At 69.8% G+C, this 57,413-nt stretch carries 52 protein-coding genes and 1 tRNA gene (2 of these 53 running past the window's edge); 40 read left to right on the plus strand and 13 right to left on the minus strand.

Translation table 11 applies throughout. The annotated features are described in order from the left end of the window. On the minus strand, positions 1 to 997 hold the 5' portion of the coding sequence (locus AB5G72_RS07395; protein ID WP_440221336.1) for a lamin tail domain-containing protein. The gene continues 524 nt to the left of window position 1, outside the view; 997 of the gene's 1,521 nt are visible here — the first part of the coding sequence; it begins with the start codon at positions 995 to 997; its stop codon lies off the left edge, out of view. A gap of 230 nt (positions 998 to 1,227) precedes the next feature. Here AB5G72_RS07395 and AB5G72_RS07400 point away from each other — a divergent pair, with 230 nt between their 5' ends. The 26 genes from AB5G72_RS07400 to AB5G72_RS07525 all read left to right on the plus strand — a co-directional run bounded on the left by AB5G72_RS07400 (position 1,228) and on the right by AB5G72_RS07525 (position 25,117). Next, complete coding sequence (locus AB5G72_RS07400; RefSeq protein WP_440221337.1) at positions 1,228 to 1,854, plus strand: hypothetical protein; 627 nt, start codon at positions 1,228 to 1,230, stop codon at positions 1,852 to 1,854. 29 nt (positions 1,855 to 1,883) lie between these two features. Next, complete coding sequence (locus AB5G72_RS07405; RefSeq protein WP_440221338.1) at positions 1,884 to 2,786, plus strand: hypothetical protein; 903 nt, start codon at positions 1,884 to 1,886, stop codon at positions 2,784 to 2,786. A gap of 29 nt (positions 2,787 to 2,815) precedes the next feature. Then, positions 2,816 to 3,046, plus strand: a complete 231-nt coding sequence (locus AB5G72_RS07410) for a hypothetical protein (RefSeq protein ID WP_440221339.1) — start codon at positions 2,816 to 2,818, stop codon at positions 3,044 to 3,046. Positions 3,047 to 3,066: 20 nt separating this feature from the next. Next, positions 3,067 to 4,407 carry a histidinol dehydrogenase gene (hisD, locus tag AB5G72_RS07415; protein ID WP_440221340.1) on the plus strand — a complete coding sequence of 447 codons (1,341 nt, stop codon included), beginning with the start codon at positions 3,067 to 3,069 and terminating at the stop codon, positions 4,405 to 4,407. After that, the gene (locus AB5G72_RS07420; protein WP_440221341.1) at positions 4,404 to 5,543 is read left to right on the plus strand and encodes a histidinol-phosphate transaminase; all 1,140 of its coding nucleotides are present in this window, start codon (positions 4,404 to 4,406) and stop codon (positions 5,541 to 5,543) included. The genes hisD and AB5G72_RS07420 overlap by 4 nt, the downstream gene beginning before the upstream one ends. Beyond that, positions 5,540 to 6,163, plus strand: coding sequence for an imidazoleglycerol-phosphate dehydratase HisB (hisB, locus tag AB5G72_RS07425; RefSeq protein ID WP_154830838.1), 624 nt, complete (start codon positions 5,540 to 5,542; stop codon positions 6,161 to 6,163). Before AB5G72_RS07420 ends, hisB begins: the two co-directional genes overlap by 4 nt. Positions 6,164 to 6,170: 7 nt before the next feature. Continuing rightward, positions 6,171 to 7,418, plus strand: coding sequence for an MFS transporter (locus AB5G72_RS07430; protein ID WP_440221342.1), 1,248 nt, complete (start codon positions 6,171 to 6,173; stop codon positions 7,416 to 7,418). Continuing rightward, on the plus strand, positions 7,415 to 8,080 hold the full coding sequence (hisH, locus tag AB5G72_RS07435) for an imidazole glycerol phosphate synthase subunit HisH (RefSeq protein ID WP_132063206.1): 666 nt from the start codon (positions 7,415 to 7,417) through the stop codon (positions 8,078 to 8,080). The genes AB5G72_RS07430 and hisH overlap by 4 nt, the downstream gene beginning before the upstream one ends. 22 nt (positions 8,081 to 8,102) lie before the next feature. Further along, the gene (locus AB5G72_RS07440; RefSeq protein ID WP_067713966.1) at positions 8,103 to 8,354 is read left to right on the plus strand and encodes a hypothetical protein; all 252 of its coding nucleotides are present in this window, start codon (positions 8,103 to 8,105) and stop codon (positions 8,352 to 8,354) included. After that, entirely contained in the window at positions 8,354 to 9,109 is a 756-nt protein-coding gene (gene priA / locus AB5G72_RS07445; RefSeq protein ID WP_119191827.1) for a bifunctional 1-(5-phosphoribosyl)-5-((5-phosphoribosylamino)methylideneamino)imidazole-4-carboxamide isomerase/phosphoribosylanthranilate isomerase PriA, read from the plus strand. The genes AB5G72_RS07440 and priA overlap by 1 nt, the downstream gene beginning before the upstream one ends. Before the next feature lie 65 nt (positions 9,110 to 9,174). After that, positions 9,175 to 10,089, plus strand: a complete 915-nt coding sequence (locus tag AB5G72_RS07450) for an inositol monophosphatase family protein (protein ID WP_159148050.1) — start codon at positions 9,175 to 9,177, stop codon at positions 10,087 to 10,089. A gap of 7 nt (positions 10,090 to 10,096) precedes the next feature. Continuing rightward, complete coding sequence (gene hisF / locus AB5G72_RS07455) at positions 10,097 to 10,870, plus strand: imidazole glycerol phosphate synthase subunit HisF (RefSeq protein WP_096905587.1); 774 nt, start codon at positions 10,097 to 10,099, stop codon at positions 10,868 to 10,870. Beyond that, positions 10,867 to 11,220 (plus strand): phosphoribosyl-AMP cyclohydrolase, encoded by a 354-nt coding sequence (gene hisI, locus AB5G72_RS07460; protein WP_119191825.1) that lies wholly within the window; start codon positions 10,867 to 10,869, stop codon positions 11,218 to 11,220. The genes hisF and hisI overlap by 4 nt, the downstream gene beginning before the upstream one ends. A gap of 5 nt (positions 11,221 to 11,225) precedes the next feature. Beyond that, entirely contained in the window at positions 11,226 to 11,405 is a 180-nt protein-coding gene (locus tag AB5G72_RS07465) for a tautomerase family protein (RefSeq protein WP_182633802.1), read from the plus strand. Beyond that, positions 11,402 to 12,943, plus strand: coding sequence for an anthranilate synthase component I (locus AB5G72_RS07470; RefSeq protein WP_440221343.1), 1,542 nt, complete (start codon positions 11,402 to 11,404; stop codon positions 12,941 to 12,943). The genes AB5G72_RS07465 and AB5G72_RS07470 overlap by 4 nt, the downstream gene beginning before the upstream one ends. Beyond that, positions 12,940 to 13,587: a TIGR02234 family membrane protein gene (locus AB5G72_RS07475; protein ID WP_244200860.1), complete on the plus strand. Its 648-nt coding sequence runs from the start codon at positions 12,940 to 12,942 to the stop codon at positions 13,585 to 13,587. Before AB5G72_RS07470 ends, AB5G72_RS07475 begins: the two co-directional genes overlap by 4 nt. Before the next feature lie 97 nt (positions 13,588 to 13,684). Continuing rightward, positions 13,685 to 14,497: an indole-3-glycerol phosphate synthase TrpC gene (trpC, locus tag AB5G72_RS07480; RefSeq protein WP_120285875.1), complete on the plus strand. Its 813-nt coding sequence runs from the start codon at positions 13,685 to 13,687 to the stop codon at positions 14,495 to 14,497. A 66-nt stretch (positions 14,498 to 14,563) separates the two neighbouring features. Next, positions 14,564 to 15,859, plus strand: a complete 1,296-nt coding sequence (gene trpB, locus AB5G72_RS07485) for a tryptophan synthase subunit beta (protein WP_119191823.1) — start codon at positions 14,564 to 14,566, stop codon at positions 15,857 to 15,859. After that, positions 15,856 to 16,647, plus strand: coding sequence for a tryptophan synthase subunit alpha (gene trpA / locus AB5G72_RS07490; RefSeq protein ID WP_440221344.1), 792 nt, complete (start codon positions 15,856 to 15,858; stop codon positions 16,645 to 16,647). Before trpB ends, trpA begins: the two co-directional genes overlap by 4 nt. Continuing rightward, positions 16,644 to 17,552: a prolipoprotein diacylglyceryl transferase gene (gene lgt / locus AB5G72_RS07495; RefSeq protein ID WP_067713993.1), complete on the plus strand. Its 909-nt coding sequence runs from the start codon at positions 16,644 to 16,646 to the stop codon at positions 17,550 to 17,552. The genes trpA and lgt overlap by 4 nt, the downstream gene beginning before the upstream one ends. Before the next feature lie 46 nt (positions 17,553 to 17,598). Further along, the gene (pyk, locus tag AB5G72_RS07500) at positions 17,599 to 19,017 is read left to right on the plus strand and encodes a pyruvate kinase (protein ID WP_120285878.1); all 1,419 of its coding nucleotides are present in this window, start codon (positions 17,599 to 17,601) and stop codon (positions 19,015 to 19,017) included. A 174-nt stretch (positions 19,018 to 19,191) separates the two neighbouring features. Continuing rightward, positions 19,192 to 19,905 (plus strand): M23 family metallopeptidase, encoded by a 714-nt coding sequence (locus AB5G72_RS07505; RefSeq protein ID WP_301162678.1) that lies wholly within the window; start codon positions 19,192 to 19,194, stop codon positions 19,903 to 19,905. A gap of 140 nt (positions 19,906 to 20,045) precedes the next feature. Further along, on the plus strand, positions 20,046 to 21,131 hold the full coding sequence (locus AB5G72_RS07510; protein WP_440221345.1) for an S-(hydroxymethyl)mycothiol dehydrogenase: 1,086 nt from the start codon (positions 20,046 to 20,048) through the stop codon (positions 21,129 to 21,131). Further along, a complete protein-coding gene (locus tag AB5G72_RS07515) occupies positions 21,128 to 21,787 on the plus strand; it encodes an MBL fold metallo-hydrolase (RefSeq protein WP_172812117.1) in 660 nt (219 codons plus the stop codon). The genes AB5G72_RS07510 and AB5G72_RS07515 overlap by 4 nt, the downstream gene beginning before the upstream one ends. 51 nt (positions 21,788 to 21,838) lie before the next feature. Further along, positions 21,839 to 24,586, plus strand: coding sequence for a cation-translocating P-type ATPase (locus tag AB5G72_RS07520; RefSeq protein ID WP_440221346.1), 2,748 nt, complete (start codon positions 21,839 to 21,841; stop codon positions 24,584 to 24,586). An 81-nt stretch (positions 24,587 to 24,667) separates the two neighbouring features. Then, positions 24,668 to 25,117: an SRPBCC family protein gene (locus AB5G72_RS07525; protein ID WP_182633806.1), complete on the plus strand. Its 450-nt coding sequence runs from the start codon at positions 24,668 to 24,670 to the stop codon at positions 25,115 to 25,117. 81 nt (positions 25,118 to 25,198) lie between these two features. Here AB5G72_RS07525 and AB5G72_RS07530 read toward each other — a convergent pair whose 3' ends face one another. From AB5G72_RS07530 to AB5G72_RS07540, 3 genes are all read right to left on the minus strand, one after another. Further along, a complete protein-coding gene (locus AB5G72_RS07530) occupies positions 25,199 to 26,986 on the minus strand; it encodes an MDR family MFS transporter (protein WP_440221347.1) in 1,788 nt (595 codons plus the stop codon). After that, the gene (locus AB5G72_RS07535) at positions 26,983 to 27,453 is read right to left on the minus strand and encodes a MarR family winged helix-turn-helix transcriptional regulator (RefSeq protein WP_440221348.1); all 471 of its coding nucleotides are present in this window, start codon (positions 27,451 to 27,453) and stop codon (positions 26,983 to 26,985) included. The genes AB5G72_RS07530 and AB5G72_RS07535 overlap by 4 nt, the downstream gene beginning before the upstream one ends. Before the next feature lie 164 nt (positions 27,454 to 27,617). After that, positions 27,618 to 27,694: transfer RNA gene (locus tag AB5G72_RS07540), tRNA-Leu, on the minus strand. 79 nt (positions 27,695 to 27,773) lie between these two features. Between AB5G72_RS07540 and polA the strand changes: the two genes are divergently transcribed. From polA to AB5G72_RS07560, 4 genes are all read left to right on the plus strand, one after another. After that, a complete protein-coding gene (gene polA, locus AB5G72_RS07545; protein ID WP_440221349.1) occupies positions 27,774 to 30,560 on the plus strand; it encodes a DNA polymerase I in 2,787 nt (928 codons plus the stop codon). 86 nt (positions 30,561 to 30,646) lie between these two features. Further along, the gene (locus AB5G72_RS07550; protein WP_440221350.1) at positions 30,647 to 31,549 is read left to right on the plus strand and encodes an ABC transporter substrate-binding protein; all 903 of its coding nucleotides are present in this window, start codon (positions 30,647 to 30,649) and stop codon (positions 31,547 to 31,549) included. 11 nt (positions 31,550 to 31,560) lie between these two features. Then, the gene (locus tag AB5G72_RS07555) at positions 31,561 to 32,544 is read left to right on the plus strand and encodes an amino acid ABC transporter permease (RefSeq protein WP_132063218.1); all 984 of its coding nucleotides are present in this window, start codon (positions 31,561 to 31,563) and stop codon (positions 32,542 to 32,544) included. Continuing rightward, entirely contained in the window at positions 32,541 to 33,302 is a 762-nt protein-coding gene (locus tag AB5G72_RS07560) for an amino acid ABC transporter ATP-binding protein (protein WP_407335930.1), read from the plus strand. The genes AB5G72_RS07555 and AB5G72_RS07560 overlap by 4 nt, the downstream gene beginning before the upstream one ends. A 27-nt stretch (positions 33,303 to 33,329) precedes the next feature. On the opposite strand, the gene AB5G72_RS07565 is transcribed toward AB5G72_RS07560, so the two are convergent. Further along, positions 33,330 to 34,085 carry a class I SAM-dependent methyltransferase gene (locus AB5G72_RS07565; RefSeq protein WP_241729349.1) on the minus strand — a complete coding sequence of 252 codons (756 nt, stop codon included), beginning with the start codon at positions 34,083 to 34,085 and terminating at the stop codon, positions 33,330 to 33,332. Between the two features lie 142 nt (positions 34,086 to 34,227). Here AB5G72_RS07565 and rpsA point away from each other — a divergent pair, with 142 nt between their 5' ends. Further along, positions 34,228 to 35,703, plus strand: a complete 1,476-nt coding sequence (gene rpsA / locus AB5G72_RS07570; protein ID WP_067714021.1) for a 30S ribosomal protein S1 — start codon at positions 34,228 to 34,230, stop codon at positions 35,701 to 35,703. Between the two features lie 358 nt (positions 35,704 to 36,061). Here rpsA and AB5G72_RS07575 read toward each other — a convergent pair whose 3' ends face one another. Continuing rightward, positions 36,062 to 37,615, minus strand: a complete 1,554-nt coding sequence (locus AB5G72_RS07575) for a DUF4185 domain-containing protein (protein WP_407335931.1) — start codon at positions 37,613 to 37,615, stop codon at positions 36,062 to 36,064. A gap of 101 nt (positions 37,616 to 37,716) precedes the next feature. Between AB5G72_RS07575 and coaE the strand changes: the two genes are divergently transcribed. Continuing rightward, positions 37,717 to 38,805: a dephospho-CoA kinase gene (coaE, locus tag AB5G72_RS07580; protein ID WP_440221351.1), complete on the plus strand. Its 1,089-nt coding sequence runs from the start codon at positions 37,717 to 37,719 to the stop codon at positions 38,803 to 38,805. A 43-nt stretch (positions 38,806 to 38,848) separates the two neighbouring features. Here the strand turns inward: coaE and AB5G72_RS07585 are convergent, their stop codons facing one another. Together AB5G72_RS07585 and AB5G72_RS07590 are read right to left on the minus strand one after the other, a co-directional pair. Beyond that, complete coding sequence (locus tag AB5G72_RS07585; protein ID WP_440221352.1) at positions 38,849 to 40,405, minus strand: DUF4185 domain-containing protein; 1,557 nt, start codon at positions 40,403 to 40,405, stop codon at positions 38,849 to 38,851. 1 nt (position 40,406) lies between these two features. Further along, positions 40,407 to 41,831 (minus strand): DUF4185 domain-containing protein, encoded by a 1,425-nt coding sequence (locus tag AB5G72_RS07590; protein WP_440221353.1) that lies wholly within the window; start codon positions 41,829 to 41,831, stop codon positions 40,407 to 40,409. A 126-nt stretch (positions 41,832 to 41,957) separates the two neighbouring features. On the opposite strand from AB5G72_RS07590, the gene uvrB reads away from it, so the two are divergent. Both uvrB and AB5G72_RS07600 read left to right on the plus strand, forming a co-directional pair. Beyond that, positions 41,958 to 44,087 carry an excinuclease ABC subunit UvrB gene (gene uvrB, locus AB5G72_RS07595; RefSeq protein WP_440221354.1) on the plus strand — a complete coding sequence of 710 codons (2,130 nt, stop codon included), beginning with the start codon at positions 41,958 to 41,960 and terminating at the stop codon, positions 44,085 to 44,087. A 90-nt stretch (positions 44,088 to 44,177) separates the two neighbouring features. Further along, positions 44,178 to 44,627, plus strand: a complete 450-nt coding sequence (locus AB5G72_RS07600; protein WP_132063225.1) for a universal stress protein — start codon at positions 44,178 to 44,180, stop codon at positions 44,625 to 44,627. A 39-nt stretch (positions 44,628 to 44,666) separates the two neighbouring features. On the opposite strand, the gene AB5G72_RS07605 is transcribed toward AB5G72_RS07600, so the two are convergent. The 4 genes from AB5G72_RS07605 to AB5G72_RS07620 form a co-directional block, all read right to left on the minus strand. Then, a complete protein-coding gene (locus AB5G72_RS07605) occupies positions 44,667 to 45,086 on the minus strand; it encodes a DUF732 domain-containing protein (protein WP_413957512.1) in 420 nt (139 codons plus the stop codon). Further along, the gene (locus AB5G72_RS07610; protein ID WP_271799524.1) at positions 45,083 to 47,479 is read right to left on the minus strand and encodes a HelD family protein; all 2,397 of its coding nucleotides are present in this window, start codon (positions 47,477 to 47,479) and stop codon (positions 45,083 to 45,085) included. Before AB5G72_RS07610 ends, AB5G72_RS07605 begins: the two co-directional genes overlap by 4 nt. Positions 47,480 to 47,646: 167 nt before the next feature. Further along, positions 47,647 to 48,726 carry a DoxX family protein gene (locus tag AB5G72_RS07615; protein WP_120285895.1) on the minus strand — a complete coding sequence of 360 codons (1,080 nt, stop codon included), beginning with the start codon at positions 48,724 to 48,726 and terminating at the stop codon, positions 47,647 to 47,649. 195 nt (positions 48,727 to 48,921) lie between these two features. Then, entirely contained in the window at positions 48,922 to 49,623 is a 702-nt protein-coding gene (locus AB5G72_RS07620; protein ID WP_440221355.1) for an MBL fold metallo-hydrolase, read from the minus strand. A gap of 148 nt (positions 49,624 to 49,771) precedes the next feature. Between AB5G72_RS07620 and uvrA the strand changes: the two genes are divergently transcribed. Beyond that, positions 49,772 to 52,852, plus strand: a complete 3,081-nt coding sequence (gene uvrA / locus AB5G72_RS07625; RefSeq protein ID WP_440221356.1) for an excinuclease ABC subunit UvrA — start codon at positions 49,772 to 49,774, stop codon at positions 52,850 to 52,852. A gap of 91 nt (positions 52,853 to 52,943) precedes the next feature. Here the strand turns inward: uvrA and AB5G72_RS07630 are convergent, their stop codons facing one another. After that, positions 52,944 to 53,345: a DUF1844 domain-containing protein gene (locus tag AB5G72_RS07630; protein WP_069390177.1), complete on the minus strand. Its 402-nt coding sequence runs from the start codon at positions 53,343 to 53,345 to the stop codon at positions 52,944 to 52,946. A 353-nt stretch (positions 53,346 to 53,698) separates the two neighbouring features. Here AB5G72_RS07630 and infC point away from each other — a divergent pair, with 353 nt between their 5' ends. From infC to AB5G72_RS07655, 5 genes are all read left to right on the plus strand, one after another. Then, complete coding sequence (infC, locus tag AB5G72_RS07635; RefSeq protein ID WP_082923789.1) at positions 53,699 to 54,283, plus strand: translation initiation factor IF-3; 585 nt, start codon at positions 53,699 to 53,701, stop codon at positions 54,281 to 54,283. A gap of 92 nt (positions 54,284 to 54,375) precedes the next feature. Further along, a complete protein-coding gene (gene rpmI, locus AB5G72_RS07640) occupies positions 54,376 to 54,570 on the plus strand; it encodes a 50S ribosomal protein L35 (RefSeq protein WP_007630819.1) in 195 nt (64 codons plus the stop codon). A gap of 69 nt (positions 54,571 to 54,639) precedes the next feature. Further along, on the plus strand, positions 54,640 to 55,020 hold the full coding sequence (gene rplT / locus AB5G72_RS07645) for a 50S ribosomal protein L20 (protein ID WP_007630820.1): 381 nt from the start codon (positions 54,640 to 54,642) through the stop codon (positions 55,018 to 55,020). A gap of 10 nt (positions 55,021 to 55,030) precedes the next feature. Continuing rightward, a complete protein-coding gene (locus AB5G72_RS07650; RefSeq protein ID WP_407335938.1) occupies positions 55,031 to 55,894 on the plus strand; it encodes a TrmH family RNA methyltransferase in 864 nt (287 codons plus the stop codon). Then, positions 55,891 to 57,413, plus strand: partial view of an ABC-F family ATP-binding cassette domain-containing protein gene (locus AB5G72_RS07655; RefSeq protein WP_440221357.1) — the 5' portion only. Its footprint extends 139 nt past the window's final position; 1,523 of the gene's 1,662 nt are visible here — the first part of the coding sequence; it begins with the start codon at positions 55,891 to 55,893; the stop codon falls past the right edge of the window. The genes AB5G72_RS07650 and AB5G72_RS07655 overlap by 4 nt, the downstream gene beginning before the upstream one ends.

The raw sequence follows: 57,413 nt of genomic DNA on the forward strand, positions 1-57,413 counted from the left end.
CCTCGACACCCACGGCGAACGCACCTCCCCATGCTTCGGGGAGGAACTCAATGGCTTCGAGGCCGCCGTTCGCGCCGACCTGCCCGGTGAGGGAGGAGAGGGAGTACTCATCGGTGGCGGCGAGCGTGCCGGAGTCGCGGTCGGCGGGGAGGTCGAAGCGCAGGACCGACGGGCGACTGGTGCCGCCGGCGTTGTTGTTGCGCTCGGTGGCCACGTAGATCGCGCCGTCCGAGCCCACGGTCACGCCCTCGGCGTCGGGAAGCCCCGAGCCGTCGGGGTACCGGAGCACGAAGGTCCGCGAGAGCGAGTACGTGCCGGCTGCGCGGTCGTAGTCGAGGACGTAGAGCGTGCCGGTGCCGTTGTTCACGACGTACGCGGTGCCGTCGGCCGCGATGTCGACCCCGGACATGTCGTCCTCGGCGAAATCGCCACCGAGGGCGGCCGGGGAGACGGTCAGGGGGTCGAAGGGCCACAGAGACGTCACGATCGGCTCCTGCGCGACCGCCGCGACATTCCGCGCGTCGCGGGTGGACTCGCCGGTGACGGCGAAGTCGCCCGTCATGTCGGGGATGCGGCCCCAGGTGACGGCCGCGTGGCCGGACCAGGTCGTAGAATCGACCAGGTTGCCGTCGGCGTCGCGCAGGGTCACCGAGTCGTTCCCGCCCAGCCCGAAGTAATCCGGGTCCACGTCCGTGTAGAAGGACCGGTAACCGCCGGACTCAATGGTGGTACCGGAGGGGAACACGATCGGGTCGTGCGTGGGGTCGCCGTCGATGAGCGTCCAGCCGGAGATGTCGAGGTCCTGATCGGTGTCGAGGTTGGCGAGCTCGACCCAGTCACCGACCGGGTCGCCGTTGGACTCGACCTCGTTGATGACGATGTCCGCGGCGGTCGCCGCGGGTGCGGGTGCGGCGGCGGAGACCGTGGGCAGTCCGACCGTTGCACCGGCGGCGAGGAGTGTCGAGAGGACACCGGAGAGGAGGGTGCGTGAGCGCATGTGTGGCCTTTCCTGGGCTTCAGGCGCGGGTGAGTGACCACGGAACCGTACGAGTGTCCCGTGCCCGGGGGCTTGCCGGATCATGGCGGGGAGCTGAACACTCCCTGACAGCCCGTTCCCGAACGTGGGGTGGTCGGCCCGATATTCCCTCGTCAAACCGGGATACCTCGATAAACTCACCTTCAGATTAGGATCCTGCGACTGCCGGATCCGGTGACTGGAGCTGCGACATGACACAGAATCCTCCCCCCGGATGGGACGGGCCGCCCACGTCGGAGTTCAGGGCCGTCCAGCAGCCAGGGCACGGAACGGGCGGGTACGGTGCCGGCGGCTACGGATCGAGCGGCTACGGGGACTACGGCGCCCCGCCACGTAAGCAGGGGATGTCCCCGGTCGCGATCGTGGCCCTGACCGTCGGTGCCATGCTCCTGATCGGGCTGGTCATCGCCACGGTCTTCCTGGTGGTGCCGAGGTTCACACAGGACTCGGCAGCGCCGGTGACCTCCACCGTCTCGGTGACAGCCACCGCGCCGGAGTCCCCGGCCCAGCCCACCGTCCAACCCGCTCGACCCGCTCAACCGGTGCAACCGGCGCGACCGGCGTCGCCGTCCGGCTCGTATGAATGCTCCAACGCGGAAGACGGTGCCTACTCGCGATCGGCTGTGGGTTCGAACGCCACCTCCTGCGAGTTCGCCCTGTCCGTGTGGGCGGAATACCTGCTGGCGGGTGGCAACGGCGCGCCGATGGTCCTGGACGCCTACAGTCCGGTGACCGGCGAGGTGTACACCATCTCGTGTTCCGGTGGAGACGTGGTGACCTGCACCGGCGGCAACAACGCCGTGGTCTACATCTACTGATGGTGCCGCTGCGCTGGAGGCGCGCGGTCGTGGCGGCCACGGCCGCGACAGCGGCCGCGGCGGGGGCCTGCTCCCCTCTCGGCGCGACCGATGGTGCGCAGCGGGCCGTCCTGGTCACCGAGACGGTGGCCACCGTGACCGGGGCGCCACCGCCACCCGTGCAGGGCGGGGTCGGAGCGCCGGAGGTCCGCGCGGACACCCCGCCGGCGGCCCCCACCGCCGTCCCGGCGGCACCGAGCGCGCCGATCGACCTGTCCTCGGTTGTCGACGGGGCGTCCGGCACCGCCGGTATCGCCGTGTCGCCGGTCGGCGGAGGGGACGTGCAGACGGCGGGCGAGTGGAGAACGGGTGTGGCGTGGTCGACCATCAAGGTCCCGCTGGCCGTCGCGGTGGCCCGCACCGACCCGCAGGCGCTCGAGAATGCGGGCACCGCGATCACTCTCTCGGACAACCAGGCCGCCGAGCAGCTGTGGAACGCGCTCGGCGGCGGAACCGCCGCGGCCTCGGCCGTGGAGGCGGTCCTGGTCGACGGCGGGGACGTCACCACACAGGTGCCGGCGGCCCGGGCCCGTGCGGAGTATTCGGCCTTCGGTCAGACCCGGTGGGCGCTGACCGATCAGGCCCGCTTCGGTGGTCGGCTGCCCTGCGTGCGGTCCGCCGGGCGGGTCCTGGAGCTCATGGGCCAGGTCGCGCCCGATCAGCGCTGGGGTCTCGGTCGGATCCCCGGGGCCCGGTCCAAAGGCGGCTGGGGCCCGGGGGAGAGCGGCGGATACCTGGTCCGCCAGTTCGGGATCGTGCCGGGCGCCGGAGGGGACGTGGCCGTCGCGATAGCGGTCGATGCTCCGTCCTTCGGGGCCGGGACGGCGGACCTGTCGACGATGGCGGACGCCCTCGCGCCGCTGCTGCCCTCGATCCCGGGCGGAGCCTGCTGACCCGCACGTGCGGGAGCCTTGACACGACCGTGGCGACCGATACGAAAGAAGACAAGGTCGCCTGTCGGTTCGTCGCTCCCGACCTCGTAGTGCTCGCGGGTGAGCAGTATCGACAGCGGGCGAATCCCGGCGCGGTCGACCAGGGCCCTTACGCGGAGGCCGGGTCCGGCAACACCCGCGAGGGTGGCGTGACGATGTCGCCGTGGCAGCCGCACCTAGACTGGGTCAGGGCCGTCGACCGGGTGGTCGACGTCCCGTGACCCGAAGGAAAGGCCACACCATGCTCTCCCGCATCGACCTGCGCGGTCGCCGTCTCGGCACCGCCGAGTTGCGTCGCACCCTCCCGCGCGGCGCCGCTGACGTCGACTCTGTCGTCGACACCGTCCGCCCGGTGGTCGAGGCGATCCGCGAGCACGGGGCCCCGGCGGCACTCGAGTACGGCGAGACGTTCGATTCGGTCCGTCCGGCGTCGATCCGGGTTCCGGCCGAGGTCATCGCCCGGGCGGTCGACGAGTTGGACCCGGACATCCGGGCCGCGCTGTCGGAGGCGATCCGTCGTGCTCGCATCGTCCACTCCGCGCAGCGCCGCGGTGACACCGTCACCGAGGTCGCCCCCGGGGGGTTCGTCACCGAGCGGTGGGTACCGGTCGAACGCGTGGGCCTCTACGTTCCCGGCGGTAAAGCCGTCTACCCCTCCAGCGTGATCATGAACGTCGTGCCGGCTCAGGTCGCCGGGGTCGGGTCGCTGGCAGTGGCCTCTCCGCCCCAGGCGGATTTCGGTGGCTGGCCGCACCCGACCATTCTCGCCGCGTGCTCACTGCTCGGGGTCGAGGAGGTCTGGGCGGTGGGTGGTGCCCAGGCCGTGGCGTTGCTCGCCTACGGCGGTCAGGACACGGATGACTCCGTTCTCGAGCCCGTCGACATGGTCACCGGCCCCGGCAACGTGTACGTCACCGCCGCCAAGCGCCTGTGCCGCAGCGTCGTGGGCATCGACTCCGAGGCGGGCCCCACCGAGATCGCCATCCTCGCGGATGACACCGCCGACCCGGTCCACGTCGCGTACGACCTCATCAGCCAGGCGGAGCACGACCCGAACGCTGCGAGCGTCCTGGTCACCCACTCCGAAACGTTGGCAGACGCCGTGGACCGCGAGATCGAGGCGCGCTACGAGGTGACCCTCAACTCGGACCGGGTGCGCGAGGCGCTCGAGGGGCCGCAGTCGGGCATCGTCCTGGTGGACGATATCGAGGCCGGCCTGCGGGTGGTCGACGCCTACGCGGCCGAGCACCTCGAGGTCCAGACCCGCGATTCCGCGGCCGACGCCGCCCGCGTGCGCAACGCCGGCGCGATCTTCGTGGGCGCCTACTCGCCCGTCCCGCTCGGGGACTACGCGGCGGGGTCCAACCACGTCCTGCCCACGTCCGGCACGGCGCGACACTCGTCGGGGTTGAGCGTGCAGACCTTCCTCCGGGGGATCCATGTCGTCGACTACGACCAGGCCGCCCTCAAGGAGATCGCGCCGACCGTGGTCGCACTCGCGGACGCCGAGCGGCTGCCCGCGCACGGTGAGGCCGTACGGGCCCGATTCGAGGACCTCGGCGCGGGAGAGGACGGACGATGACCGATTCCCCACGTCCCGGAGTCGGGCTCGGCGCCCTACCACTGCGGGAGAATCTCCGCGGACAGAGCGCCTACGGTGCCCCGCAGCTCGAGGTTCCCGTACAGCTCAACACCAACGAGAACCCACACCCGCCCAGCGCGGAACTGGTCGCCGACATCGCCGGCGCCGTCGCCGCAGCCGCCGAAGACCTCAACCGCTATCCCGACCGCGACGCCGTCGCACTGCGCACCGACCTGGCCTCGTACCTGACCCGCCAGACCGGCGTCGATCTGGACGTGGACATGGTCTGGGCCGCCAACGGTTCCAACGAGATCCTGCAGCAGCTGCTGCAGGCGTTCGGCGGGCCCGGGCGCAGCGCCATGGGCTTCGTCCCCAGCTACTCGATGCACCCGATCCTCGCGGCCGGAACCGATACCGAGTGGATCCCGGTGGATCGCGGGTCCGACCTGTCCATCGATATCGCCGCTGCGGTGGGGGCAATCGAGGAGCACCAGCCGGACGTGGTGTTCGTCACCACGCCCAACAACCCCACGGGGCACGTGGTCGACCTCGACGAACTGCGACGCCTGCTCGACATGGCCCCCGGCATCGTGGTGGTGGACGAGGCGTACGCGGAGTTTTCACCGTCCCCGAGCGCCTGCACCCTGCTCGCCGACTATCCGACCAAGCTCGTCGTGTCGCGGACCATGAGCAAGGCGTTCGCCTTCGCGGGTGGCAGGCTCGGCTACTTCGCGGCCGACCCGTCCTTCGTCGAGGCCGTACTGCTCGTACGGTTGCCCTACCACCTGTCGATGATCGCGCAGGCCGCTGCCCGTGCGGCGCTTCGTCACGCCGACGAGACGCTGGCCTCCGTCGCGCTGCTCGCCGAGGAACGCAAGCGCGTCACCGCCGGGCTCGAGGAGCAGGGCTTCGAGGTGCTTCCCAGCGAGGCCAACTTCGTGCTCTACGGGCCGTTCGTGGACGCGACGCGCGCGTGGCAGCGCTATCTGGACGCCGGCGTGCTGATCCGCGACGTGGGCATCCCGGGTCGACTTCGTGCGACCATCGGGCTCGAGCACGAGAATGATCGGCTGCTGCAGGTGAGCGCCGAATTGGCGGTCGACGAGATCGAGACCCGAACCGAGGAGAAGCGATGAGTGAACAGACCGCGCGGCGGGGTCGTGTCGAGAGGACGACCAGGGAGTCGTCGATCGTCGTGGAGATCGACCTCGACGGGACGGGCCGGACCGACATCTCGACCGGGGTGCCGTTCTTCGACCACATGCTGACGGCCTTCGGGCAGCACGGTGCCTTCGACCTCACCGTGCGCGCGACCGGTGACAGCGAGATCGAAGCGCACCACACGGTAGAGGACACCGCGATCGTCCTGGGACAGGCACTCGCGCAGGCCCTCGGCGACAAGCGCGGCATCCGCCGCTTCGGTCAGTGTTCCCTGCCCATGGACGAGACGCTCGCCGAGGCGATCGTCGACGTCTCCGGACGGCCTTACTTCGTCCACACCGGTGAGCCCGAGATGATGGTCGGCTACGTCGTGATCGGTCACGACAGCGCGCCCTACGGCACGGTGCTCAACCGGCACGTGTTCGAGACCCTCGCCTACAACGCCCGGATCGCGTTGCACGTCCGCGTGCACTACGGCCGCGATCCGCACCACATCACCGAGGCCGAGTACAAGGCGGTGGCGCGCGCTCTGCGCGCGGCCGTCGAGGCGGACCCGCGGATCACCGGCATCCCCTCGACCAAGGGCGCGCTGTGATGCCGGCGTGACCCCGCGCGTCCAGACCCCTGGGGCCTTCTCGAAGCTGGCGCGTACCCCCGGGGTTCCGGCCGCATTCGTCCTGGTCCTGCTCGCCTTTGGCGGGTTCTCCCTGCTGCTGCCCGTGGTGCCGCTCGCCGTGGTCCGTGGCGGCGGGAGTGAGTTCGTCGCGGGCGCCACCACCGGCGTGTTCATGACGGTGACCGTCCTGTTCCAACTCGCCACCCCGAGGGTCACGGGCGCGATCGGTTATCGCTGGGTACTGGGTATCGGCAGCGCACTGCTCGGTCTCCCCTCGGGGCTGCTCGCCCTGTTCGACGGCCCGTTCGCGGTGTTGGCGATCAGTGGTGTGCGAGGCGCAGGCTTCGGCATGATGACCGTCGCCGGCTCGGCTCTCGTGGCAGAACTCGCGCCACCCGGCATGCTCGGTCGGGCGACGTCGCTGATCGGCCTCGCCGTCGGCATCTCCGAAGCCATCTTCCTGCCGGTCGGCCTGTGGCTGCTCGACCTCTTCGGCCTGCCCACGGTGGCCTGGGCGGCCACCGGGTTCGGCGTCGTGGGCCTGGTCGCCGCCGCCCGCCTGCCCCACGTGTACCCGAGTCCGCCGGGGGAGTCGGACCAGTCGGCGCTCGGCGCCAGGAAGGTCGTTCTACTCCTGGCCGGGCCGTTCCTGGTCATGGTGGCGGTGACCCTGCCCTACGGAGCGGCGGCGTCGTTCCTGTCACCCGCGTTGGATTCCATCGTCTCCGGAAGCGGTGCGGTCGTCGCCGGCGTGGGACTCGGACTGTTGGGCGCCGGTGTCATCGTCGGCCGCACCGTCGCCGGGCTCATCTCGGACCGGCGTGGACCGGGCGCACTGGTCTGGCCGGGTCTCGGGGTGGCGGCACTCGGAATGCTCGGCATCGCCGGGTTGTTGACGATGGAGGTGAACCCCTGGTGGTTCCTCGTCCCGACCGTCATCTTCGGTCTCGGGTTCGGAGCCGTCCAGAACGAAGCCCTGGTCGCGTCGTTCGAACGGATGCCGCGCTCGCGCCTGGGGACGGCGTCCGCGTCGTGGAACATCTCCTTCGACGCCGGTACCGGTCTCGGATCCGTCGTCATGGGCGGGTTCGCCGGCTTCGGCTACGTCGTGCTGTTCACCGTGGCGGCCGGAGTCGTCCTCGCGGTGGGCGGCCCGGCGGCGGTGGGCGCTCGACGCACCAGGCCCACGCGCGATCTGACCTTGACCGACACCGGCGATAAGGTGAACCAATGACGACTTCCGCCACACGGGTAGCACTCCTGGACTACGGCTCGGGAAACCTGCGGTCCGCGCACCGTGCGCTCGAGCGGGTCGGCGCCGAGGTCGAGCTCACCTCGGATCCCCGCGTCGCCACCGAGGCGGAGGCGCTGGTCGTGCCGGGGGTCGGCGCGTTCGCCGCCTGCATGAAGGGCCTCGAAGCGGTCAAGGGCCCCCGGATCATCGGTGAGCGTCTCGCCGGCAGCCGGCCCGTCCTGGGAATCTGCGTCGGCATGCAGGTCATGTTCGAGCGAGGCACCGAGTTCTCGGACGGGGAGCACGAGGACTCGCCGGGCGTCCCCGGGTGCGGTGAGTGGCCCGGCGTGGTGGAGAAGCTGCACGCGCCTGTGCTGCCGCACATGGGTTGGAACACCGTCGAGGCGCCCTCGAACAGCGTCCTGTTCGCCGGCATGCCCGCCGACGAGCGGTTTTACTTCGTCCACTCCTACGGCGTCCAGCGCTGGGAGATGGAGCCGTCGGATCATCTGCGCGCCCCGGACGTCACCTGGGCCGAGCACGGCACCAGGTTCATCGCGGCTGTGGAGAACGGGCCGCTGTCGGCCACTCAGTTCCACCCCGAGAAATCGGGCGACGCGGGACTGCAGCTCCTCGAGAACTGGATCCGTTCTGTCCGATAGGGGTGAAGGGGACCGGGCCCCGGTGTCCTTCGCCGTGCTCGCGCTGGGGGTGGCCGGGGCGGGAGTCCTCGGTCTCGCGTTGACCGCGATCGCGGTGGCCGTGCTCCCCGTGCCGCCGGTCGGCAAGGCCGTCGTCGCACTGGTCGGGCTGATCCTCGCGGTCGCGGCGATGGGTCTGGTGTCCAACCGCATCACCGATCGCGCGATCCGCGCCGAGTACGGCGAGGAGCCCGGCGGGCAGGCGGAGCGCCCCGGTGACGACGGACTAGGCTGATGGCCGTGACCAACGCCAATTATCTCGAACTCCTGCCCGCCGTCGACGTCGCAGACGGTCAGGCCGTCCGTCTCGTCCAGGGGGAGGCCGGGACCGAGACCTCGTACGGGGCGCCGCTCGACGCGGCGCTGCAGTGGCAGCGTGACGGTGCGGAATGGGTTCACCTCGTGGACCTCGATGCCGCGTTCGGCCGGGGCTCGAATCGCGATCTCCTCGCCGAGGTCGTGGGGGCGCTCGACGTCAAGGTCGAGATGTCCGGTGGCATCCGCGATGACGATTCGCTCGAGGCCGCCCTGGCCACCGGCTGTGCGCGCGTGAACCTCGGTACGGCCGCGTTGGAGAACCCGGAGTGGTGTGCCTCGGCAATCGCCCGGCACGGCGATCGCATCGCGGTGGGACTCGACGTGCGAGTGGTCGACGGCGAGCCCAGGCTGCGTGGTCGCGGATGGGTCTCCGACGGCGGCAACCTCTGGGAGGTTCTCGAGCGTCTGGACGCGGACGGCTGCGCCCGGTACGTCGTCACCGACGTGTCCAAGGACGGCATGCTGAACGGGCCCAACCTCGAGATGCTCTCGCAGGTGTGCGCGGCCACCGATGCCCCTGTCGTGGCGTCGGGCGGTGTCTCCTCGGTCGCGGACCTCGAGGCCATCGCCACGCTGGTGCCGCAGGGTGTGGAGGGCGCGATCGTCGGCAAGGCGCTCTACGCGGGCCGGTTCACCCTTCCCGAGGCGCTCGCCGCCGTCAGCCGACGCTGACCACGCGGCCCCGTGACCGCCAGGTAGCTTCCCGACCCCGCATGACCTCGAGCAGGAGGCCCGAGATGGACCATCAGACCGGAAATGCCCTGCCGACGGACCTCCCCGTCGACCCGACCGAGGCGCTCGCACTGGCGACGCGCGTGCTCGACGAGGTGACTCCTCGCTTCGTCGAGGGGGTCGGCGCGAAGGGCATCCAGAACAAGGGATCGCGCAACGACTTCGCGACCGAACTGGACCTCGAGTTGGAGCGCCGTATCTCGGAGGCGCTGAGGGAGGGGACAGGGCTCGAGGTGCACGGTGAGGAGTACGGCGGTCCGCCCGTCAACGAGGGCACGCTCTGGGTGGTCGACCCCGTCGACGGCACGGCCAACTACTCGTTGGGCATCCCGACCGCCGGCATCCTGGTCTCGTTGGTCCACGAGCGTCAGCCGGTGCTGGGGCTGACCTGGTTGCCGCTGCTGGGGATGACGTTCACCTCGATCGCGGGGGGACCGCTCAAGGAGAACGGCGCGGAGGTCTCGCAGATCCCCGACGTCTCCATCCGTGACGTCGCACTGGGGCTGGGTTCCCTCAACACCGGTGCCCGCACGACCTACCCTCCGGCCTATCGCCGCGAGGTCTTCGAGCAGCTCACGCTCGACGCGGCCCGGACCCGCAAGTTCGGCTCCACCGGGGTGGACCTGTCTTTCGTCGCCTCGGGGCGACTGTCGGCGGCGGTCAGCTTCGGCAACTTCGCGTGGGACAACGCGGCCGGCGCCTCCCATGTCCGCGCAGCGGGTGGTGTGGTCACCGACCTCACGGGGGAGCCCTGGTCCACCGACTCCCAGTCCATCCTCGCCGCGGGCCCGCGAGCCCACGCGGAGGTCCTCGACACGATCCGTCAACTCGGCGAGCCGAGCAACTTCTTCGAGGCCGGGCGACGGCGCGCCACTCCGGAACCCGAGAGCCCCCGTCCGTGGCTCCAGGGCGGGCGGTGACCGGATCATGACACTCGCCACCAGGGTCATCCCGTGCCTCGACGTGGACGCCGGCCGCGTGGTCAAGGGCGTCAACTTCCTCGACCTCCGCGACGCGGGTGATCCCGTGGAGTTGGCCGCCGCTTATGACGAGCAGGGCGCCGACGAGCTGACCTTCCTCGACGTGACCGCGTCGTCGTCGGGTCGCGGGACCATGATCGACGTGGTCAAGCGCACCGCCGAGCAGATCTTCATCCCCCTCACCGTGGGAGGAGGCGTGCGTACCGAGGAGGATGTCAACCAGTTGCTGCGGGCCGGCGCGGACAAGGTGAGCGTCAACACCGCCGCCATCGCCCGCCCCGAGCTGCTCGGCGAGCTCAGTCGACGATTCGGCTCGCAGTGCATCGTCCTGTCCGTGGACGCGCGGACCGTACCCGAGGGGTCCGAGCAGACCCCGTCGGGATGGGAGGTCACCACGCACGGTGGTCGCCGCGGTACCGGCATCGACGCCGTCGAGTGGGCGCGGCGCGGGCAGGAGCTCGGCGTGGGCGAGATCCTGCTCAACTCGATGGACGCCGACGGCACCAAGGCGGGTTTCGACCTGGCGATGGTGAAGGCGGTCCGCGAGGCGGTGTCGATACCCGTCATCGCCTCGGGCGGTGCCGGTGCGGTCGAGCACTTCGCTCCGGCGGTCCACGCCGGGGCCGACGCCGTCCTCGCGGCCAGTGTCTTCCACTTCGGGGAGATGACCATCGGCGACGTGAAGGACGCGCTCGCGGCAGAGGGGATCACGGTCCGATGAGCGCCCACGTCCTGGATCGTTCGATCGCCGAGAGGCTGTCGCGCAACGCCGACGGCCTCGTCGCCGCGGTCGTGCAGGACGCGACGTCGGGCAGGGTGCTCATGATGGCGTGGATGGATGACGCCGCCCTGGCGGAGACGCTGGCGACCCGGCGGGGTGTGTACTACTCCCGCTCGCGTGGGCAACGGTGGGTCAAGGGGGAGACCTCCGGCCACGTGCAACACGTGCGTCGCGTGGAGATCGACTGCGACGGAGACACCGTCCTGCTCCATGTCGACCAGACCGGCGCGGCCTGCCACCGGGGCACCACCAGCTGTTTCGACACCGCAACCCTGCTCGGAGAGGACTGAACGGCGTGCCCTTCATCCAGATCAACCAACTCGACGGGATGGCCGCGGCGGACAAGGCCCGCGTCATCGAGGCGGTCACGGCCGCGTACGCCGAGGCCTCGGGCAAGGACCCGGCGAAGGTGTGGGTCCACGTCCACGACATGCCGCACGATTCCTTCGGGATCGGCGGCAAGGCCTTCGGATGAGCACCGAGACGACCACGTTCGAACAGTTCCGCGCGCTCGCCGCGGGCCACCGGGTCGTGCCGGTGGTGCGCACGGTGTTGGCGGATTCCGAGACCCCGTTGTCCGCGTACGTCAAGCTCGCCGGCGACCGACCGGGGACGTTCCTGCTGGAGTCGGCGGAGCACGGGCGCTCGTGGTCGCGGTGGTCGTTCATCGGCTGTGGGGCGGCCGCCGCGTTGACCGTCGACGGCTCGGGCGAGGCGACGTGGTGGGGCAACGTGCCCGCGGGCGCGCCCACCGGCGGTGACCCGCTGGACGCGCTCCGGAGGACACTCGACCTGTTGCGCACCGATCAGATCCCGGGACTGCCCCCGTTGACGTCGGGGATGGTCGGTTACCTCGGGTACGACATCGTGCGCCGGCTCGAGCGGATCCGGCCCGACACCGTCGACGACCTGCAGGTGCCGGAGATGGTCCAGTTGCTGGCCACGGATCTGGCGGCGTTCGATCATCATGAGGGCCGCATCCATCTCATCGCCAACGCGGTCAACTGGGACGGCAGCGACGAGCGGGTCGAGCAGGCCTACGCGGACGCGGTGGCCCGGGTCGACTCGATGACGGCGCGGCTCGCCGACCCGGGGACGGGCGGCGTGAGCGTGTTCGACACTCCCGCCCCCGATGTGCGTCGCTGCACCAACGAGTCGACGTACCACGCGCGGGTCGCCGACATCATCGAGCAGATCTACTCGGGCGAGGCCTTCCAGGTGGTGCTCAGTCAGCGGTTCGAGGTCGACACCGCCGCCTCGCCGCGCGACGTCTACCGGATTCTGCGCACCACCAACCCGAGCCCCTACATGTTCCTCATGACGATCCCGGACGGTAGCGGGGAGGACGGGTTCGGCGATACCGCCTTCACCATCGTGGGATCGAGCCCGGAGGCGTTGGTGACCGTCCAGGACGGGGCGGCGACGACCCATCCGATCGCGGGGACCAGACCGAGGGGCGACGACGAGGAGCACGACGTCCTGCTCGCCAAGGACCTGGTGGATGACGCCAAGGAGAACGCCGAACACCTGATGTTGGTCGATCTCGGTCGCAACGACCTCGGCCGGGTCTGCGTGCCGGGCACGGTGGAGGTGACCGAGTTCCGCCAGGTCGAGCGCTACAGCCATGTGATGCACCTCGTGTCCACGGTGACCGGGCGCCTGGCCGACGGGCAGACGGGCATCGACGCCGTGACCGCCTGTTTCCCGGCCGGCACGCTGTCCGGTTCGCCCAAGCCCCGCGCACTGCAGATCATCGAGGACCTCGAGGACACGCGACGCGGTGTGTACGGGGGCGTGGTCGGCTACGTCGATTTCGCCGGCAACACCGATCAGGCCATCGCGATCCGGTCGGCCGTGATCAAGGACGGCACGGCCTACGTCCAGGCGGGTGCCGGCATCGTCGCCGATTCGGTTGCCGCCTCGGAGGATGCGGAGTGCCGCAACAAGGCGATGGCGGTCCTGCGGGCCGTCGCAGCCGCGGAGACACTGCGCGACGCCGGGGAGGGCCGGTGACCCACCGCGCCCGTCTGCTGGTCCCCGTCGTGCTGTTGGTGGTGGGGGCGGCGCTGCTGTGGGTCGCCTCGCGGATGGTGTGGCTCGACGTGGTGGCCTTCAACGACCAGTCGGGAGAGGGCCGACGGGCCCTGACCGGAGCGGACTGGCAACCCGCCCTCGTCCCGCTCGCACTGGGCGCGCTGGCGGCGATCGCCGCTGTGGCCCTGGTCCGAGGTACTGCCGCGCGAGCGGTGGGCGCCGTCATCGCGCTGCTCGGCGTGGCCGCCGGGGGCCTCATGGCGATGTCGGTGGGGGAGGTCGACGCCGACCGGGTCCACTCGGTGATCACGAGTGACGAGGGCCTGGCCCGGACCGATGCCGGGCCGGGTTCCGAGGGCGCGGAGGCGATCCCGCAGTGGTCGGAGATCACCGAGTTGTCGACCCGGCCCGCGGGACCCGTGATCACCGGCGCGGGCGCCGTCGCCCTGTTGGCGGCGGGGATCGTCGTCCTGGCCAGTCCGGCCCGCCCGGTGCGCCGTGACGACCGGTACGTGACCCCGGCGGCCCGGCGGGAGGGTGCGGCGACCGGACCGGCCACGGAGGACGACGCCGGGCGGGACCTGTGGCAGGAGCTGGACGACGGACGGGATCCGACCGGCTGACCGGGTCAGGGCGGTCTCGATTCGGGAACCCCGGCCGGGACCTCTATTGTTGATCTCGATCACACTTTCCGCCCTACGACTGCAGAGGGAGGTCACGGTGGGTACCGTGCTCGACTCGATTCTCGACGGGGTCCGTGAGGACGTCGCGGCCCGTGAGGCCGTCATCGATATGGCGGCCGTGAAGAACGCGGCCCAGTCGGCGCCGGACCCGCTCGACGCTCTCAAGGCGTTGCGCGATCCCGGGGTGGGCGTCATCGCCGAGGTCAAGCGAGCCAGCCCGTCCAAGGGCGCCCTGGCCGAGATCCCCGACCCCGCTGTCCTGGCCCGGATGTACGAGGAGGGCGGGGCGCGCGTCATCTCCTGCCTCACCGAGGAGCGCCGTTTCAACGGCAGCCTGGCCGATCTCGACGCGGTCCGCCGCGCGGTCGACATCCCGGTCCTGCGGAAGGACTTCGTGGTGGGGCCGTACCAGATCCACGAGGCGCGGGCGCACGGCGCGGATCTGATCCTGCTCATCGTGGCCGCGCTCGAGCAGGACGCCCTGGTGTCGCTCCTCGATCGCACCGAGTCGTTGGGTATGACGGCGTTGGTGGAGGTCCACACCGAGGAGGAGGCCGACCGCGCGCTGGAGGCCGGCGCCACGGTCATCGGTGTCAACGCCCGCAACCTCAAGACACTCGAGGTCGACAGGGACGTGTTCTCCAGGATCGCGCCCGGGCTCCCGTCCGACGTCGTCAAGATTGCCGAGTCCGGGGTCCGGGACGCCTCGGACCTCCTGGCGTACGCCAGCGTCGGGGCGGACGCCGTGCTCGTGGGCGAGGGACTGGTGACACAGGGCGACCCGCGGGCGGCCTGCAACGCCCTGGCCACGGCCGGTGCCCACCCGTCCTGCCCGCAGGGACCCCGCTAGGCCGGTGCCGCCGGCTTCCGGCAGACTGGGGACGTGAACTCCAAGGATTTTCCGACACTGCCCACCATGGGAGAGGTGCTCCGGTCCACCACCGGACATGAGCCCGACCAGCGGGGCCACTGGGGGCCGTTCGGCGGCCGTTACGTCCCCGAGGCGCTGATGGCGGTGGTCGACGAGGTGACCGACGCCTACGCCAAGGCCCGGGCGGACGACGAGTACCTCGACGAGCTCGACCGGTTGCAGCGCCACTACTCGGGTAGGCCGTCGCCGTTGTACGAAGCGACGCGGTTCGGTGCGGAGATCGGTGCGCGGGTGTTCCTCAAGCGCGAGGACCTCAACCACACGGGCTCCCACAAGATCAACAACGTCCTCGGCCAGGCGCTGCTCGCGCAGCGGATGGGCAAGAAGCGGGTGATCGCGGAGACCGGCGCCGGTCAGCACGGGGTGGCCACGGCGACGGCGTGTGCCCTCCTCGGCCTCGAGTGCAAGGTCTACATGGGCGCGGTGGACGTGCGCAGGCAGGCGCTCAACGTGGCGCGGATGCGGTTGCTCGGTGCCGAGGTCGAGGCCGTGGAGATCGGTTCGGCCACGTTGAAGGACGCGATCAACGAGGCGATGCGGGACTGGGTCGCCCACGCGGACGACACCTATTACGCGTTCGGTACCGCGGCCGGGCCGCACCCCTTCCCGACGATGGTCCGCGACTTCCAGCGCGTCGTCGGCGCCGAGGCCCGGGTGCAGATCCTCGATCAGGCCGGTCGGCTGCCGGACGCCGCCGTGGCGTGCGTCGGCGGTGGTTCCAACGCGATCGGGTTGTTCCATTCGTTCATCGACGACGAATCGGTTCGTCTGGTCGGGTGCGAGGCCGGGGGTGACGGCGTGGGGTCCGGACGCACCGCGGCGACCGTCAACGCGGGGACGCCCGGGGTCTTCCAGGGTTCGTACGCCCATCTCATGCAGGACTCCGACGGGCAGACGATCGAGTCCCATTCGATCTCGGCGGGCCTGGACTACCCGGGTGTCGGGCCCGAGCATTCGCGCCTGGCGGAGATCGGGCGGGCCGAGTACCGCCCGATCACGGATACCCAGGCCATGGACGCGTTCGCTCAGTTGTGCCGCACTGAGGGCATCATCCCCGCCATCGAGTCGGCGCACGCGATCGCCGGTGCCGCGCAGCTCGCCGCGGAGGGCGTGGACCTCATCCTGGTCAACGTCTCCGGTCGCGGCGACAAGGACGTCGACACCGCCGCCCGGTGGTTCGGCCTGTTGGACGGGGGGACCCCGCCCGAGGCCGGGGTGGATTCGAGCCAGGGCGCCGACGACGGCGCGGGCGAGTTCGCGGACGGAGGAGTCGAGGGATGAGCGTTCTCAGTGACGTGTTCGAGCGGTGCCGGAGCGAGGACCGGGCCGCGCTCATCGGCTACTACCCGGCGGGTTACCCGACTCTCGAGGGGTCGATCGACGCCGTGCGCACGATGGTCGAGGGCGGATGCGACATCGTCGAGGTCGGCATCCCGTACTCCGATCCCATGATGGACGGGCCGACCATCCAGGCCGCCGCCGACACCGCGATCGAGGCCGGGTTCCGCGTGGCGGACACCTTCGAGGTGGTCCGCGCGGTCGCCGCAGCCGGTGCGGTCCCCGTGGTCATGACCTATTGGAACCCGGTGCTCCAGTACGGTGTCGACCGTTTCGCCGCCGACCTCGTCGCCGCCGGCGGTACCGGCGTCATCACGCCCGACCTCATCCCGGACGAAGCCGAGGACTGGATCGCCGCGTCGGACGCCCACGGAATCGACCGGGTGTTCCTCGTCGCGCCGTCGTCGACCCCCGAGCGACTCGCGATGACGCTCTCCAACACGGGCGGTTTCGTCTACGTCCAGGCCGTCATGGGAGTCACCGGCGCCCGGGACGTCGTCTCGGACGCGCCCCGGACCCTCACCGCGCGGGTCCGTGAGATCTCCGGCCTCGCCTGTGGGGTCGGGCTGGGGGTGCGCAACGGTGAGCAGGCGGCCGAGATCGCCTCGTACGCCGACGGCGTGATCGTCGGGTCGGCACTCATCACGGCGGCGACCGAGGGGCTCGACGCCCTCGGGAGGCTGACCGCCGAGTTGGCCGAGGGCGTCCGCCGGCGCGGGACCGGGTCGTGATCCCCAGCCCTCCCCAGGGCGTCTGGGAGATCGGTCCGTTCCCCCTGCGTGCGTATGCCCTGTGGATCATCCTCGGCATCGTCGTCGCCATCTGGTGGGGCGAGAAGCGCTGGGTCGCCCGTGGCGGCCGGGCCGGCGTGGTGATCGACACGGCGCTGTGGGCGATCCCCTTCGGCCTGATCGGCGGACGGATCTACCACGTGGCCACCGATTGGTACCGCTACTTCGGAGAGGGCCGCGATCCCGTCGACGCGTTGAAGATCTGGGATGGCGGCCTGGGCATCTGGGGCGCGGTCGCGTTCGGCGCTCTCGGCGCCTACATCGGTCTGCGCCAACAGGGCATCCGGGCGCTGGGGGCGCTGGGCGACTCGATCGCCCCCGGCATCGTGTTGGCACAGGGGATCGGCCGACTGGGCAACTACTTCAACCAGGAGCTCTACGGCCGCGAGACCGATGTGCCCTGGGCGCTGGAGATCTACCAGCGTTACGACGAGTCCTACGGGTACTCGGAGACGATCGGGCGGTCGACCGGCCAGGTGCTGGCGACCGTTCACCCGACATTCCTCTATGAGCTGCTGTGGAACGTTCTCGTGGCGATCGCGTTGGTGCTGATCGACCGGCGGTTCCGCCTGGGCCACGGTCGGCTCTTCGCCCTCTATGTGGCGTTGTACTGCTTCGGTCGCTTCTGGGTGGAACTGCTGCGCGCGGACGCCGCCACAGAGGTGTTCGGACTGCGTATCAACACCATCGTCTCCCTCGTGGTCATGCTCGCCGCGCTGGTGTATCTCTGGCGGGCCCGCCGCGGCCGGGAGGAGGCCTCTGACCTGCGGGCGCCGGACGACGTCGGGGACGACCCGGCGGAGGGTGGTCCCGCGGGCGACGCACCCCCGTTGGCTGGTCGTTGACCTCGGGTTAACCGGGTGGCCGGTCGAGGGGACTAGATTGGTACGAGTGAATCGTCGTACCAAGATCGTCTGCACCCTGGGTCCCGCCGTCGCGTCGGAGGAAGGCATCCGAGAGCTGGTCGACGCGGGGATGGATGTCGCCCGCCTCAACTTCAGCCACGGAGAGCACGCCGACCACGAGGCCAACTACCGATGGGTCCGCAAAGCCTCCGACGAGTCCGGCCGGGCCGTCGGTGTCCTCGCGGATCTGCAGGGCCCCAAGATCCGGCTCGGCCGCTTCATCGAGGGCCGGCACGAGTGGGCGGAGGGCGACCGTGTCGTCATCACCGTCGCGGAGGTGGAGGGCACCAAGGATCGCGTCTCGACCACCTACAAGGGGCTGGCGAACGACGCCCGCCCGGGTGACCGCCTCCTCGTCGACGACGGCAATATCGGACTGACCGTCGAGCAGGTTGACGGGGACGACGTCCACTGCGTGGTGACCGAGGGCGGGACCGTCTCCAACAACAAGGGCGTGTCCCTGCCGGGCATGAACGTCTCGGTCCCCGCGTTGAGCGAGAAGGACATCGCCGACCTCCGGTTCGCCCTCGGCCTGGGGGTGGACTTCATCGCGCTGTCGTTCGTGCGGTCGCCGGCGGACGTCGACCTCGTGCACGAGGTGATGGACGAGGTGGGCATCCACGTTCCCATCATCGCCAAGCTCGAGAAGCCGGAAGCCGTCAAGAATCTCGAGTCCATCGTCCTGGCATTCGACGCCATCATGGTGGCCCGGGGCGACCTCGGCGTGGAGTTGCCGCTGCAGGAGGTGCCGCTGGTCCAGAAGCGTGCCATCCAGATCGCGCGCGAGAACGCCAAGCCCGTCATCGTGGCCACCCAGATGCTCGAGTCGATGATCACGAACTCCCGGCCCACCCGGGCCGAGGCGTCCGACGTGGCGAACGCCGTCCTCGACGGGGCGGACGCGGTGATGCTCTCGGGGGAGACCTCCGTCGGCAAGTACCCGATCGAGACCGTACGCACGATGTCGTCCATCGCACTCGCGGTGGAGTCGGACTCCACGGCCGCGCCGGATCTGGTGCACATCCCACGGACCAAGCGCGGTGTCATCTCCTACTCCGCCCGCGAGATCGGTGAGCGGCTGGGGGCGAAGGCGCTCGTCGCGGTCACCTCGACGGGGGATACGGTGCGGCGGCTCGCCCGTCTGCACAGCCACCTGCCGCTCATCGCCATCACCAGCGACCCCCGTATCCGCAGCCAGCTGGCGCTGACGTGGGGGACCGAGACCTTCCTCACCGACCGCGTCAACGACACGGCGGAGATCGTCAAGGTCACCGACGAGATGCTGCTCCCGCTCGACGGGTACAACGAGGACGACCTGATCGTGCTCGTCGCGGGGAACGTGCCGGGCGTCGAGGGGTCGACCAACTTCATCCTCGTCCACCGGATGGGCGAGGTCGACCACTGATCACCATCGGATAACAACCGACAGGCGCCGGTGAGCAAGCCGCTCACCGGCGCTTTCGTCTGTGTTCGTGCCTTTGACGTGACAGAGTCGAGACACTTCTGTTACCTTCTTGGAGTCGACCGGGGAAGCCGGTCACGTCCCTGCTTCACCCGCTCCAGTCTCCGAGGTTCCCTGATGTCCGACGCCACTCGCATTTCCTACGCCGAGCTCGCCGATCGACTCGGCGTCGAGGGCACCGGCGCGACCGCCGGGCGCCACCGCGCCGCCCGCTCGTCCACCATGGGCCGCCTCGTGGCCGGCACCGTCGCCGGCGCCGCCCTCTCCGGCGGCATGGCCATGGCCGCCGCCCCCGCAGCCTCCGCCCAGTCCGCCGAGATCAACGCCGACCAGCTGACCGAGATGGCGCAGGGCGTCATCCAGGGCATCGGCCTCACCGAGGACCAGCTTCGGGAGTACGCGATCGACCCGGCTGTGTTCGGCTCGCTCGGTGTCCCCTCCGTCGGTGGCGCCCACGCCCCGACCTACGGTCCGATCACCTCCGGCTTCGGCCCCCGTTGGGGAACGTTCCACAACGGCACGGACTTCGGTGCACCGATCGGGACCCCGATGTTCGCCGCCAAGTCCGGCACCGTCGTGGCTGCCGGCCCGGCCTCCGGGTACGGACTGTGGATCCGGATCCAGACCGACGACGGCCACCTGCTCGAGTACGGACACAACGACCAGAACCACGTCTCGGTCGGCCAGCGGGTCAACGCCGGGCAGGTCATCGGAACGGTCGGAAACCGCGGCTACTCCACCGGGCCGCACCTGCACTTCGGCGTGCGCAACCCGGCCGGCCAGTGGATCGACCCGGTGCCGTGGCTCCGCGCCAACGGCGTCGCCGTCTGATCGATCGACGCCCCCGACACGCACCCGTCGCGCCCCGTCTCCCCTCGAGGAGGCGGGGCGCGACCGCGTTGACGGGCCACGTGTCGGGCCTTTCTGACACAGTGGGGCGAGAGAGTCCACCACCAGTCGAGAGGCGATCCATGTCGCAGACCGTCAAGGGCGTCATTGCCCGTAGCAAGGGGGCCGAGGTCGAGTTGGTCGACGTCGTCGTCCCCGATCCCGGACCGAACGATGTCATCGTGCGGGTGCAGGCGTGCGGCGTCTGCCACACGGACCTGGCGTACCGGGACGGCGGGATCAACGACGAGTACCCGTTCCTGTTGGGCCACGAGGCCGCGGGCACCGTCGAGACCGTCGGTGACCGGGTCACCCATGTCGCCGAGGGCGACTACGTCGTCCTCAACTGGCGCGCGGTGTGCGGTGAGTGCCGGGCCTGCAAGAGGGGCCAGCAGCAGTACTGCTTCGCCACCCACAACGCGTCCAAGAAGATGACGCTGAGCGACGGCACCGAGCTCACCCCCGCGCTCGGCATCGGCGCGTTCATCGACAAGACCCTCGTCCACGAGGGGCAGTGCACCAAGGTCGACCCGGCGGCGGACCCGGCGGTCGCCGGACTACTCGGATGCGGTGTCATGGCCGGCATCGGCGCGGCCGTCAACACCGGCCAGGTCAGCCGTGGGCAGTCCGTCGCCGTCATCGGGTGCGGTGGAGTCGGTGTCGCCGCGGTCGTGGGCGCCCGACTCGCGGGCGCCTCGACGATCATCGCGGTCGATATCGACGACACCAAGCTCGAGTGGGCCAAGGACTTCGGTGCGACCCACGCGGTCAATTCGACCTCGACCGATCCGGTGGCCGCGATCCGGGAGCTCACGGACGGCTTCGGCGCCGACGTCGTGATCGACGCCGTCGGTCGGCCGGAGACGTACGAACAGGCCTTCTACGCCCGCGACCTCGCCGGGACCGTGGTCCTGGTGGGCGTGCCCACGCCGGAGATGCGGTTGGAGCTGCCGCTGCTGGACTTCTTCGGTCGTGGTGGCTCGCTCAAGTCGTCCTGGTACGGCGACTGTCTGCCCGAGCGCGATTTCCCGATGCTCGTGGATCTGCATCTGCAGGGTCGGCTCCCGCTCGAGAAGTTCGTCTCCGAGCGGATCGGCATCGACGCCGTCGAGGCGGCGTTCGACGCGATGAAGTCCGGTTCCGTCCTCCGATCGGTGGTGACGATGTGAGCGAGATCCACACCAGCGCCGGGCACGCCGGCGGTCTGCGTATCGAGAAGGTCGTCACGAGCGGCATCTTCGCGCTCGACGGCGGCGAGTGGGAGGTCGACAACAACATCTGGATCCTCGGGGACGACTCCGAGGTGTACGTGATCGACGCCGCCCACACCGCCCAGCCGATCATCGACGCGGTGGCGGGCCGCCGGGTCAAGGGCATCCTGTGTTCGCACGCCCACAACGACCACATCACTGTGGCGCCGGAACTGTCGGAGAAGCTGGATGCGCCGATCCTGGTGCACCCGGGTGACCAGATGCTGTGGGACGAGACCCATCCCACCGTCTCCCACGGCGAGCTCTCCGACGGGCAGCGTCTGGAGATCGCGGGTACCCGCATCGACGTGATGAACACGCCCGGGCACTCACCGGGATCGTGTGTGTTCCACGTTCCCGAGGCGGGCGTGTTGTTCTCCGGCGACACCCTGTTCTCCGGCGGACCGGGGGCCACGGGCCGCTCGTACTCGGATTTCCCGACCATCATCACCTCCATCCGCGAGCGCATCCTCACGCTGCCCGCGGAGACGCTGGTGCACACCGGTCACGGTGACGGGACGAAGGTCGGGGACGAATCCCCGCACCTCGAGGAATGGATCGCCCGAGGGCACTGAGACCGCCGCCGTGGGCGCGGGGAGGACTGACGCGGGGGAGGGGCCGGGGAGATGACGACGACGAGGACGCCCGCAGAGTCCGGTCCTCCCACTCCGTGGCACACCCTCGCGCCCGCGGAGGTGTTGTCCCGCCTCGGTGCGGGCCCGGACGGGCTCACCAGCGCCGAGGCGGGCGCCCGTCTCGTCCGGCACGGGCCCAACACCTTGCCCGAGGCCGAGCGGGTTCCCGGGTGGCGGCGGGTGGCGAGGCTGTTGGCGGATCCGATGATCCTCGTGCTCGCGGTCGCGGCTGCGGTGAGCGCGGGGGTGTCCCGGGAATGGGAGACCCCCGTGGTCATCCTGCTGGTGGTCGCACTGAACACGATCCTCAACTACGTCCAGGAGACCCGTGCCGAGGCCGGTCTCGCAGCCCTACGCGATATGTCGGTCCCGCACAGCCGGGTGGTGCGGGACGGCGTGGAGGCCGAGATCGACAGCAGTGGGCTCGTCCCGGGCGACATCGTGGTGGTGGAGTCCGGAGACAGGGTCCCCGCCGACGGCCGGGTGCTCTCCGGATCCCGGTTGCAGGTGGCCGAGGCGACGTTGACCGGGGAGTCGGCCCCGGTGGACAAGGCCGCGGGAGCGGTACAGGGCGTCGACGCGCCTCTCGGAGACCGCGCTGGCATGGTGTTCATGAACACGGAGGTCACCCGGGGCCGGGCGCGCATCGTGGTGACCGGTACCGGTGAACACACCGAGATGGGCGCGATCGCGGACCTGCTGGGCGGTGCGGGCGCCGGTCCGACGCCGCTGCAGAAACGGATCGGTACGCTCGCCCGCGTCCTCACCGGGATCGCGCTGACCGTAGTGGGACTGGTCCTCGCGATCGGGCTCGTGCGCGGTCAGTCCTGGGAGGACATGCTCCTGTCCGCGGTCTCCCTGGCGGTGGCCACGATCCCGGAGGGGCTCACGGCGGTCGTGGCGTTCACGCTCGCGATGGGTGCCTCGCGCCTCGCCCGCGAGGGCGCGATCATCAAGAACCTCGCCGCCGTCGAGACACTCGGTTCGACGAGCCACATCGCGACGGACAAGACCGGGACCCTCACCCTCAACGAGATGACCGTCACGCGGATCGTCGCGGGCGGCGGGTCGTACTCCGTGACCGGGACCGGATACGACGGGGCCGGGACCGTCCTGTCGTCCGACCCGGACGTCGTACCGGACCTGAGACGGGCCGCGGTGGCCATGGCGTTGTGCAACGACGCGATCGTCGCCGACGGGCGACTGGTCGGAGATCCGACCGAGGGCGCACTGTTGGTGGCGGCGACCAAGTGCGGGATCGACGTCGAGGGGCTGCGCGCCGCCCGTCCGCGGGTGGCCCAGGTCCCGTTCGACTCGGCGTACAAGTTCATGGCGACGGTCAACCGCGCACCGGGTGGAGACCTCGTCCTCCACGTCAAGGGTGCCACCGGTGCCGTCCTGCCTCGCGCCACGCACGTCTGGGACGGGGCGACGGCGGTGGAGCTCGACGACGAGCGGCGTGGAGCGTTGCGCGCGGACACGGAGGGGCTCGCCGCGTCCGGCCTGCGCACGCTGCTCGTGGCCGCCCGGCCTTTCGGCGACGGTGACGGACCACCCGACGAGGACTCTCTGCTCGGCGAGGTCCGCGACCTGACAGTGCTCGCGGTGCTGGGGATCGTCGACCCACCGCGGCCACGCGCCGCCGAGTCGATACGCATCGCCCACCAGGCGGGCATCTCGGTGCACATGATCACCGGTGACCACCTGGTCACGGCCTCGGCCATCGCCCGCGACCTCGGTATCGGCGGGGAGGCGGTGAGCGGTGTCGATCTGGACCGCATCGACGCCGAGGAGCTGTCCGCCCGGGCCGCTCGCCTCGGCGTGCTGGCCCGCGTGACCCCCGAGCACAAGATCCGGATGGTGCGGGCCCTCCAGGCTGACGGGGACGTGGTGGCGATGACGGGAGACGGTGTGAACGATGCGCCCGCCCTGCGTCAGGCCGACATCGGGATCGCCATGGGGATCACCGGTACCGACGTGTCCAAGGGCGCGGCGGACATGGTGCTCACCGACGACAACTTCTCGACGATCGTCTCCGCGGTGCGCCAGGGGCGGGGGATCTACGACAACATCGTCAAGTTCGTGAAGTTCCAGCTCACCACCGCGTGGGCGTTCGTGATCGTCTTCTTGGCGAGTGGTCTGTTGGGGCTGGCGACGGTGCCGTTCACCGCGCTGCAGGTCTTGTTGGTCAACATCGTCATGGACGGCCCGCCGGCGATGGCCCTGGGAGTCGAGCCGGTGGAGAAGGATGCCATGCGCAGGCCTCCGCGTCCGGCCGGCGAACAGATCCTCACTCCGACGCGCTTGGTGCGGATCCTCTGGCTGGGCGTCGTGATGGCCGTGGGTACCCTGCTCGTGCTGGCGTCCGCCGAGGCGGTGTTCCCCGATCGAGCAGGGGAACCGCTGTTCGCCACCACGTTGGCGTACGCGACGTTCGTCTTCTTCCAGGTGTTCAACCTGATGAATGTTCGATCCGACCACGGCTCGGTGTTCTCCCGCGACATGGCGCACAACGCCCCGATCTGGGTCGCGCTGGGCGCGGTGCCGCTGCTGCTGATCGCGGTGGTCCAGGTGCCGTTCCTGCAAGGCGTCTTCGACACCACCTCGCTCCGCGCCGACGAATGGCTGCTGGCCACCGCGGTGGCGTCGTCGATCCTCTGGCTGGAGGAACTGCGCAAGGCCGGCGCGAGATGGCGTACGCGACGGGCCGGTGCGTCGGGCAGGATGGACGTGGTCTGACGCGCCCACCCGAGGGCGCCGCCACCACCGCGTCAGGTAGCGGGCGCGACACGGTCGGACCGACGAGGAGGAGTCATCATCATGGCCAGGGTCACCGCCAGCAACACCATCGTCATCGAGGCGCCCGTCGAGGCCGTGAGCGCGGCGATCGCCGACTACGCGCAGGTCCGGCCCCGCATCCAGCCCGAGCAGTTCAGCGCCTACCGCCTGATCCAGGGTGGACAGGGGGACGGCACCGTCGCGGCGTGGAACCTCCAGGCCACCAAGAAGCGAAGCCGGGACGTCAAGGCCAACGTCACTGTCGACGACGCCGCAGCGCACTGGTCACTCGTGGAGAAGGACGAGAACTCGTCCATGGCCACCACCTACACGGTGCGCGAGGCGACGGGGGGCGCGCTCGTCGAGATGACCACCTCGTGGGACGGCGCCGGGGGAGTGGGTGGATTCTTCGAGCGGACCTTCGCGCCGGCCGGGCTCAAGCGCATCCAACACGCCCTGCTGTCCAATCTCAAGGACGACCTCGAGGGGTAGCCGACCTGGCTCCGACCGGGCTCAGTCCGACCGGGCTCAGTCCGGCCGGGCTCAGTCTGGCCGGGCTCAGTCTGGCCGGGCTCAGTCTGGCCGGTCCGCCGAGCGGGAGCGGTCCGCCGAGGGACTCGTCGTCGTGGTGGCGGACTCGGCCGCCTCGACGTCCGTCCCCGTGGGCGCGGCAGCCGCGGCCGCCTCACGCGCGGCCTCGGCCTGCGCCGAACCGGTCCGGAGCACGATCTGCGGCATGAACGCCAGGAGCACGGAGGCGAGCACGGCGAGGACGCCGGCCACCAGGTAGATCTCGGACATGCTCAGCGCGTAGCCCTGCTCGAAGGGGTGGGCGACCAGTTCGGGGAGCCGGTTGATCACGGAGGAGTCCTTGGTGACCGTCTCCAGAGCGCCCGCGCCGGTGGTGGGGTCGGCGAGCGCCCGGACGATCCCGTACGCGTCGGGGTCCTGCCGCAGGACAGGGTCGGCGAGGCCCTCCCGTACGCCGCGGGCGAGACTCCCGTCGGCGGCGGCCTGCTCGAGTTCGCTGGAAATGGAGCCACCGACGCGGCTGAAGAGGATGGACAGGAACACCGCGACGCCGGCGGTGCCGCCGAGCTGGCGGAAGAAGGTGGCCGACGCGGTGGCCACGCCGATCTCCCGCGGACTCACGGCGTTCTGGACGATCAGGGTGAGCGGCTGCATGCAGTTGCCGAGCCCGATGCCCAGCACCAGCATGTAGACCATCACCAGTGTCAGCGACGTGTCGGCGTCGATGGTCCACAGCAGGAACAGTCCGACCGCGGCCACCGCCGTGCCGAAGATCGGGAACTCGCGCACCCGGCCTGTCCTCGAGATGAGCTGGCCCGACACGATCGAGGCACCCATCATCCCCGCCACCAGCGGGAGCATCATGAGCCCGGACTCCATGGGATCGGCGCCGTGCACGATCTGCATGTACAGCGGCAGGGTCATCATGCCGCCGAACATGGCCATGCCCACGATCACGCCGCCGGCGGTGACGATCGCGAAGGTGCGATCGCGGAACAGGCGGAGCGGGATGAGGGCCTGGTCGCCGGCGCGGGCCTCCACGATGAGGAAGAGACCGATACCGGCCAGTCCGACGACGTAGCACCCGAGGGCGGCAGGGGATCCCCACCCCCAGGTGTTGCCCTGCTCGGCCACCAACAGGAGCGGCACGAGTCCTACGACGATCGCGGCCGCGCCCGCCCAGTCGACGCGATGGTCGACCCGGACGTTCTTCACGTTGAGCGTGATCATCACGAGGGTCAGAGCCGCCGCGCCGATGGGGACGTTGATGAGGAAGATCCAGCGCCACCCGTCGATGCCGAAGATCGTGTCGGCGCTTGCGAAGAACCCGCCGATGACCGGCCCGAGGACCGACGAGGACGCGAACACCGCCAGCATGTAGCCCTGGTACTTGGCGCGGTCGCGCGGCGGGATGATGTCGCCGATGATCGCGAGCGCCAGGGACATCAGGGCGCCGGCACCCAGACCCTGGATGCCGCGGAAGACGGCGAGCATGTACATCGAGGTGGCGAGCGTGCAGAGCAGAGAGCCGAACACGAAGATGACGATGCCGATGACGAAGAACGGCTTGCGCCCGTAGATGTCGGAGAGCTTGCCGTACAGGGGCGTCGAGATGGTGGACGTCATGAGATAGGCGGTGGTGACCCACGCCTGGGCGTCCAGGCCCTGCAGGTCGTCGGCGATGGTGCGGATCGCCGTGCTCACGATGGTCTGGTCGAGGCTGGCCAGGAACATGGCGGACATGAGGCCGGCCAGGATGACGAGGATCTGGCGGTGCGTGAACTCACCGTCCTCGCCTGCGTGGACCGAGGATGTCTTGGGGGCGGTCATCGGTTCTCCTCGGCGGATGTGAGAGAGCAGAGTTCGGCGTGGAGGGAGTCGGCGAGTCCGGCGAGGTCCGCGATGAAGGCGTCCGCCCGGTCCGGCGTCCAGTCCTCGAGGAGGCTGGCCATCCAGTCACCACTGCGCTCGAACACCTGACTGACGAGATCGGTGCCCTCGGCGGTGAGTGTGACGAGGCTGGCGCGTCCGTCATCGGGATCGGGGACCTTTGAGATGAGCCCGCGGGTCTCGAGTTGGCGGACCTGGCGACTCACCACCGAGACATCGGTGTGGACCCGCGAGGCCAGGTCGGTGACCCGGGCCGGGCCGTCATGGATGGCGAACAGCAGTGGATGCGCGGACGGCTCGACGGCCTCGTCGTAGCGGGGCACCGAGAGGTTGACCGCGCGCAGGAGTTTGACCACCCGCGACAGGTCCACCACCAACCGGCCGCCGCGTTCCGCGTCTATCGCCATATCCACTCCTCGAACCGATTGCTTGCAACAAGCAAACATTACGCGCGTAGCGGACCACCGCGCCACCGGGTGGCGCGCGGGTGGAGAGGGCGGAGGCGGTGATGAGGTGATGAAATGATGGGCTGATGAGAGGAATGCGAGCGGGTCTGACCTCGCTCGAGCGGTGGTGCCCCCGGTCGGACTCGAACCGACACTGGACGGGTTTTGAATCCGTTGCCTCTGCCAATTGGGCTACGGGGGCGAACGCGGTGAACCGCTGGTCCGGAAGTCTAACCGACGACCGATGAGCGTCTGTCCGACGCCCGCCCTAGAGTGGCCGTGTGAGCACCACGAGTCAGACCGCAGAAGCCAACACCGCCCTCGGTTCGGGCGCCTCCTCCGGCGCCCCAGCGGGGGAGGGGCCCACCCGACTGCTGCTCCTGGACGGGCACTCACTCGCGTTCCGTGCGTTCTACGCGCTGCCGGCCGAGAACTTCTCCACGGCGTCCGGCCAGCACACGAACGCCGTGTACGGATTCCTGTCGATGGTCGCCAACCTGGTGACCGAGGAGGAGCCCACGCACCTGGCCGTGGCGTTCGACGTCTCCCGTGCGACGCTGCACCGCACGGCGGAGTACCCCGAGTACAAGTCCACCCGGTCGGCCGCGCCCGAGGAGTTCAAGGGGCAGGTCGAACTCATCCAGGAGGCGCTGGTGGCGTTGGGGGTGCGGACGCTGTCTCTGGAGGGCCACGAGGCCGACGACATCATCGCCACCCTCGCCACACACTCGGGCGGCGCCGAGACGCTGATCTGTACAGGGGACCGTGACGCTCTGCAGCTGGTGTCCGACGAGGTCACCGTCCTCTACCCGGTCAAGGGGGTCTCCGAACTCGCCCGATTCACACCCGCCGCGGTCGAGGCGAAGTACGGGGTGACGCCCGCCCAATACCCGGACGTGGCCGCTCTGCGCGGTGACACCTCCGACAACCTCCCGGGCGTGCCCAAGGTCGGCGACAAGACCGCAGCCAAGTGGATCACCCAGTACGGCACCCTCTCGGAGCTCATCGCGCACGCGGACGAGGTCAAGGGCAAGGTCGGTGAGAGCTTCCGTGAGCACCTGCCCCAGGTGCAGCTCAACCGGCGGATCACCGAGCTCACGCGTGACCTGGACCTCGGCGTCGAGATCAGGGACCTCGTCCGCGCGACCCCGGAGCGTGCCGACGTCAACGCACTGTTCGACCGGTTGGAATTCGGCCCCCAGGCGCGCGACCGCTTCCTCTCCGCCTTCCTGCCGGAGGGCGCCCCCCAGCCCGCCGCCGAGGTGGAGCTCGAGCAGGCCGCGGTGCTGCACGCCAGCGAGGTCTCCGACTGGCTCGCTGCCCACGCGCCGGCCGGGCAGCGGCACGGCCTCGTCGTCGTCGGGCCCTCCCGACCCGGCGCGGGCGACGCGCAGACCATCACCATCGCCGCCGCCGGCGGGGCCTCCGGACACCTGGACCTCGCGGCCATCGGGCCGGACGACGAGCAGGCGCTGCGCGCCTGGCTGGCCGACGACGCGGTACCCAAGGCGGTCCACGACGCCAAGGCCGCCACGCACGCACTGACGGGACGCGGGCTCCGGTTGGGCGGGGTGACCATGGACGTGGCCCTGGCCGCCTACCTGGTGCGACCCGGACAACGCAGCTACGGACTGGCGGAGCTGTTCCAACGTCACCTGCAGCGCGAACTGCCCGAGGCGGAGGCGGGGGACAAGCAACTGTCCCTGCTCGACGATGTCGATGACGCCGAGACTGAGCAGAAGAACGCCGACGCCGCCGCGACCCGCGCCCGCGCGGTGGTCGATCTCGCGGAGCGGCTGGACGTGGAACTGGAGCAGGTGCACGGGGCGCGCCTGATGGCGGAGATGGAACTGCCGCTCGTGCCGGTGCTGGCGCGGATGGAATCTATCGGGATCGCGGTGGACGGCGGCGCCCTGGACGGGTTACGGGACGACTTCGCCGACCGCGGGCGGCAGGCGGCCGACGCCGCCTACGCCGCGATCGGCGGCGAACAGATCAACCTCGGCTCGCCCAAGCAGTTGCAGGTCGTGCTGTTCGAGACCCTCGGCATGCCCAAGACCAAGAAGACCAAGACCGGGTACACCACCGACGCCAAGGCGCTGGAGGAACTGCTCACCAAGGAGACGGGCGACACCCCGGGACGGGCGTTCCTCGAGGCACTACTGCTGCACCGCGAGACCACCAAGATGCGGACCACGGTCGAGGGGCTCATCAAGACCATCGGTGACGACGGGCGTATCCACACGACGTTCAACCAGACCGTGGCCGCGACCGGCCGGCTGTCCTCGACGGACCCCAATCTGCAGAACATCCCCGTGCGCACCGAGGACGGTCGACGAATCCGCGAATCGTTCGTCGTGGGTGAGGGTTACGACTGTCTTCTCACCGCCGACTACAGCCAGATCGAGATGCGGGTGATGGCACACCTGTCCGGCGACGCAGGGCTCATCGAGGCGTTCCGGACGGGGGAGGATCTCCACTCGTTCGTCGGCTCGCGCGCGTTCGGCGTGCCGATCGACGAGGTCACCCCGGAGCTCCGTCGCCGGGTCAAGGCCATGAGCTACGGGCTGGCCTACGGGCTCAGCGCGTTCGGCCTCGCCGCCCAGCTCGGGATCAGCCAGGGTGAGGCGAAAGAGCAGATGGAGGCCTACTTCTCTCGCTTCGGCGGCGTGCGCGACTACCTGCGCGCAGTGGTCGAACAGGCCCGCCGAGACGGCTACACGGAGACACTGTTCGGGCGGCGTCGCTACCTGCCCGAGCTCAACTCGGACAACCGGCTCAAGCGGGAGAACGCCGAACGTGCCGCGCTCAACGCACCCATCCAGGGCACGGCCGCCGACATCATCAAGGCGGCCATGCTCAAGGTCGACGCGGACCTCACCGAACGGGGGCTGAAGAGCCGCCTTCTACTCCAGGTCCACGACGAACTCGTGCTCGAGGTGGCGGAGGGCGAACTCGACGAGGTCCGGGGCCTGGTCGTGGACCGCATGTACTCGGCTATCGAGCTCGACGTCCCGCTGGACGTCTCGACCGGAACCGGTCCGGATTGGGACTCGGCGGCGCACTGAGCGTCCCGTTGCCCTGCCGGGCGGCAGCCGACCTGTACCCTAAGTTCATTTCAGATTCGGCTCCACGACGCCTGAAAGGGCACCCCATGACGATCACCTCCCGGCGCGGCCTGCGCGCCGCCATGGCCCTGACCGCCACCGCGGCCCTCGCGCTGACCGGTTGCACCACCAACACCGAGGGGCCGCAGGACTCCGGGGAGCCTCGTGACGAGGTGTCTCTCGAGACCGATGAGAAGATCGCCGCACTCGTCCCGGCCGAGATCCGTGACAAGGGCGTCATCGTGATCGGCACCAATCCGCCGTACGCGCCCAACGAGTTCAAGAACGAGAGTGGCGAGATCGTCGGCTTCGACATCGACGTGATGACCGCCGCCGCCCAGCTGATGGGGCTCCGCGCGGAGTTCCGCGAGTCCGATTTCGAGAAGATCATCCCGGCGATCGAGGGCGGCACCATGGACATGGGTGCCTCGTCGTTCACTGTCAACGACGAGCGGCTCCAGACCGTCGACTTCGTCACCTACTTCGAGGCCGGCATCCAGTGGGCCGCCGCCGCCGGCAACGACATCGACCCCGATGACGCCTGCGGCCTGAACGTCGCCGTCCAGCGGACCACGGTCTCCGACCAGGAGGACGTGCCCGCCCGCAGCGAGGCCTGCGTTGCGGCCGGGAAGCCCGCGATCGAGAAGGTCCAGTTTGACTCCCAGGACGAGGCCTCGACCGCCGTTGCGCTCGGCAAGGTCGACGCGATGTCCGCCGACTCGCCCATCTCCGCCTACGCGGTCAAGCAGTCCGAGGGCAAGATGCAGCTCGTCGGCGACGTGTTCGACTCCGCCCCCTACGGCTGGCCCGTCCGCAAGGACTCGGAACTCGCCGCCGCCCTCGAGGCTGCCGCCGACAAGCTCATCGAGACCGGCGACTTCGAGACGATCGCCCAGAACTGGGGCCTCGAGGCCGGACTCATCGATGACGCCGAGATCCGGAAGGGCTGAGTGACCGGTAGGTGAGTACCGCGCAGAAGGGGGCGGACGCCCCCGCGGCGGAGGCCCCGGAACCGATCCGGGCGGTGCCTCTCCGGCACCCGTGGCGTTGGGTGTCGGCGACCGTCGTACTGGTCCTCGTGTTCCTGTTCATCTGGGGCGCGGCGACCAACCCGGCCTACGGGTGGGACACCTACGCCCGCTACCTGTTCGACACCAGGTTCGGCATGGCGGTGTTCTACACCATCGCGCTGACGCTGCTGTCGATGATCCTCGCCGTGGTCCTCGGCGTCATCCTCTCGGTGATGAGGATGAGCAGCAACCCCGTGCTGAAGGCAGTCGCCTGGGTGTACCTGTGGATCTTCCGCGGGACGCCGATCTACGTGCAGTTGCTGTTCTGGGGCCTGATCTTCACCCTGTACCGCCAGGTCCAGTTCGGGATCCCGTTCACCGACCTCCAGTTCGTCCGGTTCGACGACACGATGGTCCTGTACTCGGCGTTCTGGCTGGCCGTGGTGGGCCTGGCCATGAACGAGGCCGCGTACATGGCGGAGATCGTCCGCGCGGGCATCTCGTCGGTTCCCGAGGGGCAGGCCGAAGCCTCGACCGCACTGGGGATGACGTGGGGCCAGACGATGCGGCGGACCATCCTGCCGCAGGCGATGCGGGTCATCATCCCGCCGACGGGCAACGAGTTCATCTCGATGCTCAAGACCACCTCACTCGTCGTGGCGATCCCGTTCTCCGGTGAGCTCTACGGGCAGGCGCGCGACATCTCCGGCGTCAACTTCCAGCCCATCCCGCTGCTGTTGGTGGCCGCCACGTGGTACCTGGTCATCACCAGCGTGCTCATGGTGGGTCAGCACTACCTCGAGAAGCGCTTCTCCCGCGGCGCCACCCGGAGGCTCACCGGCCGGCAACTTCGCGCACTCGCCGATGCGGACGGGCTCACCCCGTCCGCCCTCGCAGCGGTCAAGGGCACCGATCAGTCGGGAGGGATGGCATGACGTCGATGGTCAGGGCCGAGCAGGTCTGCAAGAACTTCGGGTCGCTGCGCGTTCTCAAGGGGATCGACCTCGAGGTCGCCGCCGGTGAGGTGCTGTGCCTGGTGGGGCCCTCCGGATCGGGCAAGTCCACCTTCCTCCGGTGTATCAACCACCTGGAGCGGGTCGACGCCGGCAGGCTCTACGTCGACGATGAGCTGGTGGGCTACCGGGAGAAGGGTGACAAGCTCTACGAGATCTCCCCGAAGCAGGCCGCACGCCAGCGCCGGGACATCGGCATGGTGTTCCAGCACTTCAACCTGTTCCTCCACCGCACCGCCCTCGAGAACGTCATCGAGGCGCCGATGTTGGTGAAGGGCCAGTCGCGTGGGGAGGCCACCGAGCGGGCCCGCGACCTGCTCGCGAAGGTGGGTCTCGCCGCCAAGGCCGACACCTACCCGGCCCAGTTGTCCGGCGGGCAGCAGCAGCGCGTGGCGATCGCCCGAGCCCTGGCCATGGACCCCAAGCTGATGCTGTTCGACGAGCCCACCTCCGCTCTCGACCCCGAACTGGTCGGGGAGGTCCTCGGCGTGATGCGCGATCTCGCGGACGCGGGGATGACCATGGTCGTGGTCACCCACGAGATGGGGTTCGCCCGGGAGGTCGCCGACACGGTGGCGTTCATGGACGACGGTGTCGTGGTGGAGTCCGGTACACCCGCGGACGTGCTCAGGTCGCCGTCGCACCAACGGACCAAGGACTTCCTGTCCAAGATCCTGTGACGTCGGGGCGGGGCCGGCGCGGGCGGGTCAGGAGAGTGTGGCGACGAAGATCGCCGTGCCGGGGAAGATCCCGCCACGCAGCGGGCTCCACTGCCCCCACTCCCGGTCCAGCCACTCCGGCCACTCCGGCTCGATGAGGTCCTGCACCACGAACCCGGCGGCGACCAGTTCGCGGATCCGGTCGCCCACCGTCCTGTGGTGCTCGACATAGGTGAGCTGGCCATCCTCGTCGTACTCGGTGTACGGCGAGCGGTCGAAGTAGGGGAACACGGCCAGTAGACCGTCCGGGCCCGGATCGTCGCGGAAGATCCACCGCATGGGGTGGTTGACCGAGAAGACGAACCGGCCGCCCGGTCGCAGGACGCGCGCCGCCTCCGCCATCACGCCCGCGGAGTCCGCGACGAACGGGATGGCTCCGAACGCCGAGAACGCGACATCGAAGCTGCCGTCCGCGAACGGCAACCTGCCGGCGTCGGCCTGGACCAGGGGTACGTTCGCCGCCGGGCCCGTCGCCCGGCTCGCAGCCTCAGCCCCCACACGGAGCATCCCGGCCGAGAGGTCCACGGCCACCGCGCGGGCGCCCCGGCCGGCGATCCACCGGGAGCACGGCGCCGACCCCGACCCGATCTCGAGCACGTCGCGGCCCTCCACGTCACCGAGCAGGTGCCAGTCACCTTCGTGCAGGCCCTCGGGGCACCAGACGAACTCGCCGTCGGCGGAGTGGGCGCCGAGGAAGTCGCCGTGGTGATGGTGGTAATCCGCCGCCTCCGAGTCCCACCACATGCGTGAGGCTCGGACCGACTCTCCATGTCCTGGGGGGTTTGTGGACGTCACGTGTGAAGCGTACAGTTGACGGTCGCGTGCGTACGCGCTCGCTTTCTTCCCGTCCGCTACGATTCCTATCCACTCCGGAGCACCCCACCATATGACCACCAACACCACGTCCCCGCAGGTAGCCGTCAACGACATCGGCTCCGCTGAGGACTTCCTCGCCGCCATCGACGCCACGATCAAGTACTTCAACGATGGTGACATCGTCGAGGGCACGATCGTCAAGGTCGATCGTGACGAGGTCCTGCTCGACATCGGCTACAAGACCGAGGGCGTCATCCCCTCGCGCGAGCTCTCCATCAAGCACGATGTCGACCCGGGTGAGGTCGTCGAGGTGGGCGATGAGGTCGAGGCCCTGGTCCTGACCAAGGAGGACAAGGACGGCCGTCTGATCCTGTCCAAGAAGCGCGCACAGTACGAGCGCGCCTGGGGCACGATCGAGGAGCTCAAGGAGAAGGACGAGGCCGTCAAGGGCACCGTCATCGAGGTCGTCAAGGGTGGCCTCATCCTCGACATCGGTCTCCGTGGCTTCCTCCCCGCCTCGCTGGTGGAGATGCGCCGCGTCCGTGACCTCCTGCCCTATGTGGGTCAGGAGCTCGAGGCCAAGATCATCGAGCTGGACAAGAACCGCAACAACGTGGTGCTCTCGCGCCGTGCATGGCTCGAGCAGACCCAGTCGGCCGTGCGCTCCGAGTTCCTGCACCAGCTGCAGAAGGGCCAGGTCCGCAAGGGCGTCGTGTCCTCGATCGTCAACTTCGGTGCCTTCGTGGACCTCGGCGGGGTCGACGGTCTCGTCCACGTCTCCGAGCTGTCCTGGAAGCACATCGATCACCCGTCCGAGGTCGTCGAGGTGGGCCAGGAGGTCACCGTCGAGGTCCTCGACGTCGACCTGGACCGCGAGCGCGTCTCGCTGTCGCTCAAGGCCACGCAGGAGGATCCGTGGCGGCACTTCGCCCGGACCCACGCGATCGGTCAGATCGTCCCGGGCAAGGTCACCAAGCTCGTGCCGTTCGGCGCCTTCGTGCGTGTCGACGAGGGCATCGAGGGTCTGGTCCACATCTCGGAGCTGGCCGAGCGCCACGTCGAGGTCCCGGACCAGGTCGTCACGGTCAACGACGACGCCATGGTCAAGGTCATCGACATCGACCTCGACCGTCGTCGTATCTCGCTCTCGCTCAAGCAGGCGGACGAGGACTATGCTGAGGAGTTCGACCCGTCGAAGTACGGCATGGCCGACAGCTACGACGAGGCCGGAAACTACATCTTCCCCGAGGGCTTCGATCCCGAGACCAACGAGTGGCTCGAGGGCTTCGAGAAGCAGCGCGAGGAGTGGGAGAACCGCTACGCGGAGGCCGAGCGTCGCCACAAGATGCACACGGCCCAGATCGAGAAGGGTCGGGCCGCTGCTGCGGAGGCCGCCGAGGCCGCCCCGACCAACTACTCGTCGGAGTCCACCCCGTCGTCGCGTCCGGCTGCGGCGGAGGCCGCTCCGGCCGAGTCCACCGGCGGTTCGCTGGCCTCGGACGAGCAGCTGGCCGCCCTGCGCGCGAAGCTCGCCGGAGGCGAGTGATCGCACAGTAGGCATCTGAGAGCGGCCCCGCACCGGTATCCGGTGCGGGGCCGCTCCGTCTATCCCCGGTGCGCTCCGTTGGCGGTGGCCGGTCTGTGACGTGCGCAGTGCGGAAGTGCCGCCTTGCGCGCCGGACGGGTGAGCACCCCTGGCGATGCGAGCTCCCGGGTTTGGCTGGTGGCGCGTCATGCCGGGGGCGAGGAGGCCGCTCGCACCGACCGTCCCGCTCCCGGGGTCATCGCGGTGGATGTCGGAGCGGGTGAGATCGGGGCGGTGACCACCCTGCCTCGCATCCCCGAGGGCTCACGGGCGTCGGCGGGGGTGTGCCCGACACGCGGGAGTGGCGCGCAGCGATCGATCAACGACCGGGCGGTTCGACGATCGGCTCGGCGACGGCGGGCTCGACCTCCGCGATCTCCTCGAGGCGCTCCTCGTCGATCACACCGCGGTCGTCGATGGCTCCGGACTCCGCCGCGGTACTGACCGTGACACGGGACTCCACGGTGGTCCGGGGGTCCGCGTCCGGAGCGGCGAAGTCGAACTCGTCGAGGTCGGTGCGAAGTAGGAAGACGTTGTACGCGTCCCAGGTGGAGAGCGTGTAGTACAGGTACCGGCTGTCGTTGTCCGTGGTGAAGGGATGGATCATCGGGGCGTAGCCGTTCGGGAACATGCTTCGATCGACGATGGTCTGGGGCTCGGACCACGGTCCCCAGGGGCTCTCCGACACCCGCATGGAGACGACGCCCGTCGGCGAGGGCGTCACGGCGATGTACTTGTCCAGGTGCTCGTTGTACTGCACCGAGAGTTCCTCGACGCGTGCCGGGATGACGTCGTACCCGGTCGGCTCGTCGGTCCAGCCCGCGCCCGGACCCGCGTACCACTCGTACGCGGCGGGGTCCTCGATCTGCCCGATCGGAACCCGAGTGAGCATCGCAGGACCCTGACGACCGGACGGGGTCACGTACTCATAGAGATGACCAGCGTCGAGGAGGAACGCACTCATCTGCGCCCCGTACCAGCGGTCTCCGTCCACCGGCGGCAGGGTCTCGCTGTCCGGAGCGGGTTCGAACTGAACTGTCGGGTTCCATCCGGTGAAATCCGTGACGCGCCGCATCGTCTCGGTGAGCACCGTCCACGATTCGCCGTCGTCCGTGGACTTCACCAGTGCGGAGTAGTTGGTGTTCCAGCCGCCAGGCGCGTTCCAGTCCCGCACGGACATGACCCGCATGTACATGTCATCACCGGTGCTGATCGCGGCGGTCGGGATTACGGTGACCTCGCCGGCCCCGTTGGACTGGTGCGCACCCTGGACGAGTGCCGTGGCCTTCCCTTGTGGATCGGAGGGGACCGCCCTGAGGACATCCATCCCATTCTCGGGGCTCCCGCCGGCGGTGGCGAGCATGACGTTGGAGCGCCACTGGTTGTCTGTGGGAGTGCAGTCTCCGAAGGTGTCGCCGAACAGGGCCATGGTCTCGCCATCGTGGGTGAAGGTGATCCCGAGGTCTGTGCCGTGGATGTCGTACAGCTCGTCGGTCTTCGCGGGGCTGGTCGGCCCGGTAACCAGCTGGCGTACGGACGTGGCGCCCTTGAGGACCGGGATGGTGCCGTCGGCCCCGGTGACCCATCGGGGGAATCGGCGAACCGAGGATGCGGTGGCGTCGAGCACCGAGTTGGTCGCGTTCGCGAGCGATCCGGTGACGGGGAAGGGGCCGAGGGAACCCGGGGGGATGTTCCCGAAGAAGCTGTTGCACGGACCGCTCTCGCCGAGCAGTGAGCCTGCCGAGCCCGAGGACCCGGTCGATCCGGTCGACCCGGAGGAACCGGTGGAACTGGTGGAACCCGTGGAGTCTGCGGACTGGGCGGCTGCGTGGGCGGGAGCCACCGTGATCGCCAGTGCTACAACGAGAGGCAACGCAGAGAGCAGACGTGGCACAGAGTTAATCCGGTTCACACGTGAGACCTTACCTACGTCGCTCGGACCGGCACGCCTTTCGGTCACCTAGACTCCACGTCATGCTGATGGTGGGTCTGACCGGTGGGATCGGTGCCGGCAAGTCGACGGTGACGGCGGTGCTCGCGGAGGCGGGGGCGGTGATCGTGGACGCGGACCTCATCGCCCGCGAGGTCGTCGAACCGGGTTCCCCCGGGTTGGCGATGCTCGTCGCCGAATTCGGCGAGGACATCCTGGGGCCGGACGGTGCACTCGACCGCGCCGCCCTCGCCGCCCGCGCCTTCGTCGACGCGGAGCGGACCGCGGCCCTCAACGCCATCACCCATCCGCTGATCGGGGAGCGGACCGCCGAGCTGTTCGGCTCGGCGCCGGAGGACGCGATCGTCGTGCACGACATGCCGCTCCTCGTGGAGGGCGGGATGACACCCGGCTACCACCTGGTGATCGTCGTCGACACCCCGGCGGAGATCCGGTTGCAGCGGTTGGTGGAGTTCCGGGGGATGCCGGAGGACGATGCCCGCGCCCGCATGTCGAGGCAGGCCACCGATGAGGCCCGCCGGGCCGCCGCGGACGTGGTGATCGACAACTCCGGGGACCGACAGACTGCCGTGGACCTCACCAACGCCCTGGTCGAGATCCGTCTCCGCCCGTTCGAGCACAACCTGCGCACCGCGACCCCGGTGGTGGGCGACCGCACCGTCGTCCCGTTCCGGCCCGAGTGGGCCGGGGAGGCGGAGCGGGCGTGCGCGCGCCTACGCCACGTGGTGGGGAAGATCGCCACCCGGATCGACCACGTCGGTCCGACCGCGGTCGAGGGTCTGGACGCGCCCGACGTCATCGATCTGCAGGTGACGGTGCGGGACGCGGCAGCGGTCGAGGTCGCCCTGCGCACGCTCACCGAGTCGGGATACGTGCGTGATCGGTCGAGCGAACGGCCGTTGCTGCACTGGTGCGACCCCGCCAGGCCGCTGGAGGTGTCGATCCTGGCAGAGGACGACCCCGAGCACGAGTTCTCGCTACTCATGGCCGAGGTGATCGGCGCGGACCCCGGCGCACGGGCCGAGTACGCGGAGATCCTGCGTCGTGCGGACCGCGAGGAGACCCGTGAGTGGGAGCGCACCCTGAGCGAGGCCGTGCTGCGGGGCCGGTAGCGCCGACCGCGGGCGGGTCCGCTGACCCGCCCACGGCTTGGGCTCACTCGTTCGGGACCACCCCGTCGACCAGCTCGGAGACCGGCACCTGCCGCACGACCTCGGTCGGCGCCGGCTGAGAGCTGGCCCGGCGCAGGTTCGGGTCGGGGAACACCTCCGATAGCCGGGTGCGCACGAGGAAGACGTTGTAGGCGTTCCAGGTGGTGACGAGGTAGTAGAGGTCCTCGCCCTGCGCCCACGGGTGCATGAACGCCCCGTAGACACCGGGCAGCACCGAGTAGTCCACCAGCGTGGTGGCGGAACTCCACGGCCCCTCGGGGCGGTCGGCGGTGCGGAGGACCACCGAGTCGTACCCCTGTGAGTACATCGCCGTGTACTTCCCGAGGTACTCGTTGTACATGGTCGATATCTCGCTCGCCGGGGCGGGCAGGACCCGCTCGGCGGCGCCGACATCGGACACCCATGCCGAGCCGTTCCAGTATTCGTACGCCTCGGGGTCGAGGACGCCCGCGGCGGGCGGGGTGGCGGATCCGTCGAGCTCGTCCGCGGTCGGGGAACCGGCGAGCGGAACGCGTGCGACGACCGCCCCGCCCTGTCGCCCGGAGGGGGTGAGGTACTCGTACAGGTGCGTGTCCGTCTTGAGGAACGAGCTCATCTGGGAGCCGCGCCACGCAGGATCCACGGCCGGGGCTCCGGCGCCGAGGGGGACCGTGTCGGTGATGGGGCGGGCTAGTGAGGGGACGACGGCCCAGTTCTCGCCGTTGTCCGTCGAGTACGCCATCCCCGAGTAGTTGGTGGTCCACGATCCGGGTTGGCCCCAGTGGGCCACGGACATGAACCGCAGGTACTGGACACCGTCGACGGAGATGCCCGAGGTCGGGATGATCGTGACCTCACCGGGCAGCCCGGATCGCGGGACCAGCGACTTGGCGAGACCGTCGGTCCCCATGGCGGCGGAATCGATGGTGATTCCGTCGGTCAGATCGGTGTCGGCGGAGCGGAACAGGACGTTGGAACGCCACTGGTTGCCGGGCACCGTGCAGTCGCCCATGGTGTCGCCGAACGCCATCAGGACCTGTGGGTGGGCGGGATCACCGTTGTCCCACATGATGCCCAGGTCCGTTCCGGCCACGCCGAACCGGTTGATGGAATCGCCGGGACTCGTGGGCCCGGTGACGAGCTGTTCGAACCGGGTGGGTCCACGCAGGACGGGGACCGTGCCCTCCTCTCCGGTGATCCACGGTGGCATCCCGTAGACCGAACCGATCATCGGATCGAGCGAGCCGGACAGTCCGTTGCCCAGGGAGCCGGTCTCCAACTGCTGGACCAGCGATCCCGAACGGTCGGCGGAGCCCAGCGCGCGGGAGGCGGAGCCCAGCGACCCGGAGTCACCGGAGGACCCGAGCGAACCGAGGGAACCGGTGCCCATACCGGCCCCGGTCCGGTTCTCCAGCAGGGAACCGAAGTTGCCGAACATCTCGCTGCACGGGCCGGCCGCGGCGGTTCCGGCTCCGACCGTGCCGAGGGTCACGACCGACGCGGCGGCCGTGATCGACGCGACGACGACCGAGCTCAGGCGGCGGGGGAGAAGTCGGGTCATGTCACGCCTCCGGGATGGGCCGACGCTCGACCAGGACGGTCTCGCCGGTGTCCGCCGGGTCCGGGGTGTTGCGGGTCCAGCTGTCGTCGGTCGTCCGCATCCGCGCCCGGGCGTCGGGAAGGGTCCGCGGCGGGATTTGGGTGAGGTCGGTCCTCATGAGGAAGACGTTGTAGGCGTCCCAGGTGGACATGGTGAAATACAGGTCCTCGCCGCGAGTCTCCACGGCGGGGCTCCACGGGTGGACGAAGGCGCCGTAGAGGGTCGGGACGTGCTGGTACGAGAGCAGGATGTCCTCACCCGACCACGGGCCCCAGGGGGTGGCGGACTGGGCCATGACGATGTTGTTGGCGCGGTTGTTGTACAACGCGATGAAGCGACCCAGGTGCTCACTCCAGGACACCGACAACTCGCTCACGGCCGAGTTGACCGTCGGAGCGCCGAGCACCGGCACGGCGTCGCGGTGATCGACGACCCAGTCGCCGCCGTCCCAGAAGCGGTAGGCCGCCATCTCCTCGATCCGGTTCTCGGGGACCCGCGCGAGCCGTGCGGACCCGCTCCGACCCGACGGTGTGAGGTACTCGTAGACGAACCCGTCGTGCTTGAGGAACGCGCTCATCTGCCCGGCGGTGTGGGTGGTGGACTCCGGGCCCAGGTCGACCGGGAGGGGCATCGGTGCGGTACCCCGCCGGGCGGTATCGCGTACGGGGACCCAGTTCTCGCCGTTGTCCGTCGACCGGGCGAGAGCGGAGTAGTTGGTGGTCCACTCACCGGGCGAACCCCACCGTTCGACGGACATGTACCGCAGGTACTGGGTGCCGCCCACCTCGACGCCGGCGGTGGGGATCACCGTGGTCTCGTCGGGGTGGCCGGTGCGGGGGAGGATCGACTTCGCCATCCCGGGCCGCTCCATCGGCGCGTCGGTGATGCGCATCCCGTCGGCCAGAGTGCGATCGCCGGATCGGAAGAGGATGTTGCTGCGCCACTGGTCACCGGGCTCGTCACAGTCGCCCATCGTGTCCCCGAGGGCCATCATCATCTGCGGATCCGAGGTGTCGCCGTTGTCCCAGAGTATTCCCAGGTCGGTGCCGGAGATGCCGAATCTGTCGACCGTGTCGTTGGGGCTGGTGGGTCCCGTCAGCAACTCGACCGTGGTGGTCCGGCCCCGGAGGACCGGGATGTACCCGTTCCCGCCGTCGGCCCACGGGGTGGCAGGCGCGGACGTGGGCGCCCCCAGAGACCCCGAGAGGGACCCCGACCCGCCCGCGGTGCCGCCGGCCGGGGGCCACGGGTCACACGGTGCGGCCGTGGCGACCGGTGCGAGGAGGGTGAGGGCTCCCGCCGCGAGAGAGGCGGCGGTGACCGCCGTGATCGGCCGACGCGCGCCGTCGGGGCGGGCGGTACGACGACGAAGTGGGCTGCGGGCCACGGGGTTCTCCAGACGACATGACAGGGACGGTGGGGGGTTGCTCACAGCTACCGTAGTTGGCACCCCTGACATCCGCTGCGGCGACACCGGTGGGCGGGGGTGAACGGCTGCTCGTACGCTGGTGGTATGGCTTTCGCGACCGAGATCCCCGACGACGGGGTCCCCGCCGACCCGACAGTGCTCTCGTACTCGGAGTTCCGACCGATCGGCGATGTCGAACGGAGTGCGACGCGCTTCGAGGTCGTCAGTGAGTTCACCCCGTCAGGCGACCAGCCCACGGCGATCGCGGAACTGACCGAACGCCTCGCCCGCGGGGAGCGCGACGTCGTGCTGCTCGGCGCGACCGGCACCGGTAAGTCGGCGACCACCGCCTGGCTCATCGAGAAGGTGCAGCGGCCGACCCTGGTGATGGCGCCCAACAAGACGCTCGCCGCGCAGCTGGCCAACGAGTTGCGCGAGATGCTGCCCAACAACGCGGTCGAGTACTTCGTCTCGTACTACGACTACTACCAACCGGAGGCGTACATCGCCCAGACGGACACCTTCATCGAGAAGGACTCGTCCATCAACGACGACGTGGAGAGGCTCCGGCACTCCGCGACGTCGTCCCTGTTGTCCAGGCGCGACGTCGTCGTCGTCAGTTCGGTCTCGTGCATCTACGGTCTCGGCACGCCCCAGTCCTACCTCGACAGGTCGGTGGCCCTGGCCGTCGGACAGGAGGTCGACCGCGACCAGTTGCTCCGGCTGCTCGTGGACGTCCAGTACGAACGCAACGACGTGTCCATGACCCGGGGGACGTTCCGGGCGAAGGGCGACACCGTCGACATCATCCCCACCTACGAGGAACTCGCCGTCCGCATCGAGTTCTTCGGGGACGAGATCGACGCGCTGTACTACATCCACCCGCTGACCGGTGACGTCGTGCGCAGGGTCGACGAGGTGCGGATCTTCCCGGCCACCCACTACGTCGCCGGTCCCGAGAGGATGGCCAAGGCGATCGCCTCCATCGAGGCCGAGCTGGAGGAGCGGCTGGCGGAGCTGGAGAACCAGGGCAAACTGCTCGAGGCGCAGCGGCTGCGCATGAGGACGTCCTACGACATCGAGATGATGCAGCAGGTGGGCTTCTGCTCCGGTATCGAGAACTACTCGCGGCACATCGACGGACGGCCGGCGGGCAGTTCGCCGGCCACTCTCATCGACTACTTCCCCGAGGACTTCCTCACGGTGATCGACGAGTCCCACGTGACCGTGCCGCAGATCGGCGCCATGTACGAGGGCGACGCCTCCCGCAAACGCAATCTCGTCGACTTCGGGTTCCGCCTGCCGTCCGCCCTGGACAACCGCCCCCTGACCTGGGAGGAGTTCTCCGGCCGGGTGGGTCAGACCGTCTACTTGTCAGCCACGCCCGGCCCCTACGAGATGGGGCGCGCCGGTGGGGAGTTCGTCGAACAGGTCATCCGGCCGACCGGGCTCGTCGACCCGAAGATCGTGGTCAAGCCCACCAAGGGGCAGATCGACGACCTGATCGGGGAGATCCGTCAGCGCGCCGAACGCGACGAGCGGGTGTTGGTGACCACGCTGACCAAGAAGATGTCGGAGGACCTCACGGACTACCTGCTCGAGTTGGGGATCCGGGTGCGGTACCTCCACTCGGAGATCGACACCCTCCAGCGGGTGGAACTGCTCGGGGATCTCCGGCGCGGGGAGTACGACGTCCTGGTCGGCATCAACCTGCTCCGGGAGGGACTGGACCTGCCGGAGGTCTCGCTCGTGGCCATCCTGGACGCCGACAAGCAGGGTTTCCTCCGCTCGGCCACCTCGCTCATCCAGACAATCGGCCGTGCGGCCCGCAACGTCTCCGGTGAGGTCCACATGTATGCGGACTCGGTCACCGAGGCCATGCGGCAGGCCATCGACGAGACCGATCGCAGGCGTGAGAAGCAGGTCGCGTACAACACCGAGCACGGCATCGACCCGCAGCCGCTCCGCAGGAAGATCGCCGACATCCTCGACCGGGTCGGAGAGGAACGCGGGGACGACGCGGATCCCAAGGACCGACCGGAGCTCGTGGGCGCCCGGGCGGCCGACGGGTCGGCACGACCCCGCAAGGAGCTGGAGAAGCTCATCGAGGAGATGACCGAGCAGATGATGTCCGCGGCCACCGACCTGAGGTTCGAGCTCGCGGGGAGGCTCCGGGACGAGATCGCCGAACTGCGCAAGGAACTCAAGGGCATGCGTGAGGCCGGGATCGACTGACCCGGGCCGCTTTCTCCCGCGTTTACCCCGCCCGTCGGCCGCGTCCTCGGACTACTCTGGGTGAAACGTGTTCCCGAGGAGAGGAAGCAAATGAGCGCCTACACCAAAGTGGTGGTGGGAACCGACGGTTCCGAGTCGTCTTACCGTGCCGTCGATCGCGCCGCGCAGCTGGCCGCCGACGCCTCGGCGGACCTCGTGATCGCCTGCGCCTACGTGCCCGCCGATCCGCGTTCGGTCAGCCAGGCCGCGGATCAGCTCGGTGACGACGCCTACCAGATCCGCGGGGACAATCCCGCCGAGGACATCGTCCGCGGCGCCAGAGACCGGGCCCAGAAGGCCGGAGCGACCAAGATCGAGGCGCGCACCGTGAAGGGGGCGCCCGTCGAATCGCTCATCAAGCTGGCCGACGACGTGGGGGCCGACCTCCTCGTGGTGGGCAACAAGGGACTCAACTCCCTGACAGGCCGGCTGCTCGGGTCCGTGCCCGCCGACGCCGCTCGGCGCGCGACCTGCGACGTGCTCATCGTCCACACCACCTAGACTGCGCGCCGACCCCGGCGTCCCACGCGGCCGCCGGGGTCAGTGGCAGAGGTGGGTCCGGCTCGCATCGACGATCGCCCGACCCACCTCGGCGCTGTCGAGGTCCGGGTTCTGGGCCGCGATCGCGCTGGTGAGCGGGCGGATTCGTTCGAGGATCGTCTCGTCGTCCGCGCCGTCGGCGATCCCCCCGCAGATGCCGGCGCCCACCTCGATGGTGGTGACGGCGGTCATCTCGGTGGGGAGACCGAATCCGGACAGTTCCGCGAGGAACTCCTGCTCGTCGTCGGTGCGCGGGTCGGGCCTGTCCCGGGCCGCGGTCTGTGCGGAGGTCACTGGTCGGGGCTCGGCGACGGCGGACACACTGTCGACCGGGGCCTCCGCCCGAGTGCCGCACCCGCCGGCCGCCGCGACGGCGATGAGGGCCGAGGCCGCCAGCACGCGGGATCGGGTGTGGGTCATGCGGTGAGCTCCTGTGCGCTGTCGTCGAGACGGTCCCGTATACCCGAGAGTAGCGGGCCGAAGCCGCCGGGTTGGACCAGGATGAGTTCCTGGGTCGCCCGGGTGGCGCCGACGTACAGGTCCTGCATCCCCTGGGGCGAGCGCGCCAGGACGCGTTCGGGGTCCACCACCACGACCACGTCGAACTCCAGCCCCTTGGCCAACGCCAGCGGCAACACCGACGTGCCCGGCCGGGCCAGTTCGGCGGCCTCGTGGACCGCGGGATAACCGGCGCCGGCGAGTTCGTCGTCGTCGTCTCCTCGGGAGTCCTCGTCGCCGCCGGGGTCGGGCAGCAGCACCGCCACCGCCCGCTCCGACGGCACCGCCGCGACCTCCTCGGCGACCGCCTGCGCCACCGAACGACCGTCCGGCTCGAGCCACGCGACCGGCCGTCGCCCCGCGCGCACCGTCCGCGGCGACGACGCGGACGGGTCGATCTCGGCGAGCAGCAGCTCGGCCACGGCGGAGATGGTCTCCGGGGTGCGGTAGTTCACGGTCAGCTCGGACAGCACCCACCGGTCGTCCACGTACGGCGACAGGGCATCGGCCCACGAGTCGATGCCCGCCGGGCTCGAGGTCTGGGCGACGTCACCGACGAGCGTCATCCACCGGTTGGGGGAGCGGCGCATGAGCACCCGCCACGCCATGGTGGACAGTTCCTGGGCCTCGTCGACGATCACGTGCCCGAACGCCCACGTCCGGTCCGCGCCGGCCCGGTCGGCCACGGTGAGATCGGAGTCCTCGCTGTGGCGGCGTGCCAGGGACTCGGCGTCGACGACGTCGTAGGCCATGAGCACCTCCGGATCGAGGTCGTCCTCGATGTCCTGCACGGCCGAACCCGTGAGGATCTCGAGAGCCTCCTCCGCCTGTCGGACCTGCTCCGCCCACGCGCGGTCCGCCTCACTGCCATCGGCGGTCGGGTCCTCGCCGAGGAGTTCGGCGAGCTCGTCCAGCAGCGGTACATCCGCCACCGAGAACGCGGCGCCGTTTTCCCGGAAGAGCGCATCCTGGTCCTCCGCGACGTAGTCACCCGCCGCCTCGGCGATCCGGTCGCGGCTCGACAGCAGGTCGGCGAGGAGTTGCTCGGGCCGTAGCACCGGCCACCACCCGTCGATCGCCTCGGCGACCTCGCGGGAGGCCTCGACCTCCCGGCGGAGTTCCGCGCGGTCATCCGCGTCCAACAGGGGGCGGGCGGCGTCGCCGAGGTCGCCGACACCGTCGCCGTCCGGTGACCACGCCTCGTCCTCCGCCCGCCCGACCGGGTCGGTGAGTGCGGAGACGTACTGCTCGGTGAGGGCGTCGATGATCCGCGTCGCGAACGCGTCGCGGGACTGGTTGTGGGGTCGCCGGGTCATCCGTCCGCGCCCTCTCGCCGCCCGCACCGTCGCCGGGGTCAGTGTCAGATCGTGTCCCTCGACCCGCACCACGACGTCGGCCTCCGGGGCGAGCTGGCGGGCCCGCACCGCGGCCTTGAGGATTCCCACCATCTCGCCGGAGCCCTTAACCTCCTCGCCGCGCAGTGTCTCCGGTCCGGTCGCCCGGACGCCCGGATAGAGATCGGCGAGCGTCCGCAGGACCACCCCCGACTCGCCGAGGGACGGCAGCACGCGCGCGATGTAGTCGAGGAACCGCGCATTGGGTCCGACGATGAGCACACCGCTGCGGTCCAACCGCTGCCGGTGCGTGTAGAGGAGGTAGGCGGCGCGGTGCAGCGCCACGGCGGTCTTTCCGGTACCCGGGCCGCCCTGGACCACCAGGACGCCGGAGTGCGGGTTGCGGATGATCTCGTCCTGCTCCCGCTGGATGGTGGCCACGATGTCCGTCATGTGGGCGGAACGGGCGGTGTCCAGCGCCTCGAGCAGGGCGGACTCGCCCACCACGTCGTCGTGGTCCTCGGGGACCTCACCGTCTTGCGGGGCCGTGAGGTACTCGTCGTGGATCCCGATCACCCGGCGACCGATCGTCCGCAGGTGGCGGCGCCGGTGAGCGCCCTCCGGCCGGGCGGTCGTCGCCAGGTAGAAGGGCCGGCTGTGGTCGGCGCGCCAGTCGAGGAGCAGCGTCGTGAGGTCGTCGTCGTCGTCGCGGAGACCCACGCGCCCGATCCGACGTACCTCGCCGTCCCCCATGTCCAACCGGCCGAAGTACAGGCCCAGGTTGGCGGCGCTGAACGCCGCGAGCTCCGAGGTGTAGAGCCGGGCGAACGACTCCCGTTCCGACCGCGCCTGCGGGGTGCCGCCCGACCCGCGCAGGACGGCGTCCAGGCGCGCACGCGTGTCCGCCCGCAACTCCTCAAGGCGGTCGAGGAGGCGGCCGAGGTGACGTTGTTCCTCGTCGACGGCGTCGTGTCCCGTCACGGGCGCTCCTTCCGGGGTCTGCGTGGTCGGTTCGGGCAGGATGACCAGGCTACCGGGAACCGCGACGGGTGCTCTGACGACGACGACCCCGCCCGGGTGGGGGCAGGGTCGTCGGGAGGCGGTGTGGCCGCCGGCGGTAGTCCGGGGGCGGTGGCCCGCCCCGGTCGTCAGGGACGGATGACGTCGGCGGCCTTCGCGCGGACCTCGTCCGTCATCTTCTTGGCCTCGGAGGCCTTCTTGCCGGCCTCCTTCTCGAACCGGGCGGACTTCTTCCTGGCGTCCTTGCCGGCGCGGGCCGCCTTCTTGCGGGCGTCCTTCTGCGCGTCCTTCTTCTTGGCCTGTGCGGCCTTGCGGGCCTCCTCGGCCCGGACCGCGGCGAGTCGGGTGGCGACACCGGCCTGGTCGCGGACCTGCGCGGTGTAGGGCCGGGCCTCGTCAGCCGCTGCGTGGGCCACGGCGCCCGCCTGCTCGCGGACCTGGGCAGCGATCGGGGCGGCCTGCTCCCGGGCGGTGGCCGCGCGATCCCGCACGCGAGCGGCGACCACCGGCGCGGTGTCACGCACGACCCCGGCGAAGCCGGACGCCTGGTCTCGCACCTGATCGGCGACCTCCGGGGCCTTCGCCCGCACGGTGTCGGCCACCTCGGGAGCCTTGTCGCGCACGACGTCCGCCGCGCCACGCGCCTGATCGGCCACGGTGTGTGCGACACCGGCGAGCGCCGCACCGGCGGCCGCGGACTCGGCCTTCGCCCCGGGCAGCTTCGCGGCCACCTTGTCGCCGGCCTTCCGGGCGCGCCAGGCCACCCCGGGCTGTCCGGCGGTGTCGACCGAGGCGAGAATGAGCCCGCCGAGGAGCGCCACGTCGGTCGCCAGACCGGTGGTCTTGCGACTGCGGGCGTCCTTGTCGGACTCCATCCAGAACGCGTGGCGGCTGACGGTCGAGGGCACGTGGGCGGCGGTGAGCGCGAGCGCCGACAGGCGGGGGGCCTTGCCCAGCGCGAACAGGACGCCCGCGCCGATCTTGACCCCGGCGAGCGCCTTGACGAGCGTCTCGGTGTCCTTGGGGACGGGCGGCACCGATGCGGAGACCGCCTCGTTCACCGCCTGCTCGCCCTTCTCCACCAGCGGGGTGGCCTTGTCGACGAGCGGCGCCGCGTCCGCGACATGGGCCTGCGGATTGCGAAGCGTCTCAACGCCGTCGATGACGAACACCGTGGCGAGCATGGGTCGTGCGAGTCGTCGGATCATCGTTCCTCCTGAATAGGTGGGAGTGCGTGGTCGAACCTAGTCCGAACCCGGTGAGGGCGCCTCCGGTCGCGATCCGGGGCTACCCGTCGACGGACCGTCACCGGGGGAGTGTGCTGCGGCGATCGCACACGGTGGCGGTTTGATAACGATTGGATGTCGGCCCACAGGGCGACGGGGCCAGGACCCCCGTCGCCGTCACCACCCGCGCTCCCGCCACTCGCCCAGATGCGGTCGCTCGGCACCGATGGTGGTGTCGTCCCCGTGTCCGGGATGGACCACGACGTCGTCATCGAGGACGTCGAAGACCCGGGCCTCGAGGTCGTCCATCAGCGAGGCGAAGTCGGCTTCCGAACCGGTCTTCCCGGGGCCGCCGGGGAAGAGGGAGTCCCCGGAGAACAGGTGGGTGCCCGCGTCGGTGCGCAGGACGAGTGCGATGCCGTCCGGAGTGTGACCCCGCAGGCCGATCACCGCCAGCCGGAGGTCGCCGACCACGAGCTCGTCCCCGTGCGCGACATGTCGGTCGGTGGGGACGTCGATGCCCCCGGCGTCGCCGGGGGAGGCGATGGTGGTCAGGCCGAGGGCGGCGACCGTCTCGGCGAGACCGATCCAGTGATCGGCGTGGAGGTGCGTGGTGAGCACCTCCTTGACCCCGGGTGCGCGGTCCCTCAGATGGGAGATCACCTGCGGCGCGTCGTTGGCGGCGTCGACGAGCAGTACATCGCCCGTCGCGGTCGACTCGATCACGTAGACGTTGTTGTCCATCTCGCCGACCGAGATCTTGGTCAGTCGGGCGGGGCCCACGGTCCAGCGCTCGCCGGTCAGTCGGCCTCCGGTACGGCCGGAGTAGCCCTCGGTGAGGGTGATGCGGTCGGGTAGTGACTCGGTGGGATTCGACATAACGGCAGGCTACCGACGTCGGGCGCGGTCGGTGGCCGGAGGCGTGTCGTACTACGTTGGTACCTTCGTCTGCGGGAACGGCAGCCATGCGGCAGGTGCGGCTTTCGCCACGGAGACGTGGCGGCCTCCCGACTCGGAAGGAGAACCCATGGTGGACCGTCTGGTCGTCCGCGGCGCACGGGAGCACAACCTCAAGGGCGTGGACATCGACGTCCCCCGCGACTCGCTGATCGTGTTCACCGGACTGTCAGGGTCCGGCAAGTCCTCGCTGGCGTTCGACACCATCTTCGCCGAGGGCCAGCGCCGCTACGTCGAGTCGCTGTCCTCCTACGCCAGGATGTTCCTCGGGCAGATGGACAAGCCGGACGTCGACTTCATCGAGGGACTGTCCCCGGCCGTGTCGATCGACCAGAAGTCGACCAACCGCAATCCCCGCTCGACCGTCGGCACCATCACCGAGGTGCACGACTATCTGCGCCTGCTCTACGCCCGCGCCGGGGTCCCGCACTGTCCCACCTGCGGGGAGGTGATCTCACGCCAGACCCCGCAGCAGATCGTCGACCAGATCCTGGAGGGCGAGGAGGGTGCACGGTTCCAGGTGCTCGCCCCCGTCGTCCGGACACGCAAGGGTGAGTTCGTCGACCTCTTCGCCCAGCTCGCCGCCGATGGTTACAGCCGCGTGCGGGTGGACGGAGAGCTGCACACGCTCGCCGAGCCGCCCGTCCTGAAGAAGCAGGAGAAGCACGATATCGAGGTGGTCGTGGACCGGCTGGCGGCGAAGCCGTCCTCACGGCAGCGGCTCACCGACTCCGTGGAGACCGCCCTGGGGCTGGCGGACGGCGTGATCGTGATCGAGTACGTCGACCTCGACGACTCCGACCCCGCCCGGCACCGCAGGTTCTCCGAGCACATGGCCTGCCCGAACGGGCACCCGATCGCGCTGGACGACATGGAGCCCCGCGCGTTCTCGTTCAACAACCCCTACGGGGCCTGCCCCGTGTGCGACGGTCTCGGTTCCCACCTGGAGGTGGATCCGGACCTGGTCGTCCCGGACCCCGAGCGGTCGCTCGCCGACGGCGCGATCGCACCATGGTCGGGTGGCCAGAGCGCCGACTACTTCCAGCAGTTGCTGACCGGCCTGGCCGGGGACATGGGCTTCGACCTCCGCACCCCGTGGCAGGACCTGCCCGCGAAGGTGCGCAAGGCCGTGATGGGGGGCGCCCCCACCAAGGTCCGGGTGCAGTACCGCAACCGGTTCGGCCGCGTCCGGACCTACGACGCGAAGTTCGAGGGCGTGATGTCGTTCCTCAAGCGTCGCCTGGACCAGACCGAATCGGAATCGCAGAAGGAGCGCTACCAGGGCTACATGCGCGAGGTGCCGTGCCCGGGATGCGACGGCACGAGGCTCAAGCCGGAGATCCTCGCCGTCACCCTCGCGGGACCCGGGGGCACGGAGCGCTCGATCGCCGACATCAGCCGCATGTCCGTGGAGGACTGCGCTGCGTTCCTGGACGGGCTCGAACTCGACCCGCGCCAGGCGATGATCGCCGGTCGTGTCCTCAAGGAGATCCAGGCACGGATGGGCTTCCTGCTCGACGTGGGGCTGGACTACCTGTCGCTCGACCGCGTCGCCGGCAGCCTGTCCGGTGGCGAGGCCCAGCGAATCCGCCTGGCCACGCAGATCGGATCGGGTCTCGCGGGCGTCCTCTACGTCCTGGACGAACCGTCCATCGGTCTGCACCAGCGGGACAACCGACGACTGATCGACACCCTCGTCCGGCTGCGCGACCTAGGAAACACGCTGCTGGTGGTGGAGCACGACGAGGACACCATCCGTTCGGCGGACTGGATCGTCGACATCGGGCCGCTCGCCGGCGAGAACGGTGGGCGGGTCGTGCACTCGGGCGACTACAAGGGGTTGCTGGCCAACTCCGAATCGCTGACCGGCGACTACCTCGCCGGGCGTCGTCAGATCGCCATCCCGGACAAGCGGCGCGCGGCGAGCCCCGACAAGCGTCTGCACGTGAAAGGCGCCCGGGAGAACAACCTCAAGAACGTCGACGTGGTCTTCCCCGGCGGCGTGCTGTGCGCGGTCACCGGCGTCTCCGGTTCGGGCAAGTCCACCCTGGTCAACGACATCCTCGCGACCTCGCTGGCCAATCAGCTCAACCGGGCCCGACAGGTGCCCGGCCGGCACTCCCGGATCGACGGCGTGGACGGGTTCGACAAGCTCGTCCAGGTGGACCAGTCGCCGATCGGTCGTACCCCGCGCTCCAACCCCGCCACCTACACCGGCGTGTTCGACAAGATCCGCACCCTCTTCGCCGCCACCACCGAGGCCAAGGTCCGCGGGTACAAGCAGGGCCGGTTCTCGTTCAATGTCAAGGGTGGGCGCTGCGAGGCCTGCCAGGGTGACGGGACGTTGAAGATCGAGATGAACTTCCTGCCGGACGTCTACGTGCCGTGCGAGGTGTGCCACGGGGCGCGGTACAACCGCGAGACCCTGGAAGTGCACTACAAGGGCAAGACCATCGCCGAGGTTCTGGACATGCCCATCGAGGAGGCGAGCGAGTTCTTCGAACCGATCACCTCGATCCATCGCTACCTCCAGACCCTCACCGAGGTGGGGCTCGGATACGTGCGGTTGGGTCAGCCCGCCCCGACCCTCTCGGGTGGTGAGGCCCAGCGCGTCAAACTGGCCGCCGAACTGCAGAAGCGGTCGAGCGGGCGGACGGTGTACATCCTCGACGAGCCGACCACCGGTCTGCACTTCGAGGACATCACCAAACTGCTGTTGGTCATCCAGGGGCTGGTGGACAAGGGCAACACGGTCATCGTGATCGAGCACAACCTCGACGTGATCAAGAGCGCCGACTGGGTCATCGACATGGGGCCCGAGGGCGGTGCCGGGGGCGGCTCGGTCGTGGCCGAAGGCACCCCGGAGCAGGTGGCGACCGTACCCGGGAGCCACACCGGCCGTTTCCTTGCCGAAGTGCTCCCCGGGGTGGCCGACGGGGAGGACGAGGACGCGAGGGAGTCCGTGGTCACCGAGCAGACGACGGGGAAGAAGGCGTCGGCGAGGAAGTCACCGACGAAGAAGGCTGTCGCCACGACGAACCAGTCCTCGAAGAAGCAGGCCGAGAAGACCGCCGAGGCGGGGTCAGCGGCGTCCGCGACGGCCAAGAAGACCGCTGCGAAGGCAGCACGTAAGGCGCGCGCCCTACGCTGACGGCTTCCCGGTCCGGGACGGATGGCCCCGGACCGGGGCCCGTCGGGTCAGCGCGGCGCGGTCAGTGGGCCGCGCGGTCAGCGCGGCGCGGTCAGTAGACCGGGCCGGTGAACTTCTCGCCGGGGCCCTCGCCGGGCTCATCGGGGTACGCGCTGGCCTCGCGGAACGCGCGCTGCAGCCCCTGTAGACCGTCCTTGACGACCCGGGCCTGCGGCCCCAGGTGTTCGGCCGACCCGGCCACCAGGCCGGCGAGGGCCGTGATGAGCTTGCGGGACTCGTCGAGATCCAGTCGCGGGCTGGCGGAGGGGTCGTCATCGGAGAGCCCCAGTTTCTCGGCAGCGGCACTCATGAGAACGACGATCGAACGGAAGATGATCTCCTGTGCGGAGACGTCCGCCAGATCGACGACCTCGACCTCGCGGGCGTCGAGGTGCCCCTCGAGCAGGTTCTCGGCGGCGGCCTGGTCGGTGGAGGCGGGCTGGTCGGTGGTCATGCCGAACACTGTCCCACGGACCGGTCGATATCGTGTCGCCAGCCACCGGTTTGGGGGCAACGCCGGCTACTGGTACAGTCAACTCTCGACTGTGGGAACCCGCTACGTAGTGGGTTCCATCGTCCAAGAGGAGCCCGATCTCCCACCATCCGACGCCGGAAGGCAGTTTGATGGTCACCACCCCGACGAGGGGCCGCGAGCGATCGTGGACGTCTCGTCGTCGACGGGTGAGGAGTGAGAGGCCCCCGGCATCCCTGCCGTGGGGCCTTCTCGGTTTCACCGGTGTACCCGGTGTGGCCCGGGGTCCCTCGAGGGCGGATGCGCGACCGCGCCAGTGGTCGCGACAGAGCACCATCTACCGAGGAGGGCCCATCAGCGCCGAAGCACGTATCAACGAACGAATCCGTGTCCCCGAAGTCCGACTCGTCGGCCCCGGGGGCGAGCAGGTGGGGATCGTTCGCGTCGAGGATGCACTTCGTCTGGCCCTGGAGGCCGATCTGGACCTCGTCGAGGTCGCGCCCACCGCGCGCCCGCCGGTCTGCAAGATCATGGACTACGGAAAGTTCAAGTACGAGGCGGCGCAGAAAGAGCGCGAGTCGCGGAAGAACCAGCAGCAGACCGTGGTCAAGGAGCAGAAGCTCCGTCCGAAGATCGATACCCACGACTACGAGACCAAGAAGGGGAACGTCGTCCGTTTCCTGGAGAAGGGCTCCAAGGTCAAGGTCACGATCATGTTCCGCGGACGTGAGCAGTCCCGCCCCGAGCTGGGCTTCCGTCTGCTCCAGCGCCTGGCGGACGACATCACCGAGTACGGATACGTGGAGACCAGCGCCAAGCAGGACGGCCGCAACATGACCATGGTCGTCGCCCCCCACAAGGGCGCCAAGACCCGCGCCAAGGCGCAGGAGTCCAAGGTCACGGACCCCGCTTCCGAATAGGCCCTCCGCCGCCCAGACCACGGACGCCCGACGTCCGCACACCCGAGGTCCCACCGGGCCTTCCGGGACGAACCATGTGAGGAAGACCGATCATGCCGAAGATGAAGACCCACAAGGGCACCGCCAAGCGTTTCCGGAAGACCGGAACCGGCAAGCTGGTCCGCCAGCAGGCCAACCGTCGCCACATCATGGAGAAGAAGCCCACCAAGCGCACCCGTCGCCTCGACGGCCGTACGGATGTCGCCCCGGCCGACGTCCCCCGCATCAAGCGGCTTCTCGGGCTCTGAGCCCTCCCACCACCGAAGAGACTTCCGGTCGCCCACGAGCGACCGACCCAAACCAGTGAGGATTGATCAGTGGCACGCGTGAAGAGGGCAGTCAACGCCCAGAAGAAGCGTCGGACCGTACTCGAGTCCACCAAGGGCTACCGCGGACAGCGTTCGCGGCTGTACCGCAAGGCCAAGGAGCAGATGCTCCACTCGATGACCTACAGCTACCGCGATCGTCGTGCGCGCAAGGGCGACTTCCGCAAGCTGTGGATCTCCCGCATCAACGCCGCGGCCCGCGCCAACGACATGACGTACAACCGCTTCGTCCAGGGCCTCAAGCTCGCGGGCGTCGAGGTCGACCGCAAGGTCCTCGCGGACCTCGCCGTCACCGACCCGGCCGCTTTCACGGCGCTGGTCGAGGTCGCGCGCAAGGCGCTGCCGGCCGACGTCAACGCGCCGGCTGCCTGACACCCGCGAATTGACGAACACTCCGCCCGCAGAGGGCACGGGACGACCCGCGGATCCGTTCACCGAACGGACCCCGCGGGTCGTTTCCGCATCCAAGCTCCACCGCGCCGCCGCCAGGCGTAAGGCCGGACGGTTCCTCGCCGAGGGGACCAACTCGGTCGAGGCGGCGGTGGCCACCGGCGTCGCGGTCGAGATCTTCTGCACCGCCGACGCACTCGACCGGTTCGCCGGCCTGGTCGACGCAGCCCGTTCCGCCGGGATCCCGGTGTCCGTTGCGACAGACCGGGCCCTGAAGGGACTGTCGGACACGGTCACCCCCACGGGCATCGTCGCGCTGTGCCGCACCGTGGTGCGCACGGCGACCGCGGACCCGGTCGGCGGCGGGCCCGCGGCCGGGACCGAACCGCTGCCCCGGTTGGTCGCCGTCGGCCAGGCGCTGTCCGAACCCGGCAACGTCGGCTCCCTGGTCCGCGTCGCGGACGCGCTCGGGGCCGACGCGGTCTGGCTCACCGAGGGGGCGGCCGACCCGGAGAACCCCAAGGCGGTCCGGGCGTCCGCCGGTAGCCTGTTTTATCTCCCGGTCGTGCGGGGGATCGCCGAGGACCACCTGATCGACCGGGCGCACCGGGCGGGACTGCAGGTGGCGGTCGCCGATGCCCACGGCGAAGTGGACGTCGAGCGGGCGGACGAGGCCCTCGCCGAGCCGACCGCGTGGATCTTCGGCAACGAGGCCCACGGGGTGCCCGAGCACCTCGCCGCGCGCGCGGATCTCCGCGTCCGCATCCCCATCCGTGGAAGGGCCGAGAGCCTGAACATCGTCACCGCCGCCTCCATCTGCCTCCACACGAGCGCCCGGCTGCTGGCGGGATCATGACCGCGACCCTCACCGCCCGCGGATTCGGCGCCACCCGCGGGGCGCGGACCCTGTTCGACGGGCTTGACCTCGTCGTCGCACCCGGAGACGTCTGGGGTCTCACCGGACCCAACGGCGCCGGAAAGTCCACTCTCCTCCACGCGCTGGCCGGCGACCCCGTCGCCGAGATGACGGGACAGCTCACCCTCAGCCCGCCGGACGCCACGGTCGGGCTCCTCCGACAGGAGGTGGAGCGCGACGACGACGAGGTGGTCCGCGACTTCCTGCACCGCGTCACCGGCGTCGCGGACGCGCTCGCGCGGATGAACGCGCTGGCGGAGCAGATGGCGGACTCCGACTCCGCCGCGGACGCCTACGGGGACGCCCTGGAGCGCTGGTTGGCGCTCGGCGGTGGCGACCTCGACGAGCGGATCCCCGTCACCGCAGCCCGGCTGGGGCTGGACGACACGGTCCCGGACCTGCCGATGTCGGCGCTGTCGGGAGGGCAGGCCGCCCGCGTGAACCTCGGCGCCGTGCTGCTCAGCCAGTACGACATCCTGCTGCTGGACGAGCCCACCAACGACCTCGACCTGGCCGGGTTGGCCGTCCTCGAGGAGTTCATGCAGGCCGAACGGCGCCCGATGGTGGTGGTCAGCCATGACCGCGAATTCCTGGCCAGGTGCGTCACCGGGATCGTCGAACTGGACTCGGCCCAGCAGCAGATCACCGTCTTCGACGGTGGCTACGAGGCGTACCTCGCCGAACGGGCGCTGGCACGTCAACGGGCCCGCGACGCCTACGAGGAGTACGCGGGCCGGGTCGATCAGCTGAAGGACCGCGTGCAGACGCAGAAGTCCTGGCTGGACAAGGGCGTGCGCAACACGATGCGCAAGACCGGCGGAAAGGACGCGGAGCGCGACAAGCACATCCGGAACCGGGCGGGCCAGCGCTCCGAGAAGCAGGCCGCCAAGATCTCCCAGTCCGAGCGGGCGATGGAACGCCTCGAGGTGGTCGCCGAGCCGCGCAAGGAGTGGGAGCTCCAGATGGAGATCGCGACGGCGCCCCGTTCCGGTTCCGTGGTGGCCGTGCTCGCCGAGGCCGTCGTGCGCCGCGGCGACTTCGCCCTCGGCCCGGTGACCCTGCAGGTCGACGCCGGGGACCGGATCCTCATCAGCGGCTCCAACGGCTCGGGCAAGACCACGCTGCTCGCCGCGATCACCGGGGAGCGTTCGGTCGACTCGGGCCGCGCGACCGTCGGGTCGGGGGTCCGGCCCGGGACGGTGGACCAGGCACGGACGGAGTTCGGCGGGCCGGACCCGCTGCTGGACACGTTCTGCGTCGCCGCCGACCCGGCCGGCCTCGACCCCACCGAGGCCCGCACCCTGCTCGCCAAGTTCGGGCTCGGTGGAGAGCACATCGCCCGCGCCTGCGCGTCACTGTCACCGGGGGAGCGGACCCGTGCCGCGCTGGCCCTCCTGCAGCAGCGCGGGGTGAACCTGCTGGTGCTGGACGAGCCGACCAACCATCTGGACCTGCCGGC

Source organism: Dietzia sp. MNB45, from assembly GCF_051994785.1.
In the GTDB taxonomy this organism is placed as follows: Bacteria; Actinomycetota; Actinomycetes; order Mycobacteriales; family Mycobacteriaceae; genus Dietzia; species Dietzia kunjamensis.

What these genes read in the sequence shown, in the direction of transcription:
- AB5G72_RS07400 (WP_440221337.1), top strand. Translation starts at nt 1,228, where the DNA reads ATGACACAGAATCCTCCCCCCGGATGGGACGGGCCGCCCACGTCGGAG.
- hisD (WP_440221340.1), top strand. Translation starts at nt 3,067, where the DNA reads ATGCTCTCCCGCATCGACCTGCGCGGTCGCCGTCTCGGCACCGCCGAG.
- AB5G72_RS07420 (WP_440221341.1), top strand. Translation starts at nt 4,404, where the DNA reads ATGACCGATTCCCCACGTCCCGGAGTCGGGCTCGGCGCCCTACCACTG.
- hisB (WP_154830838.1), top strand. Translation starts at nt 5,540, where the DNA reads ATGAGTGAACAGACCGCGCGGCGGGGTCGTGTCGAGAGGACGACCAGG.
- hisH (WP_132063206.1), top strand. Translation starts at nt 7,415, where the DNA reads ATGACGACTTCCGCCACACGGGTAGCACTCCTGGACTACGGCTCGGGA.
- priA (WP_119191827.1), top strand. Translation starts at nt 8,354, where the DNA reads ATGGCCGTGACCAACGCCAATTATCTCGAACTCCTGCCCGCCGTCGAC.
- AB5G72_RS07450 (WP_159148050.1), top strand. Translation starts at nt 9,175, where the DNA reads ATGGACCATCAGACCGGAAATGCCCTGCCGACGGACCTCCCCGTCGAC.
- hisF (WP_096905587.1), top strand. Translation starts at nt 10,097, where the DNA reads ATGACACTCGCCACCAGGGTCATCCCGTGCCTCGACGTGGACGCCGGC.
- hisI (WP_119191825.1), top strand. Translation starts at nt 10,867, where the DNA reads ATGAGCGCCCACGTCCTGGATCGTTCGATCGCCGAGAGGCTGTCGCGC.
- AB5G72_RS07470 (WP_440221343.1), top strand. Translation starts at nt 11,402, where the DNA reads ATGAGCACCGAGACGACCACGTTCGAACAGTTCCGCGCGCTCGCCGCG.
- trpB (WP_119191823.1), top strand. Translation starts at nt 14,564, where the DNA reads ATGGGAGAGGTGCTCCGGTCCACCACCGGACATGAGCCCGACCAGCGG.
- trpA (WP_440221344.1), top strand. Translation starts at nt 15,856, where the DNA reads ATGAGCGTTCTCAGTGACGTGTTCGAGCGGTGCCGGAGCGAGGACCGG.
- AB5G72_RS07505 (WP_301162678.1), top strand. Translation starts at nt 19,192, where the DNA reads ATGTCCGACGCCACTCGCATTTCCTACGCCGAGCTCGCCGATCGACTC.
- AB5G72_RS07510 (WP_440221345.1), top strand. Translation starts at nt 20,046, where the DNA reads ATGTCGCAGACCGTCAAGGGCGTCATTGCCCGTAGCAAGGGGGCCGAG.
- AB5G72_RS07520 (WP_440221346.1), top strand. Translation starts at nt 21,839, where the DNA reads ATGACGACGACGAGGACGCCCGCAGAGTCCGGTCCTCCCACTCCGTGG.
- AB5G72_RS07525 (WP_182633806.1), top strand. Translation starts at nt 24,668, where the DNA reads ATGGCCAGGGTCACCGCCAGCAACACCATCGTCATCGAGGCGCCCGTC.
- AB5G72_RS07530 (WP_440221347.1), bottom strand. Translation starts at nt 26,986, where the DNA reads ATGACCGCCCCCAAGACATCCTCGGTCCACGCAGGCGAGGACGGTGAG.
- AB5G72_RS07535 (WP_440221348.1), bottom strand. Translation starts at nt 27,453, where the DNA reads ATGGCGATAGACGCGGAACGCGGCGGCCGGTTGGTGGTGGACCTGTCG.
- AB5G72_RS07550 (WP_440221350.1), top strand. Translation starts at nt 30,647, where the DNA reads ATGACGATCACCTCCCGGCGCGGCCTGCGCGCCGCCATGGCCCTGACC.
- AB5G72_RS07560 (WP_407335930.1), top strand. Translation starts at nt 32,541, where the DNA reads ATGACGTCGATGGTCAGGGCCGAGCAGGTCTGCAAGAACTTCGGGTCG.
- AB5G72_RS07565 (WP_241729349.1), bottom strand. Translation starts at nt 34,085, where the DNA reads ATGTGGTGGGACTCGGAGGCGGCGGATTACCACCATCACCACGGCGAC.
- rpsA (WP_067714021.1), top strand. Translation starts at nt 34,228, where the DNA reads ATGACCACCAACACCACGTCCCCGCAGGTAGCCGTCAACGACATCGGC.
- coaE (WP_440221351.1), top strand. Translation starts at nt 37,717, where the DNA reads ATGCTGATGGTGGGTCTGACCGGTGGGATCGGTGCCGGCAAGTCGACG.
- AB5G72_RS07585 (WP_440221352.1), bottom strand. Translation starts at nt 40,405, where the DNA reads ATGACCCGACTTCTCCCCCGCCGCCTGAGCTCGGTCGTCGTCGCGTCG.
- uvrB (WP_440221354.1), top strand. Translation starts at nt 41,958, where the DNA reads ATGGCTTTCGCGACCGAGATCCCCGACGACGGGGTCCCCGCCGACCCG.
- AB5G72_RS07600 (WP_132063225.1), top strand. Translation starts at nt 44,178, where the DNA reads ATGAGCGCCTACACCAAAGTGGTGGTGGGAACCGACGGTTCCGAGTCG.
- AB5G72_RS07605 (WP_413957512.1), bottom strand. Translation starts at nt 45,086, where the DNA reads ATGACCCACACCCGATCCCGCGTGCTGGCGGCCTCGGCCCTCATCGCC.
- AB5G72_RS07615 (WP_120285895.1), bottom strand. Translation starts at nt 48,726, where the DNA reads ATGATCCGACGACTCGCACGACCCATGCTCGCCACGGTGTTCGTCATC.
- AB5G72_RS07620 (WP_440221355.1), bottom strand. Translation starts at nt 49,623, where the DNA reads ATGTCGAATCCCACCGAGTCACTACCCGACCGCATCACCCTCACCGAG.
- uvrA (WP_440221356.1), top strand. Translation starts at nt 49,772, where the DNA reads ATGGTGGACCGTCTGGTCGTCCGCGGCGCACGGGAGCACAACCTCAAG.
- AB5G72_RS07630 (WP_069390177.1), bottom strand. Translation starts at nt 53,345, where the DNA reads ATGACCACCGACCAGCCCGCCTCCACCGACCAGGCCGCCGCCGAGAAC.
- rpmI (WP_007630819.1), top strand. Translation starts at nt 54,376, where the DNA reads ATGCCGAAGATGAAGACCCACAAGGGCACCGCCAAGCGTTTCCGGAAG.